Source organism: Hydrogenophilus thermoluteolus, assembly GCF_003574215.1.
Classification (GTDB): Bacteria; Pseudomonadota; Gammaproteobacteria; order Burkholderiales; family Rhodocyclaceae; genus Hydrogenophilus; species Hydrogenophilus thermoluteolus.
Map to the genome: position 1 here is coordinate 1,322,324 of NZ_AP018558.1, position 56,101 is coordinate 1,378,424.

58 protein-coding genes (2 of these 58 cut by a window edge) are annotated in these 56,101 nt (G+C 61.2%); 38 read left to right on the forward strand and 20 right to left on the reverse strand.

The window, feature by feature from the left end; all coding sequences use genetic code 11:
* The 3 genes in view from HPTL_RS06410 to xth are tightly spaced (at most 3 nt apart) and all read left to right on the forward strand, a layout consistent with a single transcriptional unit that may run on beyond the window.
* Window positions 1-819 carry the end of a M3 family metallopeptidase gene (locus HPTL_RS06410; protein ID WP_119335238.1) on the forward strand. 1,320 nt of this gene lie to the left of the window's left edge, so only the last 819 of its 2,139 coding nucleotides appear in the window; the start codon falls outside the window, past its left edge; it ends in the stop codon at window positions 817-819.
* A gap of 3 nt (window positions 820-822) precedes the next feature.
* Window positions 823-1,434: a YqiA/YcfP family alpha/beta fold hydrolase gene (locus tag HPTL_RS06415; protein ID WP_119335239.1), complete on the forward strand. Its 612-nt coding sequence runs from the start codon at window positions 823-825 to the stop codon at window positions 1,432-1,434.
* Window positions 1,431-2,270, forward strand: a complete 840-nt coding sequence (gene xth / locus HPTL_RS06420; protein ID WP_119335240.1) for an exodeoxyribonuclease III — start codon at window positions 1,431-1,433, stop codon at window positions 2,268-2,270. The genes HPTL_RS06415 and xth overlap by 4 nt, the downstream gene beginning before the upstream one ends.
* On the opposite strand, the gene HPTL_RS06425 is transcribed toward xth, so the two are convergent.
* Window positions 2,249-3,319: an alkene reductase gene (locus HPTL_RS06425; RefSeq protein WP_119335241.1), complete on the reverse strand. Its 1,071-nt coding sequence runs from the start codon at window positions 3,317-3,319 to the stop codon at window positions 2,249-2,251. The two genes, xth and HPTL_RS06425, sit on opposite strands and share 22 nt — an antisense overlap.
* An 85-nt stretch (window positions 3,320-3,404) precedes the next feature.
* Here HPTL_RS06425 and HPTL_RS06430 point away from each other — a divergent pair, with 85 nt between their 5' ends.
* A complete protein-coding gene (locus HPTL_RS06430) occupies window positions 3,405-4,667 on the forward strand; it encodes an Eco57I restriction-modification methylase domain-containing protein (protein WP_197713615.1) in 1,263 nt (420 codons plus the stop codon).
* On the opposite strand, the gene rmuC is transcribed toward HPTL_RS06430, so the two are convergent.
* Window positions 4,639-6,126, reverse strand: a complete 1,488-nt coding sequence (gene rmuC, locus HPTL_RS06435) for a DNA recombination protein RmuC (protein ID WP_119335243.1) — start codon at window positions 6,124-6,126, stop codon at window positions 4,639-4,641. The two genes, HPTL_RS06430 and rmuC, sit on opposite strands and share 29 nt — an antisense overlap.
* Before the next feature lie 67 nt (window positions 6,127-6,193).
* On the opposite strand from rmuC, the gene HPTL_RS06440 reads away from it, so the two are divergent.
* The gene (locus HPTL_RS06440; protein WP_119335244.1) at window positions 6,194-6,412 is read left to right on the forward strand and encodes a YgaP family membrane protein; all 219 of its coding nucleotides are present in this window, start codon (window positions 6,194-6,196) and stop codon (window positions 6,410-6,412) included.
* 8 nt (window positions 6,413-6,420) lie between these two features.
* On the opposite strand, the gene rsmA is transcribed toward HPTL_RS06440, so the two are convergent.
* The 4 genes from rsmA to HPTL_RS06460 are packed head-to-tail and all read right to left on the reverse strand — an operon-like array spanning window position 6,421 to window position 11,632.
* Window positions 6,421-7,233: a 16S rRNA (adenine(1518)-N(6)/adenine(1519)-N(6))-dimethyltransferase RsmA gene (rsmA, locus tag HPTL_RS06445; protein WP_119335245.1), complete on the reverse strand. Its 813-nt coding sequence runs from the start codon at window positions 7,231-7,233 to the stop codon at window positions 6,421-6,423.
* Window positions 7,230-8,180: a 4-hydroxythreonine-4-phosphate dehydrogenase PdxA gene (pdxA, locus tag HPTL_RS06450; RefSeq protein WP_119335246.1), complete on the reverse strand. Its 951-nt coding sequence runs from the start codon at window positions 8,178-8,180 to the stop codon at window positions 7,230-7,232. Before pdxA ends, rsmA begins: the two co-directional genes overlap by 4 nt.
* Window positions 8,177-9,169, reverse strand: a complete 993-nt coding sequence (locus HPTL_RS06455; RefSeq protein ID WP_119335247.1) for a peptidylprolyl isomerase — start codon at window positions 9,167-9,169, stop codon at window positions 8,177-8,179. Before HPTL_RS06455 ends, pdxA begins: the two co-directional genes overlap by 4 nt.
* A 9-nt stretch (window positions 9,170-9,178) precedes the next feature.
* A complete protein-coding gene (locus HPTL_RS06460) occupies window positions 9,179-11,632 on the reverse strand; it encodes an LPS-assembly protein LptD (RefSeq protein WP_145981794.1) in 2,454 nt (817 codons plus the stop codon).
* A gap of 72 nt (window positions 11,633-11,704) precedes the next feature.
* Between HPTL_RS06460 and HPTL_RS06465 the strand changes: the two genes are divergently transcribed.
* The 9 genes from HPTL_RS06465 (at window position 11,705) to HPTL_RS06505 (ending at window position 20,938) form a co-directional block, all read left to right on the forward strand.
* Complete coding sequence (locus HPTL_RS06465) at window positions 11,705-12,730, forward strand: aminoglycoside phosphotransferase family protein (RefSeq protein ID WP_119335249.1); 1,026 nt, start codon at window positions 11,705-11,707, stop codon at window positions 12,728-12,730.
* 21 nt (window positions 12,731-12,751) lie between these two features.
* On the forward strand, window positions 12,752-13,483 hold the full coding sequence (locus HPTL_RS06470; RefSeq protein WP_197713616.1) for a nucleotidyltransferase family protein: 732 nt from the start codon (window positions 12,752-12,754) through the stop codon (window positions 13,481-13,483).
* Window positions 13,462-14,853, forward strand: a complete 1,392-nt coding sequence (locus HPTL_RS06475; protein ID WP_408610116.1) for an aminopeptidase P N-terminal domain-containing protein — start codon at window positions 13,462-13,464, stop codon at window positions 14,851-14,853. Before HPTL_RS06470 ends, HPTL_RS06475 begins: the two co-directional genes overlap by 22 nt.
* A 39-nt stretch (window positions 14,854-14,892) precedes the next feature.
* Complete coding sequence (gene dusB / locus HPTL_RS06480; protein WP_119335252.1) at window positions 14,893-15,882, forward strand: tRNA dihydrouridine synthase DusB; 990 nt, start codon at window positions 14,893-14,895, stop codon at window positions 15,880-15,882.
* Window positions 15,879-16,160 carry a helix-turn-helix domain-containing protein gene (locus tag HPTL_RS06485; protein WP_119335253.1) on the forward strand — a complete coding sequence of 94 codons (282 nt, stop codon included), beginning with the start codon at window positions 15,879-15,881 and terminating at the stop codon, window positions 16,158-16,160. Before dusB ends, HPTL_RS06485 begins: the two co-directional genes overlap by 4 nt.
* 21 nt (window positions 16,161-16,181) lie before the next feature.
* The gene (gene purH, locus HPTL_RS06490; RefSeq protein ID WP_119335254.1) at window positions 16,182-17,756 is read left to right on the forward strand and encodes a bifunctional phosphoribosylaminoimidazolecarboxamide formyltransferase/IMP cyclohydrolase; all 1,575 of its coding nucleotides are present in this window, start codon (window positions 16,182-16,184) and stop codon (window positions 17,754-17,756) included.
* A gap of 62 nt (window positions 17,757-17,818) precedes the next feature.
* A complete protein-coding gene (gene purD / locus HPTL_RS06495; protein WP_119335255.1) occupies window positions 17,819-19,138 on the forward strand; it encodes a phosphoribosylamine--glycine ligase in 1,320 nt (439 codons plus the stop codon).
* Window positions 19,138-20,106, forward strand: coding sequence for an oxygen-dependent coproporphyrinogen oxidase (hemF, locus tag HPTL_RS06500; protein WP_119335256.1), 969 nt, complete (start codon window positions 19,138-19,140; stop codon window positions 20,104-20,106). The genes purD and hemF overlap by 1 nt, the downstream gene beginning before the upstream one ends.
* Entirely contained in the window at window positions 20,084-20,938 is an 855-nt protein-coding gene (locus HPTL_RS06505) for an HDOD domain-containing protein (protein WP_170141291.1), read from the forward strand. The genes hemF and HPTL_RS06505 overlap by 23 nt, the downstream gene beginning before the upstream one ends.
* 47 nt (window positions 20,939-20,985) lie before the next feature.
* Here the strand turns inward: HPTL_RS06505 and HPTL_RS06510 are convergent, their stop codons facing one another.
* A complete protein-coding gene (locus HPTL_RS06510; RefSeq protein WP_119335258.1) occupies window positions 20,986-21,567 on the reverse strand; it encodes a DUF1415 domain-containing protein in 582 nt (193 codons plus the stop codon).
* A gap of 89 nt (window positions 21,568-21,656) precedes the next feature.
* Here HPTL_RS06510 and HPTL_RS06515 point away from each other — a divergent pair, with 89 nt between their 5' ends.
* Both HPTL_RS06515 and HPTL_RS06520 read left to right on the forward strand, forming a co-directional pair.
* A complete protein-coding gene (locus tag HPTL_RS06515) occupies window positions 21,657-22,520 on the forward strand; it encodes an HDOD domain-containing protein (protein WP_119335259.1) in 864 nt (287 codons plus the stop codon).
* A 66-nt stretch (window positions 22,521-22,586) separates the two neighbouring features.
* Window positions 22,587-24,437, forward strand: a complete 1,851-nt coding sequence (locus HPTL_RS06520; protein WP_170141292.1) for a bifunctional diguanylate cyclase/phosphodiesterase — start codon at window positions 22,587-22,589, stop codon at window positions 24,435-24,437.
* Here HPTL_RS06520 and HPTL_RS06525 read toward each other — a convergent pair.
* The 3 genes from HPTL_RS06525 to ffh are packed head-to-tail and all read right to left on the reverse strand — an operon-like array spanning window position 24,394 to window position 27,357.
* Window positions 24,394-25,140: a competence/damage-inducible protein A gene (locus HPTL_RS06525; protein WP_119336108.1), complete on the reverse strand. Its 747-nt coding sequence runs from the start codon at window positions 25,138-25,140 to the stop codon at window positions 24,394-24,396. The two genes, HPTL_RS06520 and HPTL_RS06525, sit on opposite strands and share 44 nt — an antisense overlap.
* A complete protein-coding gene (locus tag HPTL_RS06530; protein WP_119335261.1) occupies window positions 25,140-25,991 on the reverse strand; it encodes an EI24 domain-containing protein in 852 nt (283 codons plus the stop codon). The genes HPTL_RS06525 and HPTL_RS06530 overlap by 1 nt, the downstream gene beginning before the upstream one ends.
* Window positions 25,992-26,001: 10 nt before the next feature.
* Window positions 26,002-27,357 (reverse strand): signal recognition particle protein, encoded by a 1,356-nt coding sequence (gene ffh, locus HPTL_RS06535; RefSeq protein WP_119335262.1) that lies wholly within the window; start codon window positions 27,355-27,357, stop codon window positions 26,002-26,004.
* 36 nt (window positions 27,358-27,393) lie between these two features.
* Between ffh and HPTL_RS06540 the strand changes: the two genes are divergently transcribed.
* Genes HPTL_RS06540 through argB form a run of 9 tightly spaced genes read left to right on the forward strand, consistent with a single transcriptional unit; the run spans window position 27,394 to window position 38,036 of the window.
* On the forward strand, window positions 27,394-28,224 hold the full coding sequence (locus HPTL_RS06540) for a cytochrome C assembly family protein (RefSeq protein ID WP_119335263.1): 831 nt from the start codon (window positions 27,394-27,396) through the stop codon (window positions 28,222-28,224).
* Complete coding sequence (locus HPTL_RS06545; RefSeq protein ID WP_119335264.1) at window positions 28,221-29,510, forward strand: HlyC/CorC family transporter; 1,290 nt, start codon at window positions 28,221-28,223, stop codon at window positions 29,508-29,510. The genes HPTL_RS06540 and HPTL_RS06545 overlap by 4 nt, the downstream gene beginning before the upstream one ends.
* Complete coding sequence (gene pilB / locus HPTL_RS06550; protein ID WP_119335265.1) at window positions 29,507-31,222, forward strand: type IV-A pilus assembly ATPase PilB; 1,716 nt, start codon at window positions 29,507-29,509, stop codon at window positions 31,220-31,222. The genes HPTL_RS06545 and pilB overlap by 4 nt, the downstream gene beginning before the upstream one ends.
* Before the next feature lie 13 nt (window positions 31,223-31,235).
* On the forward strand, window positions 31,236-32,447 hold the full coding sequence (locus HPTL_RS06555; protein ID WP_119335266.1) for a type II secretion system F family protein: 1,212 nt from the start codon (window positions 31,236-31,238) through the stop codon (window positions 32,445-32,447).
* A 16-nt stretch (window positions 32,448-32,463) separates the two neighbouring features.
* Complete coding sequence (locus HPTL_RS06560; RefSeq protein ID WP_119335267.1) at window positions 32,464-33,351, forward strand: prepilin peptidase; 888 nt, start codon at window positions 32,464-32,466, stop codon at window positions 33,349-33,351.
* A 57-nt stretch (window positions 33,352-33,408) separates the two neighbouring features.
* Window positions 33,409-33,681, forward strand: coding sequence for an FmdB family zinc ribbon protein (locus HPTL_RS06565; RefSeq protein WP_119335268.1), 273 nt, complete (start codon window positions 33,409-33,411; stop codon window positions 33,679-33,681).
* Window positions 33,682-33,703: 22 nt separating this feature from the next.
* Window positions 33,704-35,494 (forward strand): aspartate--tRNA ligase, encoded by a 1,791-nt coding sequence (gene aspS / locus HPTL_RS06570; protein WP_119335269.1) that lies wholly within the window; start codon window positions 33,704-33,706, stop codon window positions 35,492-35,494.
* A gap of 15 nt (window positions 35,495-35,509) precedes the next feature.
* Window positions 35,510-37,093, forward strand: coding sequence for a tetratricopeptide repeat protein (locus HPTL_RS06575; RefSeq protein WP_119335270.1), 1,584 nt, complete (start codon window positions 35,510-35,512; stop codon window positions 37,091-37,093).
* A 52-nt stretch (window positions 37,094-37,145) separates the two neighbouring features.
* Window positions 37,146-38,036 carry an acetylglutamate kinase gene (gene argB / locus HPTL_RS06580; protein WP_119335271.1) on the forward strand — a complete coding sequence of 297 codons (891 nt, stop codon included), beginning with the start codon at window positions 37,146-37,148 and terminating at the stop codon, window positions 38,034-38,036.
* A 36-nt stretch (window positions 38,037-38,072) separates the two neighbouring features.
* On the opposite strand, the gene HPTL_RS06585 is transcribed toward argB, so the two are convergent.
* Window positions 38,073-38,336, reverse strand: a complete 264-nt coding sequence (locus HPTL_RS06585) for an acyl carrier protein (RefSeq protein WP_145981795.1) — start codon at window positions 38,334-38,336, stop codon at window positions 38,073-38,075.
* A 74-nt stretch (window positions 38,337-38,410) separates the two neighbouring features.
* On the opposite strand from HPTL_RS06585, the gene HPTL_RS06590 reads away from it, so the two are divergent.
* From HPTL_RS06590 to HPTL_RS06620, 7 genes are all read left to right on the forward strand, one after another.
* Window positions 38,411-40,033, forward strand: coding sequence for an AMP-binding protein (locus HPTL_RS06590; RefSeq protein WP_119335273.1), 1,623 nt, complete (start codon window positions 38,411-38,413; stop codon window positions 40,031-40,033).
* A 24-nt stretch (window positions 40,034-40,057) separates the two neighbouring features.
* Window positions 40,058-41,332: a pyridoxal-dependent decarboxylase, exosortase A system-associated gene (locus HPTL_RS06595; RefSeq protein WP_119335274.1), complete on the forward strand. Its 1,275-nt coding sequence runs from the start codon at window positions 40,058-40,060 to the stop codon at window positions 41,330-41,332.
* Window positions 41,319-42,095: a TerC family protein gene (locus HPTL_RS06600; protein WP_119335275.1), complete on the forward strand. Its 777-nt coding sequence runs from the start codon at window positions 41,319-41,321 to the stop codon at window positions 42,093-42,095. The genes HPTL_RS06595 and HPTL_RS06600 overlap by 14 nt, the downstream gene beginning before the upstream one ends.
* Before the next feature lie 131 nt (window positions 42,096-42,226).
* Window positions 42,227-43,483 carry a serine hydroxymethyltransferase gene (gene glyA, locus HPTL_RS06605; RefSeq protein WP_119335276.1) on the forward strand — a complete coding sequence of 419 codons (1,257 nt, stop codon included), beginning with the start codon at window positions 42,227-42,229 and terminating at the stop codon, window positions 43,481-43,483.
* A gap of 16 nt (window positions 43,484-43,499) precedes the next feature.
* The gene (gene nrdR, locus HPTL_RS06610) at window positions 43,500-44,051 is read left to right on the forward strand and encodes a transcriptional regulator NrdR (RefSeq protein WP_119335277.1); all 552 of its coding nucleotides are present in this window, start codon (window positions 43,500-43,502) and stop codon (window positions 44,049-44,051) included.
* A 13-nt stretch (window positions 44,052-44,064) separates the two neighbouring features.
* Window positions 44,065-45,246, forward strand: a complete 1,182-nt coding sequence (gene ribD, locus HPTL_RS06615; RefSeq protein WP_231999969.1) for a bifunctional diaminohydroxyphosphoribosylaminopyrimidine deaminase/5-amino-6-(5-phosphoribosylamino)uracil reductase RibD — start codon at window positions 44,065-44,067, stop codon at window positions 45,244-45,246.
* Window positions 45,212-45,625: a sirohydrochlorin chelatase gene (locus tag HPTL_RS06620; RefSeq protein ID WP_119335279.1), complete on the forward strand. Its 414-nt coding sequence runs from the start codon at window positions 45,212-45,214 to the stop codon at window positions 45,623-45,625. The genes ribD and HPTL_RS06620 overlap by 35 nt, the downstream gene beginning before the upstream one ends.
* A 35-nt stretch (window positions 45,626-45,660) precedes the next feature.
* Here the strand turns inward: HPTL_RS06620 and HPTL_RS06625 are convergent, their stop codons facing one another.
* From HPTL_RS06625 to gpmA, 5 genes are read right to left on the reverse strand one after another with little or no spacing between them, the layout of a single operon-like run.
* Window positions 45,661-46,482 (reverse strand): HesA/MoeB/ThiF family protein, encoded by an 822-nt coding sequence (locus HPTL_RS06625; RefSeq protein WP_197713618.1) that lies wholly within the window; start codon window positions 46,480-46,482, stop codon window positions 45,661-45,663.
* On the reverse strand, window positions 46,439-46,885 hold the full coding sequence (locus HPTL_RS06630; protein ID WP_119335280.1) for a hypothetical protein: 447 nt from the start codon (window positions 46,883-46,885) through the stop codon (window positions 46,439-46,441). Before HPTL_RS06630 ends, HPTL_RS06625 begins: the two co-directional genes overlap by 44 nt.
* Window positions 46,886-46,928: 43 nt before the next feature.
* On the reverse strand, window positions 46,929-48,386 hold the full coding sequence (locus HPTL_RS06635; protein ID WP_119335281.1) for a S41 family peptidase: 1,458 nt from the start codon (window positions 48,384-48,386) through the stop codon (window positions 46,929-46,931).
* 9 nt (window positions 48,387-48,395) lie between these two features.
* Window positions 48,396-49,640, reverse strand: a complete 1,245-nt coding sequence (locus HPTL_RS06640) for a murein hydrolase activator EnvC family protein (RefSeq protein WP_119335282.1) — start codon at window positions 49,638-49,640, stop codon at window positions 48,396-48,398.
* Between the two features lie 8 nt (window positions 49,641-49,648).
* Window positions 49,649-50,395, reverse strand: a complete 747-nt coding sequence (gene gpmA, locus HPTL_RS06645; protein ID WP_119335283.1) for a 2,3-diphosphoglycerate-dependent phosphoglycerate mutase — start codon at window positions 50,393-50,395, stop codon at window positions 49,649-49,651.
* 116 nt (window positions 50,396-50,511) lie between these two features.
* On the opposite strand from gpmA, the gene HPTL_RS06650 reads away from it, so the two are divergent.
* From HPTL_RS06650 to HPTL_RS06675, 6 genes are read left to right on the forward strand one after another with little or no spacing between them, the layout of a single operon-like run.
* Window positions 50,512-50,826, forward strand: coding sequence for an ArsR/SmtB family transcription factor (locus HPTL_RS06650; RefSeq protein ID WP_119336110.1), 315 nt, complete (start codon window positions 50,512-50,514; stop codon window positions 50,824-50,826).
* A gap of 28 nt (window positions 50,827-50,854) precedes the next feature.
* Window positions 50,855-51,292, forward strand: coding sequence for a rhodanese-like domain-containing protein (locus tag HPTL_RS06655; protein WP_119335284.1), 438 nt, complete (start codon window positions 50,855-50,857; stop codon window positions 51,290-51,292).
* A complete protein-coding gene (gene grxC / locus HPTL_RS06660) occupies window positions 51,289-51,555 on the forward strand; it encodes a glutaredoxin 3 (protein WP_285614283.1) in 267 nt (88 codons plus the stop codon). Before HPTL_RS06655 ends, grxC begins: the two co-directional genes overlap by 4 nt.
* A gap of 52 nt (window positions 51,556-51,607) precedes the next feature.
* Window positions 51,608-52,096, forward strand: coding sequence for a protein-export chaperone SecB (gene secB / locus HPTL_RS06665; RefSeq protein ID WP_119335285.1), 489 nt, complete (start codon window positions 51,608-51,610; stop codon window positions 52,094-52,096).
* Between the two features lie 18 nt (window positions 52,097-52,114).
* Complete coding sequence (locus tag HPTL_RS06670) at window positions 52,115-52,612, forward strand: SH3 domain-containing protein (protein ID WP_119335286.1); 498 nt, start codon at window positions 52,115-52,117, stop codon at window positions 52,610-52,612.
* Between the two features lie 3 nt (window positions 52,613-52,615).
* A complete protein-coding gene (locus HPTL_RS06675; protein WP_119335287.1) occupies window positions 52,616-53,620 on the forward strand; it encodes an NAD(P)H-dependent glycerol-3-phosphate dehydrogenase in 1,005 nt (334 codons plus the stop codon).
* A gap of 14 nt (window positions 53,621-53,634) precedes the next feature.
* Here HPTL_RS06675 and HPTL_RS06680 read toward each other — a convergent pair whose 3' ends face one another.
* From HPTL_RS06680 to HPTL_RS06695, 4 genes are all read right to left on the reverse strand, one after another.
* Window positions 53,635-53,907 (reverse strand): GNAT family N-acetyltransferase, encoded by a 273-nt coding sequence (locus HPTL_RS06680; RefSeq protein ID WP_119335288.1) that lies wholly within the window; start codon window positions 53,905-53,907, stop codon window positions 53,635-53,637.
* 29 nt (window positions 53,908-53,936) lie between these two features.
* Complete coding sequence (locus tag HPTL_RS06685; RefSeq protein WP_119335289.1) at window positions 53,937-54,401, reverse strand: tRNA (cytidine(34)-2'-O)-methyltransferase; 465 nt, start codon at window positions 54,399-54,401, stop codon at window positions 53,937-53,939.
* Entirely contained in the window at window positions 54,402-54,872 is a 471-nt protein-coding gene (locus HPTL_RS06690; protein WP_119335290.1) for a PqiC family protein, read from the reverse strand. It lies immediately after the preceding gene.
* A 164-nt stretch (window positions 54,873-55,036) separates the two neighbouring features.
* A protein-coding gene (locus HPTL_RS06695) for a PqiB family protein (RefSeq protein WP_170141293.1) crosses the window boundary here: on the reverse strand, window positions 55,037-56,101 show its 3' portion. Its footprint extends 606 nt past the window's final position; only the last 1,065 of its 1,671 coding nucleotides appear in the window; its start codon lies beyond the right edge, outside the window; its stop codon occupies window positions 55,037-55,039.

Consider the following 56,101-nt stretch of genomic DNA (forward strand, 5'->3'; position numbering starts at 1 on the left):
CGTCACCTCGATGGTCGCGTGGATCATCCGGTGGTCTATTTGGTGTGCAATTTCGCGCCACCTGTGGGCGACAAGCCCACTACCCTCACCCACGACGAAGTCCTCACCCTCTTTCATGAGATGGGGCACGGGCTGCACCACCTACTTACCCAAGTGGAAGAGCGCGAGATCGCCGGGCTCAACCACGTGGAATGGGACGCAGTGGAACTACCCAGTCAGTTTTTCGAATTTTTCGCGTGGGAGTGGGAAGTACTGCAGACCCTCACCGCGCATGTCGAAACGGGCGAGACACTGCCGCGCGCGCTCTTCGACAAGATGACCGCCGCGCGCTTCTTCCAGGCGGGAATGCAAACGGTCCGCCAGATCGAATTCGCGCTCTTCGACTTTCGCATCCACAGCGAATTGGGCGTTGCGGCAACCCCAGAAGGACGGCATGACGTCGCGCTAGACGACGTGATGCGGATCCTCGACGAAGTCCGCGCCGAAGTGGCGGTGTTTACTCCGCCCCAATGGCACCGCTTTCCCCACAGCTTCAGCCACATCTTCGCCGGTGGTTACGCGGCAGGGTACTACTCGTACAAATGGGCCGAAGTGCTCGCCGCCGATGCGTATCAGGCGTTTCTGGAAGCGGCAGAAACGCGCGGCAGCGTGGTCGATCCCACGGTGGGCGAACGATTCTGGCGAGAGATCCTTGCGGTGGGGGCAAGCCGACCCGCGCTCGAATCGTTCGTTGCATTCCGCGGGCGTGAACCGAAGATCGATGCGCTGTTGGCGCTTACACTCGGCTCCCAACCAGACACCGAACCGACGGGAGCCTGAGTGATGGCGCTGACGCACCTGCTCTATCTCCACGGTTTTCGCTCGTCGCCGCAATCGTTCAAAGCCCAGCTGCTCAAGGCCTATTTGGCGGAGCACCATCCCGAAATCGTCTGGCACTGCCCAGCGCTGCCACCGGCCCCTTTTGCCGCCGCAGCGCTGATCGACCGCTGGTACGCCGCGCTTCCTGCGGACGCGCGACTCGGGATCGTCGGTTCGTCCCTGGGCGGTTTTTACGCCACTTGGCTCGCTGCCAAAGCCGTGACTGCGCGGGTGGTTTTGCTGAACCCTGCCATCTACCCCGCACGCGATTTACGGGCGCAGATCGGTGAGCAGACCTGCTGGCATGATCCCACGCAGCGTTTCACCTTCACCGCGGCACACGTCGCACAACTGGAAGCGCTCGCCGTGGGGCTACTTCCCAATCCCGAGCGCGTTTTGCTCGTCGCCGCAAAAGGTGATGAGCTTCTCGACTGGCGTGAGATGGTTGCCCGCTACCCAGGGGCGCACCACTGGATGCTGGAAGGGGGGGACCATGCGCTTTCGAATTTTTCTGAGCTACTTCCGCAGGTAGTCGCCTTTCTGGTTGCCCACACAGTGCCAGGAGCCGCACTATGAGCTGTGATGCGAATCGGTTCGTGACCTGGAACGTCAATTCGCTCAAGGTGCGCTTGCCCCACGTGCTGCGCTATCTGGACGAAAAGCGCCCAACGCTCGTCGCGTTGCAGGAGCTGAAATGCGTCACCGAACAGGTGCCCACGGAACCGTTCGCGGAACGGGGATACCAAATTCTGGCATTTGGACAACCCACCTACAACGGCGTCGCCCTCATCGCACCCAACGAATGGCAGGCGCAGGAAGTCCATCGCGGCATCCCTGGCTTTGCCGACGACGCCGCGCGACTCTTAGCGGTTGAGTGGCGCATTCCCGCTCAAACGCGCCCCCTCTGGACCGTTTCCGCCTATTTCCCGAACGGTCAAGCAGTGGGCAGCGAAAAATTCGCGTACAAACTCCGATGGATCGAAGCGCTCACTGCGTGGCTCGCCGCGCTCGACCCCCAGCGTCAAGCGATCTTTGTGATGGGAGACGCCAATATCGCACCCGAAGCGCGCGACGCCCACCCGAGCTGGCCCGAAGAGTCGATCCACGTCTCCAGTGCCGAACGTGCCGCGTGGGCAGAACTCGTCGCGCAGGGTTTCACCGACGCCGTACGCATCTGCCACCCAGAGGAGGTCCTCTACTCGTGGTGGGATTATCGCCAAGGGGCGTTTCGGCGCAACATCGGGTTGCGGATCGATCACATCTTGGTGAGCGCGCCGCTTGCCCGATGCGTGATCGCCGCAGGCGTCGACCGGGAACCGCGGACGTGGCAGCGCCCCTCGGACCATGCGCCGGTGTGGGTGGAATGGCTTCCCCCCACAAATATGGCAACTCAATCGTCGAACTCGGTGTAACCCTTCGCCCCGCCCTGATAGAACGTTTTCGGGTCGGGGGCGCGCAGCGCTCTACCGGTACGGAACTTCTCGACCAAATCGGGGTTGCTCAGGTAGAGCGCCCCATACGCGACCGCATCGGCCAGGCCATCGTGAATCCATTGGTTACCGGTATCGCGATCCGCACCGTGGTTCGCGACGAACACGCCCGGCCACCGCTTCTTGAGCGTAAGCGGCTCGAAAAATGGCCCTGCTTTCCCCGGTTGGTCGATTCCCATGCGTGTCACATGCAGGTAAGCAAGTGGCCACGCTTGCACCATTTCGACCACCCGGGTAAACGTCGCTTCGGGGTTGGAGTCGGACATCGAATTGAACGGCTGAACGGGGGAGAGCCGCAAACCGACACGATCTGCTCCAACCGCCTGCACGACGGCGTCGAGCACTTCCATCAGGAAACGGGCGCGGTTTTCGATCGACCCCCCGTACCGATCGGTGCGGTGGTTGCTGCCGTCCCGCAAGAACTGGTCGATGAGGTAGCCATTCGCGCCATGGACCTCGACACCGTCGAAACCCACCGCGATCGCGCGCCGCGCTGCGTCGGCAAACTGCTGAACGATTCCGGGGATTTCGTCCGTTTCGAGCGCGCGCGGTGTGACGAACGGTTTAGGCCCTTCGTAGGTGTAGACCGTCCCTTCGGGCGCAATCGCTGACGGGGCAATCGGCAACGCCCCGTTGGGTTGCAAATCGGGATGGGAGACCCGGCCCACGTGCCAAATTTGACAATAGATTCGGCCGCCGGCGCGATGGACCGCTTCGGTTACGTGCTGCCACGCCGCTTGCTGGCGGTCGTTCCAAATCCCCGGGGTATAGATGTAGCCTATCCCTTCGGGCGCGACCGCGGTCGCTTCGGTGATGATCAACCCGCTTGATGCGCGCTGCGCATAGTATTCCGCCATGATCGGAGTCGGCGTACCATCACGTTCCGCTCGACACCGCGTCATCGGTGCCATCAGAATCCGATTGGGCAGGGTCAAACGCCCCATTTCCAGCGGAGTAAAGAGATCGGCCATCGTCTGCTCCTTTCTTTTAGTGACTTGTTGGTTATTAACAATGGATCATCTTAAACCAGAACCTCCAAACAGTCAATCCCCCGCTGTGTCCAAACAAGCGCTTTTGGGGCAATTTTTCACGCCGCCCAATGTGGCGCGATTGATCGCGTCCTTGGTCACTCCACGTGGTCCGGTTCTTGAACCGGCGGCTGGTGATGGCGCGATTCTGCGTGCGCTCAGAGAACGCTTTGGCGCCACGCCCTTGGCGATCGTCGCGGTGGAAAGAGACCCCGCCGTTGCGCTACCGGGCACGCACCTTGCCAATTTTTTCGCTTGGGAACCCGAAGCGACATTTGCGACCATCGTCGGTAATCCCCCGTACGTTCGTGGACAATGGATCGATAAGACCACACGTAAATTGTGGCGATCCCTGAGCGACCAGTTCGCGTTGCCCAAACTCGACGCCCGCGCCAACCTTTACCTCTATTTCATTGCCGAGGGAGTCCGCCGGCTACGCCCGGGGGGCGAACTGATTTTCATCACCCCACGCGATTGGCTCAAAGCCACCGCGGCAGTGCCGCTCAACCGCTGGCTCTTTGCGCAAGGAACGATCACCCACCTCATCGAGCTGGGTGACGCGCGGATCTTTGCCGACGCCCTCCCGAACTGTCAGATTTTTCGTTATGTAAAAAACGACTTTTCCCGCCGCACTCTGGTCGCTACCGTCAAAGGCGGTGATCCCATACCCGACGACGCGGCACGACTCACCTGGGAGCTGCGCCACTTCACCGAGTGCGCTGGCCACCTGTTGTTCCTTTCGGATCACCATCCGTTTCGCCTCAACCAGATCGCCTCGGTCAAAGTGGGGGCGGTTTCGGGTGCCGACGCGATTTTCGCGAATCCTCGCTATGCCAACCGCGAATTCGTCTATTCGGCTACGGTGCGCACCGGAAAGACGCGGCGCATGTTCTGGCCGGACCCGGCTGCCCCTGCACCGTGGTTACTCGAACACAAAGCGCGGTTGATCAACCGCCGGGTACGCCGCTTCGACGAAAGCAATTGGTGGCATTGGGGGCGGAGCCACCCTCAGACCGACGCGCCACGCGTCTATGTCAATACCAAAACCCGTGCCCCAAAACCCTTTTTCCTCCACCCCTGCCGCGACTTCGAGGGTTCCGTGTTGGCGCTATTTCCCCATGACACCACCGTCGATCTGGAAGCGCTGTGCGCTGCGCTGAATCGTGTCGCTTGGGAAGCGCTCGGTTTCGTCTGCGACGGCCGTTATCTTTTCACGCAACGATCACTGGAAAATGCGCCACTTCCGGAGTGGTTCGCGCCTTTTATTCCGCAGGCAGCTCAGGATTTGTAACCGATAAGCGCTGTGTGAGATCGGCTTCTTCTTCGCACTCTGCCGCTTGCTCGGACCACGCCTCGGGAACCGTTTTCTTCGGTTTCACCCCCAGCGCTTTCAATTGCTCCGCTTGCCAGACGAGGCTACCACGGCCGCTCACCAGCCGTTTTTCGGCCGTTTCGAATGCCCGGTTCGCTTGCGCCAAGCGTTGCTTGACTTCGGCCATCGCGTCGAGAAAACCGACCAATTTGTCGTAGAGTTCCGCGCCGCGCTGCGCGATCTCCTGCGCGTTGCGGCTTTGCGCCTCTTGCCGCCACAAGTGTTCGACGGTGCGCAGCACGAAGAGCAGCGTCGAAGGGCTCGTGAGCAAGACGTTTTTGTCCCAGGCTTCGGCAAAGAGCGTTGGCGCCCGCTCCAACGCGGCGAGAAACGCCGGTTCGACCGCGACGAACAGGACGACGAAATCGAGCGTCTTACCAGGAAAGAGCGCAGGATAGTGGCGTTTCGCAAGGCCGTCGATGTGGCGCCGGATCGACGCGACGTGCGCGTTCAGTGCCCGTTCGCGCGCCGCATCTTCGGTTGCGGCGACGGCTTCGGTATAGGCAGTGAGCGACACTTTGGCGTCGATCACCAATACCCGATCGCCCGGCAGTTGCACCACCACGTCTGGCCGCAACCGTTCGCCGTCGACGGTGTGGCTCACCTGGGTGAAGTATTCGCGCCCTTCATGGAGTCCGGCCAATTCCAAAAGCCGTTCGAGCACGATCTCTCCCCATGCCCCTTGCGTCTGCTGCGTACCTTTCAACGCGTGGGTGAGTTGCCGCGCCTCTTCGGAAAGGGTCTGGTTGAGGCGCATCAGCTGCCGCACCTGCTCGGCGATTGCGGCGCGGTCCTTGCTTTCGGTGACGTAGATCTCTTCCACTTTTTGGCGAAATCCGTCCAACCGTTCGCGCAAGGGGTTCAAAAGGGCGCTCAACTGCTCTTGGTTGAGCGCGGTAAGGCGCTGGCTCTTCTCTTCGAAGAGCTGGTGTGCGATCGCTTGGAACTCACGGGTAAGGGTTTCTCGCGCCGACTCCAAGAGCGTCAGTTTCTCTCGCCAAGCGATGTCGCGCTCGGCCTGCAGCGCCTCGCGCGCCGCCAGCGCCTCTTGGTGCTGCTGGTCACGGGCTGCGAGTTCCATCTGATGGCGTTCGGTCAATGCCGCTAACGTTTGCTGGTGTTGCTTTTCGAGCGCTTCGATTACTTCCTGGTGGCGCGCCCGTTCGGCTTCGAGCTTTTGCTGAAGTTCGCTGCGCGCCGCCGCCAATTCGGCCTCCAACCGCGCCACTTGGGCCAGCATGGTCGCGCGCGCATCTGCCCAGCGCTGCGCTTCATTGAAGTAGCGTTGGCGCCAAATCATGCTGTGCCGCCAGCCCCAACCCGCCGCGACCAATGCTGCGACCGCGATGCTCCACCCGAGGATACTTTCGCCCATCATCCTTGTCTCTCGTCGATCAATACACTATGATATAGTGAGATACCGTAGAACCTGAAGGAGAACGACCATGAAAACCAACGTGGGTGGCATCGACAAAATCCTGCGCATTGCCGTGGGCGCCATTTTGCTCGTTCTGGCGATCATGGGAATCGGTACCCCGTGGACGTGGATTGGCGTTGTCCCGCTCGTCACCGGGCTGGTTGGATTCTGCCCCCTCTATACCATTCTGGGCATGAACACCTGTCCGGTCAAGCCGCAGCAAAACGAAGGCGGCAGCAACGGCTGACCCCGCTGTTACGGCTCAGGTTGGGCGCTCGTTCGTGGCAGTGCACATACCAAACGCACGAACGCGTCCACGGGCAGCGTTTCAGCGCGCGCGTTGGGGTCGATACCCAGCGCGCGGATCGTTTCACTATCGATCTCCCCTTTGAGCGCGTTGGCCAAGGTTTTACGCCGCTGTCCAAACGCCGTGCGCACCACCGTTTCGAACCGCTTCTCGTCGAGTTGCGGATAAGGGTCTGGCCGTAACGGTTCGAGCTTCACCACGCTCGAGACCACTTTCGGTACCGGCCAGAAAGCGCCGGGCGGCACATCGAAACATTTCGTGACGCGAAAACGGCGCTGCACCATCACGCTCAACCGCCCGTAGGTTTTACTGCCTGGCTGCGCCGCGATCCGCTCGACCACCTCTTTCTGCAGCATCAAAACGAGCCGCGCGATCTGTTCGTGAAAGCGCGCGAAGTGAAAAAGCAGCGGCGATGAGACGTTGTACGGCAAATTGCCGACGATCACCAAAGGGGCACCGAACGCGGCAAAATCGACTTGCAGTGCGTCCGACGCGACCACGTTGATCGGTGCACCCTGCGCCGCGCGTTCTTGCCAGTAGGCGGCCAGGTCGCGGTCGAGCTCGACCACCGTCAATCGCCCCCCCTGTTCTGCCACGACACGGCTGAGCGGTTCGGTGAGCGCACCCCGCCCCGGGCCGATTTCGATGACCGTTTCGCCGGGTTGCGGCGCAATCGCAGCGACGATGCGTGCCACCACGTTGCGATCGCGCAGGAAGTTCTGGCCAAACCGCTTGCGAGGCGCGGGAAAAGATCGGTTCATTGCGCGAGTTCGGATGCCAGCGTTACGGCAGCAAACAAGCTACCGGGATCGGCAACCCCTTTTCCCGCAAGGTCGAGCGCAGTGCCGTGATCGACACTCGTGCGCACGAACGGCAACCCCAACGTGACATTGACCCCTTTCCCGAAGCTGGCGTATTTGAGCACCGCCAACCCTTGGTCGTGGTACATCGCCAATTGGGCGTCAGAACCCGAAAGCACCCGTGGGGTGAACAGCGTATCGGCTGGAAGCGGCCCGACAAGGTCGAGCCCTTCTTCCCGCAACCGCGCGAGCGTAGGCGCGATCACTTCGACCTCTTCGCGCCCCAGATGCCCCCCTTCACCCGCGTGGGGGTTGAGCCCAGCAACCAAGATGCGTGGCGCACCGATCCGGAAACGATGGACAAGATCGTGGTGCAGGACCCGGATCACCGCTTCGAGCCGTTCTGCGGTGATAGCCGCTGGCACTTCGGCAAGCGGCAAATGGGTGGTAGCCAACGCCACGCGAAGGCCGCCCCCCACCAACATCATCACCACTTGGTTGACCTGAGCTTTTTCCATCAAATATTCGGTGTGGCCGGTAAAGGGGATCCCCGCGTCGTTGATCACCCCTTTATGCACCGGCGCCGTGACGATGCCCGAGAATGCGCCCGCCAATGCGCCGTCGATCGCGCGATCCAGTGTGGCAAGGACATAGGTGGCATTCGCGGGATCGAGCACACCCGGCGTGACGGGTGCCACAAGCGGAACTGGCAGGATCGATAAGGGCACCCGCTTGTTCGGTTCGTATTCCGGCAACGTCACACCATAGCGCGCAAGCAATGCGGGATCTCCGATCAGCACCAACGGGTGCGGCCAGCGCCGTTCGACCAGCCGGGCACAGAGTTCCGGGCCGATGCCAGCCGGCTCTCCCAGCGTGATTGCCAACGGAGCGCGTGCGTTTTCGTTCACCGCGGCAAACCCTCACCAGTCGGTCGCTCGATCACTGCTTCGGCTTCGAGCGATTGGACGAACGCCTCATACGCCTGCTGCCGTTTCCGCTCGCGAAGTTTGTTGCGCGCGTAATTGCGGAACGCGTCGGGATCGTCGGCAAGCGGCCGCCGCGCCACCACCTGGATCAAATGCCATCCGAACCGCGTTTTCACCGGATCGGAAACCGCGCCGACCGGCAAGCGGTTCATTACCGTTTCGAATTCCGGGACGAAATCGCCCGGCAACACCCAACCCAGGTCACCGCCATTGGCGGCCGAGCCGTCTTCGGAATGGAGGCGCGCGAGTTCCGCGAAATCTTCACCGCGCGCCAACCGCTCTTTGAGCGCGACGAGGCGCGCTTTTGCCTCCTCGTCCGTGAGGGTCGCCCCCGTTTTGAGCAGAATGTGGCGGACATGGGTTTGCACGACGTTCGCTGCCTCTTCGGCAAAACGGCGTTTGAGGTCAGGAAACGCTGCGATGAAATGGTCGAGTTCAGCGTCACTGACGGTGTCGGACCCTTGCGTTACCCGCGCTTGCAACCGCTGCAACAGGATTTGCCGGCGGATCTCCTCTTGGAACGTGGCCCAAGAGATTCCGTCTTGCTGCAATGCGGCTTCCAGTTGCGTCCGGTCCATCCCATTGCGCGCCGCGATCGAAGCGATCGCGTCGTCCACTTCACGCGGTTCGACCTCGATCCCGAATCGCTTCGCCGCCTGCAATTGAATACGCTCGACGATGAGCGACCGCAATGCTTCGTCGGCGATCTGTTGCGCAGGTGCCGCACGCCCTTGCTGGGCCAATTGGCGTTCGATCTGGGCGCGACGCCGTTCCAGTTGCAACGAGGTAATGGGTTCCCCATTGACGACGGCAACCACACCGATGGTATCCGTAGCCCACGCAGGCGGAAGCGCGACCATGACGCTCGCCAAAACCCATCGGATCACCCAGATACCTACCCTTTTTTTCATTCGCTTCTCCTACCACCCCGACTCGAGCGACCGCTCCGGGCCGGTCGGCGCAATTCTGCCATAGCCCGGTACAGCTCGCCGCAGGAGCGACCCCGGGTCGTTGCCCAAACTCCCCAACCCATTGAGTTCGAGTTGGAAAAAGATCGCTGTGTTGTTGCTGGCGCTCGAAAGCGCATAGCGATGCAGCACGACCCGGCCAACCCAGCAGCCGCCGTTGTATTCGAACCCAGCGAGCAGTTCCGTCCAGCGGTCTTCTTGCAGTGACCGGGCGATGCGGCTCACCCCGTACCAGCGCGGCGCAAGTGGCCATTGCCCCGAAAGCGCCACTTCCTCCAGCTGATCGCGCGTGTACCGGTAGTCGAAGCCGGCTACCTTCGCTGGCCCTGCCTCATAACGCACCGCGGCGTTGAAACGGCGGTTCACTCCTTCGTCGGGATCGTATTGCCAAAAGCCTTTGGTCCGCCAGCGCTCGAAAGGCTGCCAGACCACTTCCGCGAGCAGGTCGGTCCGCCGGTTACTCCACGGCGCCTCTCCGGGGAGCAATACTTTGGGATCGTCACGGTAAAAACGCTGCGCAAGCGACGCACGGATCCGTTCTCTACCCGTTTCGGGCTCCAGCAACCGCGACGTGACCGCCACCGTGACACTGTGACCGTCCGCAACGCGATCATACCCCGTATAAGGGTTCATCATGAAGAGCTGGGCAAAGCCAAAACCGTACCGATCGGTATCAAAAAGGGGAAAATCGGACTGATCGCGATAGGGCGCGTAGCGGTAAAAGAGGCGAGGCTCCAGCGTTTGCAACCAGTTACGGCCAAAAAGCTGCCAGTCGCGTTCGAATGCCATCCGCGCGTCGAGCGCAACGATCGGCAATATGCGCGAAAGGGTCGTTCGCCCGCCGACAACCGCGGGTTGGTCGAGGGAATAGTGGCTGAGATGTGCCAGCACGCGCGGTTCCACCGACCACCATTCGGTTGCGATGGGCAGACGCCACTCGGGGGTCGCCACCCAGCGCGTCCCTTCGGTCCAATAGAGTCCCGAAGAGGAGATAGACCCCGCATCCGGGTGGCGAAATTGCGTTACCTGCCCCGAAAAGGTCACGGTGCCAAAGCGCCCGGCATTGCCCAACGCGACGGGTGCCGACCAGAGCCGCCACTGCGGCAGCAAACGGTAGGGCGTTTCGATGGTGCGATCGAGCGTTTGATACTGCTGCACCAGGAGTTGCGAACCCCACCCCTCGCCATGGTACCAGAGCGACCCTTGCCGCAGCAGATGAACCGTGGAGGAAAGGCTCAGGTTGTTGCTCAAATCTTTGAAGTAGTCCCGGTCGCCCACCGCGTTGTAATCGACCGTACCGTAGAGCTGGTCAGTGAAACGCTGCTCATGCCGCCAGATTCCCAGCGCGCGCGTTCGCCCCGCTTCGCGGTCGCTCGGCAACACCTCCGCTTCGAGCGTTCCGCGCATCGATTCGGTCAGATAACGGAATTGGCTGCCCAATTGCAGTCCACGACGGGTATAAATTCTTGGCGTCAGCGTCAGGTCGTAATTCGGGGCCAGGTTGAAATAGTAGGGTACCGCAACCTGTACCCCGGCCCGGCTCGACACCCCGAACGAGGGGACGAGCCAGCCCGATTTCCGCTCCTTCGAAAGCGGAAACTCCAACCACGGCAGCGCCACAAGCGTGGTATCGCCGAAACGCAACCGCGCATCCTGCGCATGGCCGACGTTGGTATTGCGATCCAGTGTGATGCGATCGGCTTGGAGATACCAGTCGGGGTCCGGCGCCGCACAGGTGGTCCAGCTTCCCCTTTCGATTCGATATTGGTTTGCGCCTTCGAAATAGACCGCTTGCGCTGCGCCGTGGGCGTCGGTTGCGTGCGGGTTTTTTTCCGACGGAGTGAAAAAGTAGCGCGGCTGCTGGAAGACCCCCGTCTTGTCCGCCAAATTGTAGTGCGCTTCGGGACCGGTCACCCGAACCCCCAGGGCGCGATCCTCCAGGGTTACTGCACCCGTTGCGGTCACAGTTTCCGAGGGTTCGTCGTAGGTGAGCCGTTCGGCACGCACGAACTGCCCATCCCGCGCAACGACGACATCCCCTTCTGCGACCAATGTTTTACCCCGTTCGCCGCGAATGCGATCGGCCTCGACCACCGTGCCAGCCGGCAAAAACGGCAGATCGCGTTCACTGACCCGCTGCGCAGACGTTGCCGACGTCAGTGGCACCGGGACTTCAGGCTCGCGGTTCGGGTTCGCGGCATCCTTCGGCGCTGCGTCATGAGGCAGAACGGGCGTTTGCTGAGGCGGAACCGCCGAAGGAGAACCCAGCAGAGAAGGATCGACTTCGAACGGAGGCAGCCCTTCCCCCCAAGTCCATGAGGAAAACCCCATCACCGCCAACCACGCGACGATAGGACGCAACCGCGGTCGCGGTGGTTTGCCGCGACGTCCATTCGAATCAGGCACGAAAGTCACAGGGCAATCAGTTCGGTTACAATCGTCTAGCGCGATTGTACACGAAAGGGTTTGGGCTGATCGATGGAGGAACGCCGTCTGGCACTGACTGCCTGGTTGCACGACTTGGGGATCGCAAGCGACAGCTTGACCCCTGCTTCGGAAGACGCCAGCTTCCGACGCTATTGGCGCGTACGGTTGAACGATGGCACGACACGCATCGTGATGGACGCACCGCCGGAGAAAGAGGCGATCCAGCCGTGGCTACAGATTCGGGCCTGTCTTGCCGAGGCCAACGTACCCGTTCCCACGGTCGAGGCCGTGGCTGCGGAACTGGGTTTCGTGTTGCTGAGCGACTTCGGCAGCGAGACGCTGGCGACGCGGCTAAACAGCCAACCGGAAACCGCCCACGAATGGTATGCCGAAGCGTTGGCCACGCTCTTGGTGCTTCAAAAGCAACCTCGTCCCGCAGCGCTTCCGGAGTACGACGCCGCCAAACTCAAAGCCGAGCTCCGTCTGTTCCCGGAATGGTACCTAGGCCGCCATCTGGGTGTCACGCTTACCGCTACTGAGCAACAGATGCTGGAGCAGAGCTTCACCGCGCTGATCGAACGCGCTCAGGCGCAGCCTCAGGTTTTCGTCCATCGCGACTACCACAGTCGCAACCTCATGGTGCTGCCGGACAACCATCCGCTGCGCCCCCTTGGGGCGTTGGGTGTGCTCGATTTCCAAGATGCCGTCTGGGGGCCGATTACGTACGACCCGGTTTCACTCTTGCGCGACGCTTACCTCGAGTGGCCGGAGGAATTCACGCTCGACCTCCTCGTCCGCTACTGGCAGCAGGCACGACGGCTCGGCGTTCCCATCCATGAGCGGTTCGACGACTTCTACGCCGATTACGAATGGATGGGCGTACAGCGCCACCTCAAAGTGCTTGGGATCTTCGCCCGGCTGGCTTACCGCGACGGCAAAACCGGCTATCTCGACGACCTGCCACGGGTTCGGCGCTACCTGTGGAAAGCCCTTCTGCGCTATTCCGCGCTGAAGCCGTTGTTGCGCCTTTTCGAGCGGCTGCACCCGGAAGAGGTCCAAGTGGCACTCACCTTCTGAACAGCCGCCATGAAGTGTGCCATGATCTTGGTGGCCGGTCGTGGCGAACGGCTGCGTCCGCTCACCGACACCACCCCGAAACCGCTCGTTCCCGATGCCGCGGGAACACCGCTCCTCGCCCACTGGCTCGAACGGCTTGCCGACGCCGGTATCGGCTCTGTGGTCCTCAATCCTTGTTGGCTGGGTGAACAGATCGAGCAGTACGTCGGCGACGGCAGCGCGTGGCGAATCACGGTCCAGTACAGCAGAGAAACCCCACCCGGGCTGGAGACGGCGGGGGGTATTCGCACGGCACTTCCCCTCATCGATAGCGACCCCTTTTTGGTGGTCAATGGCGACGTCGATCTCGCACCCGCTTGGTCACTTGCCATGTTCGTGCGCCGAGGTGAAGCACAACTGAACACCCACCCGGATCACCTTGGGTACCTGCTGCTTGCGCCCAATTCGCCGGACCATCGCGACGGCGATTTCACGGTCACCCCCAGCGGCGCGTTGCTGCCCCATGCCGATACAACCCGGGGCAATATCTATACGTTCGCTGGTGTTGCCTTGTACCGTTCTGCGTTGCTCACTTCGCTGACGCCACAGACCCGTGCCCCGCTCGGCCCCTTGCTGCGCCAAGCCATCACAGAGGGACGCATCGGTTACGAAATCACCGAAGCGCCGTGGTGGGACATCGGCACGCCGCAGCGGCTCGCCCGCTGGCGCCGCGAACGCCAGTTGCTCACCGGATGCAGGAAAGGAGCCCCATGACTCACACGCTTTCTGCTACCCCTACGCAACCGCCGCAACCGCCGGTTGGCCGCCTGGATCCGGACCCCACGCCGTTCGCAAACCGGCGTGCGCTCATCCTGGCAGCGATGGAAGCCGCTGGGGGCGGGGCGCTGTTACTGCCCACCGCACGCGAACAGCGACGCAACCGCGACACCCACTACCCGTTTCGTTTCGACAGCGACTTTTACTACCTCACGGGCTTTACCGAACCCGACGCATGGTTACTCTTGCGCACGTTCGCCGAACCGCGCGCGGTGCTCTTTTGTCGCGACCGCAACCCCGAACAAGAAAAGTGGGACGGGTTTCGGCTGGGTGTCGAACGGGCCGCCGCAGCGCTCGCGCTCGACGACGCCTTTTCCCTGGACGAGCTCGACACCAAAATGCCGGATTTCTTGGCCAGCGCGGCAAACGTCTGGGCGCCGATCCTGGAACATGAGGCTGTCGACGCCCGGCTGCGTCAGTGGAAAAGCGCGCTCGAACGCAAAACCCGCCAAGGGATCAACCCGCCGCAAGCGTGGTACGACGCCCGGGCGTTGATCGCGCGCTTTCGTCAAATCAAAGATCGTTACGAAATTGCGTGCCTCGAAACCAGTGCGGCGATCGCTGCAAGCGCGCACCGCGCCGTGATGCAGGTCACCCGCCCCGGCATCACCGAAGCGGCGCTCGAAGGCAAACTCCTTGCCACCTTCCGTGAACTGGGCGCCGAAGGGCCTGCCTACCCGCCGATCGTCGCAAGCGGCGCCAACGCCTGCATTCTGCACTACGTCGAAAACCGCGCGACCATTCCCGACGGCGCGCTGGTATTGATCGACGCCGGTTGCGAATATCGCGGTTACGCGAGCGACATCACGCGAACGTTTCCCGCCAACGGCCGCTTCTCGGGCGCGCAGCGCGCACTCTACGAGATCGTCCTCGCTGCTCAGAACGCCGCGATTGCCGCAACCCGCCCCGGGGCGCCGTTTGCCGCAGCGCACGACGCCGCCACCCGCGTCTTGGTCGAAGGCCTGGTCGATCTGGGATTGCTCTCCGGCGAGGTCGACACCCTCATCGCCGAAAAGCGCCATCTGCGCTTCTATCCCCACCGCACCGGCCATTGGCTGGGGCTCGACGTTCATGACGTCGGCCCCTATCAAATCGATGGGCAATCGATCACGTTACAGCCAGGGATGGTCACGACGATCGAACCGGGGCTTTACATCGACCCTGCCGAGGATATCCCCCGCGACTTTTGGGGTATCGGCATTCGCATCGAAGACGACGCACTGGTCACCGAAACGGGATGCACCTTGCTCACCCGTGACGTCCCGGTTGCGATCGACGAGATCGAAGCGCTGATGCGCGGGGGATAGGGTATACTTTTCCCCCCGAAAACTCGAACGATACGTGCCGTGAACTACCTCGGTTTTACGCTGCGCAACAATTTGTTCGTTGCTCCGATGGCAGGCGTCACCGACCGCCCGTTCCGCCAACTCTGCAAGCGCTTGGGAGCGGGGCTTGCGGTCTCTGAGATGGTGACCTCCAATTCGCTCCTCTACGGCAGTGTCAAAACACAGCGCCGTGCCAACCACGAGGGCGAAGTCGAGCCGATCGTCGTTCAGATCGCAGGCGCCGACCCCAGAATGATGGCCGAAGCGGCGCGCTACAACGTCGATCGCGGCGCTCAGATCATCGATATCAACATGGGGTGTCCCGCAAAGAAAGTCTGCAACGTCTTCGCTGGCTCGGCGTTGATGCAAGACCTCAAACTGGCTGCGGCGATTCTCGAAGCGGTGGTCAAAGCGGTTCCCGAAACCCCGGTGACCCTCAAGATGCGGACCGGCTGGAACCGGCAAAACAAGAATGCGCCGGAACTGGCGCGCATCGCTGAAGACCTTGGGATTCGTGCGCTGGCGATCCACGGTCGGACACGAGCCGACCAATATATGGGAGAGGCAGAGTACGACACCATCGCCCGGGTCAAAAGCCTCGTGTCGATTCCTGTGATCGCGAACGGGGATATCGACACACCCGAAAAAGCCAAATACGTCCTGGAATACACCGGTGCCGACGCCGTGATGATCGGTCGGGCCGCACAGGGTCGCCCGTGGATTTTCCGGGAAATCGAACACTACCTCGCCACCGGCAAACACCTTCCGCCTCCCTCCCGTGCCGAAATTCGTGCGATTCTGCTCGAGCATCTCGAAGACCTCTACGCCTTCTACGGTGAAACGACCGGGGTCAAGATCGCGCGTAAACACATCGGGTGGTACTCGAAAGGGTTACCGGGTGGCGCAGCGTTTCGCCGGGAGATGAACCAACGGGAAAGCGCAGCGGCGCAGCGAGAACTCATCGATCGCTTTTTCACCGATCCGCCTACTTTCGAGGAGCGCGTCGCATGAATGCGCCACAGAACCCCTACCCGCACGACCCCCTTCGCCCAGACGATACGTTGTGCATCGCGGTCAAAACCATGCTCGACCGCTATTTCGTCGATCTCGACGGCGCGCCTCCGTCGGATCTGCACGCGATGGTCATGAAGCGGGTCGAACGCACGCTCTTTGAATACGTGCTCATCCGAACCCACGGCAACATCACCCGCGCTTCCGAACTCCTTGGTGTGACGCGCAACACGTTGCGCCGCAAACTGAAAGAGCACGACCTCTATCCGAATTCTTGAAATCGATCGAGGAAACCACCGATGACCCACCGCACCGCGCTCTTGAGCGTCTCCGACAAAACCGGCCTCATCCCCTTTGCCCAAGCGTTGGCGCAATTGGGCTACACGCTGCTTTCTACCGGCGGCACCGCAAAAGCGTTGCGTGACGCCGGTTTGACCGTCACCGACGTTGCCGAACACACCGGCTTTCCGGAAATCCTCGATGGCCGTGTCAAGACGCTGCACCCACGCGTGCACGGCGGCATCCTCGCCGATCGCAGCAACCCCGAGCACATCGCGACGCTCGCCGCGCACGACATTCCCCCCATCGAGATCGTCGCCGTCAACCTCTATCCATTCGCTGCCACCGTTGCCCGCCCCGACTGCACGCTAGCTGAGGCGATCGAAAACATCGACATCGGCGGCCCGGCGATGGTTCGCGCCGCAGCGAAAAACCACGGCGACGAGCAGGGTGGCGTCACCGTGATCGTCGACCCGGCCGACTACACGCCCGTGCTCGACGAACTCAAAAACCGCGGCCAAGTGAGTTACGCCACACGCTTTCGTCTTGCTGCGAAAGCCTTCACCCACACGGCGCGATATGATGCAATGGTGAGCACCTACCTCACACAACGGCTCGAAGGCGACGCCACCTGGCCCCAAGCCCTCCACCTCTCCTTCGACCTGGTGATGCCGCTTCGCTATGGTGAAAACCCGCACCAGCAGGCGGCGTTCTACCGCGACCTCAATCCGGCGCCGGGCGCGCTTGCGCTTGCCGAAACGCTGCAAGGCAAAGCCCTTTCGTTCAACAACTTGGCAGATGCCGACGCCGCGTGGGAATGCGTGAAACAGTTCGATCCCCAGCAAGACGGAGCAGCGTGCGTGATCGTCAAACACGCCAACCCGTGCGGCGTTGCCGTAGCCGAATGCGCAGCGGATGCCTACCGCAAGGCGTTCGCAACCGACCCCACTTCTGCGTTCGGCGGGATCATCGCGTTCAATACCGTGGTCGATGCCGCAGCAGCCGAAGCCCTGACGCAGCAATTCCTCGAAGTAGTGATCGCGCCCGATTACACCCAAGAAGCTCGAGCGCGCCTTGCGGAGAAGAAAAACGTCCGGGTTTTGCGCTGTCCGTGGGGTCCAGCGGTTGCGCAGCAGGATCTCAAGCGCATCGGCGGCGGATTGCTCGTTCAGTCCAACGATACCGACCTGCTCGATCCCGCTCACCTCAAAGTGGTGACACGCCGCACACCAACGCAAGACGAAATGCGCGACCTCCTCTTTGTCTGGCGCGTTGCCAAATTCGTCAAATCGAACGCGATCGTCTACGGCAAAAACGGGCAAACGATCGGGATTGGCGCAGGCCAGATGAGTCGTGTGGACTCCTCGCGCATCGCCGTGATCAAAGCGCAAAACGCCGGGCTCGAGGTGCGCGGTTCGGTCGTGGCGTCGGACGCGTTCTTTCCGTTTCGCGACGGCGTCGATGTCCTGGCGCAAGCAGGCGCCACTGCAGTGATCCAACCGGGGGGCTCGGTGCGCGACGAAGAGGTGATCGCAGCCGCAAACGAACACGGGATTGCGATGGTTTTCACGGGCATGCGCCATTTCCGCCACTGAGCACCACCCGACGCCAAAACGAAGCCGATCGGTCAGAGAAAACAAAGCAGAGGAAGGGCACAATGAAACATTTGGGTTTAACCGTGATGGTGGTTGGGAGCGGCGGTCGCGAACATGCACTTGCCTGGAAACTCGCGCAGTCGCCGCGGGTGCAGCGCGTGTTCGTCGCGCCAGGCAACCCCGGGACCGCCGCGACGGAAAAATGTCGCAACCTCCCCGCGAATGACATTCCCTCCTGGATCGACGCGGCAAAGCGCCATCACGTCGATCTCACGGTAGTGGGTCCCGAAGCGCCACTTGCGGCGGGAATCGTCGATGCGTTCCAAGCCGAAGGGCTCACGATTTTCGGACCGACGCAAGCGGCTGCCCAGCTGGAAGCCAGCAAAGAGTTCGCCAAAGCCTTCATGGCTCGGCACGGTATCCCCACGGCGCCCTACGCCACCTTCTCTGACCCCGACGAAGCGCACGCCTACGTCGACGCCCAAGGCGCGCCGATCGTCATCAAAGCCGATGGGCTCGCGGCCGGGAAAGGCGTCGTCGTTGCGCAAACGCTCGACGAGGCACATGCGGCAATCGACAAAATGTTGGTGAGCCGGGAAATGGGGGAAGCGGGCGCGCGTGTGGTCATCGAAGCGTTCCTGGAAGGCGAGGAAGCGAGCTTCATCGTGATTGCCGACGGCAAAGAGGCGTTGGCGCTCGCGACCAGCCAAGACCACAAACGCCTTTTGGACGGTGACCAGGGGCCCAACACGGGCGGAATGGGGGCCTACAGCCCTGCTCCGGTCGTCACCCCCGAGGTGCATGCGCGCGTGATGCGGGAAATCATCCGTCCCACACTCGCTGCGATGGCTGAAGAGGGTACGCCCTACGTCGGATTCCTCTATGCCGGGCTGATGATCGCGCCCAATGGCGCGCCTTTTGTGGTCGAATTCAACTGCCGCATGGGTGACCCGGAAACCCAACCGATCATGGCGCGGCTCAAATCGGATCTTGTCGACCTCATCGAAGCCGCGCTCGAAGGGCGAATCGGTGACGCCACTGCCGAATGGGATCGGCGTGTCGCGCTTGCGGTGGTGCTCGCTGCCCAAGGCTATCCCAACGCGCCGAAGAAAGGGGACCCGATCATGGGCCTACCTAAAGAACCGACACCGCTTGCCATCAATGACGATTCGGTGTTGATTTTCCACGCCGGCACGGCGCAACGCGACGACGGCACCCTCGTCACCGCAGGGGGGCGAGTCCTTGCGGTCACTGCATTGGGCGACTCGGTTGCCGCGGCACAACAGCGTGCCTATGCCGTCGCCGAACAGATTCGATTCCCGGGCAAACAGATGCGTCGCGACATCGGCCACCGCGCCATTGCCAAACCGGGACGGTCGTGATGGCGTTGCCAATCGCCGAACTGCGTGACCGTTTTCTTGCGCTGCAACGCGAAATCGTCTCGTCGCTCGAAGCGTTCGACGGTGAGCCGTTTCACACCGATGCGTGGTCTCGTCCCGCTGGTGACCGTCTGCAAGGCGATGGGCTTACCCGTCTCATCGAAAATGGCCGCTTCTTCGAACGGGGCGGCTGCAACTTTTCCCATGTCCGGGGGGCGAGCCTTCCCCCTTCCGCCACGGCGCACCGTCAGGAACTTGCTGGCCGCCCGTTCGAAGCGCTGGGCGTATCGCTCGTGCTCCACCCGCGTAACCCATACTGCCCGACGGTGCACCTCAACGTTCGCTTTTTCGTCGCGCACAGCAATGACACACAGCCTGACGTCTGGTGGTTCGGCGGCGGGATGGATCTCACCCCGTACTATCCGTTCGTCGAAGATATCGTCCATTTCCACCGCACCTGCCGCGACGCGGTCCATGCCGGTGGCGGAGACGATACGTGCTACCGGGAATGGAAAACGTGGTGTGACCGTTACTTCTTCCTCAAACACCGCAACGAACCACGGGGCGTCGGCGGCCTCTTCTTCGACGATCTTGGCGCCGACGGCAACACCCCGTTTGACGCTGCACAACGGCTCACCTTTGCGGTCGGCGACCATTTCCTGCCCGCTTACCTGCCGATCGTCGCGCGGCGCCGCCACCACCCCTACGGCGAACGGGAGCGGCAGTTCCAATGTTACCGGCGCGGGCGCTACGTCGAGTTCAACTTGGTCTGGGATCGGGGAACCATCTTCGGCCTGCAAACAGGGGGTCGAACCGAATCGATCTTGATGTCCCTGCCCCCAGTGGTCCATTGGCGCTACGATTGGCATCCCGAGGCCGGCTCACCCGAAGCACGACTCTATGAATTGCTCACGCCCCGGGACTGGGCGTTCGAAGGGAGCCACGGCAATGAACAATCCACCTCTGAGTGAGCAGACCGCACAGCAGCTGATTGCGCGTATCGCAATCCCGCCTCGCCCTCAAATCCTGACGGAGATTTTTTCTGCACTCCAATCCGATGCGCCCGATTTGCGCGCACTTTCTCGGCTCGTTGCCAGCGATGTCGCGCTCTCGGCCGCCGTGTTGAAAACGGTCAATTCCCCTTTTTACGGCTTACGGCGCAAAGTGGAATCGATCGACCAAGCAGTGGGGGTGCTTGGGCTTGACAACATTGCTACCCTGGTAACGGGTTTCATGGTGCGCAACACCCTGGCCACCCCAAAACTCGAGCGTTTCTGGGACAGTTCGGCACGGATCGCCCTCCTTTCCGCAGCCATTGCCAAACAACTGAAAAATCTGTCCCCTAATCTCGCTTACCTGTTCGGGCTCTTTCGCGATTGTGGGATTCCTCTGATGGCGGCCCGCTTTCCGGATTATCTCGAAACACTCCGCGCCGCCAATGCCGAATTTCAGCGCCCCTTCACCGCAGTCGAAGAAGAACGCCATCAAACCAGCCATGCGATTGTTGGGAGTCTGCTTGCCAAGAATTGGGGACTTCCAGAGCCGATTTGTGAAGCGATTGCGCACCACCATGAACTGGACTGTTTTGCTTCAGAAAGCCTCTCAACCACGGCGCTCAACCTGATCGCGACAGCACTTATCGCTGAACAAATCGATTACCGGGCCATGCGTTTGACCGAAAACTACGAATGGGAAAAACTCGGAAATGCCGCTCTGGAATTTCTCTTACTCTCCGAAGAAGAATACAATGCGCTCTGTGACGACTTGATCGCATTGCTCGACCCCTCGAACGCCGACACCTGACCGCTCGCGCCGCGAGGCCGACCGCACGCGCAGATTTTAGGCGCGCCTTACTTTTTTTCGTCTTCCAACTCCGGCCAAATCCCCAGCTTCGCCAACCCAGAACGTCCCAATTCGCGCATCAAGGCTACGTTGCGTTGCCAGATCGCGTCGGGGTTGGGATGATCAGCAACCGCTTGCGCAATACTGGCTTCGCGCAGGAGGTGCAGTGTCGGGTACGGTGCCCGATTGGTGTAGTGGCTCCAATCCCCTTCCGGCTCCTCGGCAAATTGAAATTGGGGATGGAACGACGCGATCTGGATCACCCCAACCAAATCGTGGTCCTCCAAACAGGCTTCGGCCAGATCCAAGAAATCGTTGAACGTCGCGAAATCAGGGAAAAGGGTGGGGTCGACGAGGAGCGTCGTGTCCAGGACCTTCGGGTCGGTCGTTACGAGCCGCTCCAGCTCTTCGTCCAAATGCTCCAGAAAATGATCGATGTGGCGTGCATCGCTTACTCGGATGCGCACTTGCTGGTTGAGCCAAACGGCTTTGGCGTACGGGCATAAGTTCAGCCCGATCACGGCCCTTTCGATCCAAGCACGCATCTGCTCGACCACCGCTGCTTCATCGATCGAATCCGTTGGCTCCATTCTGTCGTCGCTCCTTGTCATCAAATCGTCATCTCGATCCGCTACCCTTTCGACCAAACACCAGCACCGACGATACCGGGAGGAAAGCGATGATGCCATCTCTGAACGCATCAGAAAAGGCGCAAGAACGAAGCGCAACCGACCCGCTTCTCGCCAACATCCCCATTCCTCCGCGCCCGCAGATCCTGACAGCGATCGAACAAGAATTACAGCGCAAACACCCCAGCATGCGGACTATTGCCGATCTGGTCGCGCAAGATCTCGCACTGAGTGCCGCGGTACTAAAAACGGTCAATTCGCCAGCCTATGGTATCGCACGGCCGCTGGAATCGATCCGCCAAGCGGTCACGCTCCTAGGTGTGGAAACGCTGGTGACGCTGGTCACCGCAATCGCGTTACGCAATCAGATCCCCAAACCAATGCCGCGGTTCTGGGACAACAGCGTACGCATTGCTTCGTTGAGTGCCGCGATCGCGTCCCATCTGGGTTGCCTCAACCCCAGCGAAGCCTACCTTTTCGGCTTGTTTCGCGATTGTGGGATTGCGCTTCTTTGGCAACGTTTTCCCGATTATCCTGAAACCTTGCACGATGCCAACCGCGAATTCACGCGCGCCTTCACCGCGGTGGAGGACGAGCGACACGCGACGAATCACGCCGTTGTCGGCAGCCTGCTCGCTGCGCATTGGCACTTGCCCAAAAACGTCGTCGATGCCATCGCCCTCCACCACGATCGCAACGTCTTTCAACTGGATCACGCACCCGAGATCCTCAACCGCATCAGTATCGCCATTTTAGCGGAACGAATCGAGAGCTTATGGTCCGGGCGCGACGAACACTATGAGTGGGAAAAATTGGGGCAAGCAGCGCTCGACTATCTGCTGCTCAGTGACGAAGCCTTTGCGGCATTGTCAGACGAACTGCAAGACAAATGGCGCGCACGCGATGCGGCTTGACCAACCATGACCGACCCAATACCAATACGCCAACCGACGCGCACCACAACGTTGCCGAAAAACCCCATGAACGCGATCCATTACACGTCACACATCCGCAACGACGACACAAGTGACTGGCGACTGACATTGGACGACATTCTGTGTCGACGCGCACTCGTTGCCCATTTCCAACCGATTTGGCGGGCCCGTGATCTCACCTGCTACGGTTGGGAAGCGCTGATCCGTGGGCCGCAAGACAGCCCACTGGCCAGACCTGACGCGCTTTTTTCCGCAGCACGCGCGGCGCAGCGTATCGCCGAACTCGATTACGCCTGCCGCGAAGCGGCGATCGCTGCCTATGCGCACCAAATCGCCAATGGTGCGCCACAAAAGCTCTTCCTCAACGTCGAGCCGCTCGCGTTCATCCAGGGCGCCCAAAAAGGGTGGACCCGCCATCTTCTCACTGCGCACGGCATGGCCCCGAGTCAGGTGGTGATCGAAATTACCGAAGCATCACCACACCTGGACTATGACACGCTGCGGCAGGCAGTAATCCATTACCGCCGCCAAGGGTTCGAGATCGCGATCGACGACTTGGGCGAAGGGTACGCGTCGCTTCGTGTCTGGTCGGAAATCCGTCCCGACTATGTCAAACTCGATCGCCACTTCGTCCACCAAGCGGTAACGGACGGCGCTGTCCGCCGCTTTCTGGAAGCCGTCGTGATGCTGAGCCAGACCACCGGAAGCCGCATCGTCGCAGAAGGGGTGGAAAAAGTGGCGGAATGGCATTTGGTGCAGCAGTTGGGCTTCGACTTCGTCCAAGGTTTTCTGTTCGCGCCACCACAACAAACGCTGATTCATTCGCTACCCGAGGAAAAACGGCGGCAATGGCTCCAAACACGGAACGCGCCGGTGCACACGAACGCGCACACCCGGAACGTGGCTTCGCTCGCACTCGCAATCCCGCCAGCAACGCTCGAAACGAACAACGAAACGATCTATGCCCGTTTCACCGCCGATCCGGATTTGAGCGCAATCCCGGTAGTCGATACGGACGAACGTCCCCTGGGTCTCATTTTCCGCCACCCGTTCCTGGAAGATTTCGCCCGTCCCTACCGCCACGAACTCTTTGGCCGCAAATCGTGTCAGCACTACCTGAGCAAAGCGTTTGCGATCCGCTCCGACGCGACCATCCACGAACTCTCCCAGCAGCTGCAAACGCTCGCGCTCACCGAGCTGGGGCGACCGTTCCTCGTCGTCGGCGAAAGCGGCAAATACCTGGGGCTTGGCGACGGGCAGGCGCTGTTGCGCACCTTGGTGGAGCTGCAACTCGAAGCAGCACGGTACGCCAACCCGCTCACCGGCCTTCCCGGAAACTTGCCGATCAACGACCGCATCCAAAGCCTACTCACACAGCAACTGCCGTTTGTCGTCGCCTACGTCGACATCGCCCACTTCAAAGCGTACAACGATCTCTATGGATTCGAGCGCGGCGACGAACTGATTCGGCTGGTTGCGGAACTCCTGAAGCGCCACGTCACCCATCCGGAAGACTTCATTGGCCACATCGGCGGCGACGACTTCATCGTCCTCTTTCGCGATCCCGCGTGGCAAGAACGGATCACAGCGCTCTTTTCCGCTTACACCGCCGCGCTTCCCAGTTTCTACAGCAGCGACGACTGGCAGCGCGGCGGCATCGAAGCAGAAGATCGCCGTGGCAACGTGGTCTTTCACCCCCTTTCCGCACTAACTGTAGGCGCACTACCGGTTCTGCCCCAGCAATTCGACAGCTACCGGGCGGTGGCCGCTGCGGCTGCGGAAGTGAAAAAGCTGGCGAAAAAGTTAAGTGCCGACCAGACCAAGAGAGGGATCGTTCCCGCCAACGCGCTCTTTACGGAGCGAAGGCAACCCCCCGCGCCGTCAGCGCCGCTTTGAGCTCCGCGATCGCTTGCGAAACCTGCGCGGCAGGCCCTTTGAACCCCAGTTCGAGCCGCCAGCGACCGCCGCTCTCCTCCTTGAGGGACGGCAAAGAAAAAAGCGTCGCTTCGGGATACTTTTCGGTAAGCTGCTGCATCAGATCCAGGAGGTCCCCTTCACGGACATCCCAGGCAATGAGGCTCTCTTCCACCCAATCTTCGCGAGCGAAATGGTCACGGTAGTAGGTATCGAGCACCCACTCCACCATCGGCCACGCCATCCGCGGGAAACCGGGAACGAAGTGGTGGTGTTCGACGCTGAAACCGGGAATCTGGTTGTACGGGTTGGGAATGATCCGCGCCCCTTCCGGGAAAACCCCCATTTCCAGGCGTTGCGGCGTCGCGTCCGCACCCAGCCGAGCCCGAATGAGCGCCTCGGCCTCCGGGTGCAAGACAAGACGCCGCCCCAGCGCGGCAGCGGCGCACTGCCGCGTATGGTCGTCCGGTGTCGCACCGATCCCGCCGAAGCTGAACACCACGTCGCTCGTGGCGAAGCTGCGCCGAAACGCTTCGGTGAGGCGCAACGGATCGTCCCCCAGATAATGGGCCCAAGAGAGGCGTAACCCACGCTTCTTGAGGATGGCGATGAGCGCCTTGAGGTGTTTGTCTTCCCGCCGCCCCGAAAGGATCTCATCCCCGATGATATACGCGCCGATATGGATCATGGCAGCAACTCCCACGTTGGTTTCGTTTCCGTCGCTTCGCGGCTCGATGTCGGCGTCGTTCTTCCATTCCCCCGCTCCCAAGCGAGCAGCTCCAGGGTAGCATGAGCAAACAGGATCCCGATCAGCACCGGCGACAGGAGATTGACGAACGGAATCCACAACAGCAAAGCCCCGACCATACCGACTGCGAAGAGCCACCCTTTGTAGCGCTCGGCTACGCGACGCAGCTCCGTGCGATCGGCGACCTCGCTCAAACAGTCATAGACAAAGGTGCGCTGGTTGAGCCAGGCGGTGAGGACGAAAGGAAAAAGGACAAGCGCACCAGGTACCCACCACAGGAGCAGCGTTGCCACCATACCCAAGAGATAGAGCAGCACCGCGACGAGGGTATTGACGATACTGCCCGCCACCGAGCCCCCATGACGGAATTCGAGCGCGGAGTAATCGCGTTGCGCGATCCGACGAATCAGCCCCGGCAGTGTCCACACCGCCAACAGCACCAGCGCCGTCACGTAGATGAGCGGAATTACCCCCAACCAAAAAGCGAACTTCACGCCAATCGCCAGCGCCCCCGCCCACCAGGGCACGTCACCCGCTCCGGCACCATCGGGGGAACCGGCCGCTTCGAGCCAACCGCCCACCATCGCCGTGACCGGTTCCCACGCCAGCGCACCCACGACCAGCCAGATGAGGCTGGCGACGAGCACGGGCCAGATCAGCGCGCCGATCGCCTCGCCACGCAACAAAGTTCTGAGCGAACGACGAAGCGCAAGCCACAGCAGGCCACTAAGGCCATCCGGCCACCGCGGCCCAGCGAAGTCGGCCGCGTCGCTTCCCGCATGCGTCATCGCACCTCCTTTAGCGCAAGCGCGGCAACACACCGCCCAGACCGCGCATCATCTTTTTGAGTCCGCCTTTGCCCAAGCTCTTCATCAACCGCTGGGTCTGATCGAACTGTTTGAGCAAGCGGTTCACTTCTTGCACCGTCACCCCGGCACCCGCCGCGATCCGCTGTTTGCGTTTCGCTTTGATGATTTCCGGGCGCGCACGCTCTTCGGGCGTCATGCTGTCGATGATCCCCTGAATCCGTCGGATCATTTTGTCGTCGCTGCCTGCCGGGAGCTGCCCCGCCATCTGCGCGATCTGCGCGGGCATTTTGTCAAGTAGCGCGGTCATCCCGCCCATCTTGCGCAACTGCACGATCTGCTCACGAAAGTCGTTGAGGTCGAACCCTTTCCCTGACTGGATCTTCTTCGCCAGCTGTTTCGCTTTCTCCTCGTCGACCTCTTTGCGCGCCGCTTCCACCAGCCCCAGGATGTCCCCCATCCCCAAGATCCGACTGGCCATGCGCTCGGGGTAGAAGGGCTCCAAGCCGTCGAGTTTTTCACCGACGCCCGCGAATTTGATCGGCGCGCCGGTGACATAACGCACCGAAAGAGCCGCGCCACCACGCGCGTCACCGTCGAGCTTTGTAAGCACCACGCCAGTGAGCGGCAGCGCGTCGTGAAACGCTTTCGCGGTATTGACCGCATCCTGCCCCAACATCGCGTCCACCACGAAAAGCGTTTCGGTGGGTTGCAACGCGTCGTGGAGCGCGCGAATCTCTTGCATCATCGCTTCATCGACGGCGAGCCGCCCTGCGGTGTCGACGATCAGGACGTCGTAGAGCCGCCGTTTTGCCTCCGCCAACGCGTTCTGCGCGATCGCGATGGGTTGCTCACTGGCCTTCGAAGGGAACCAGTCGACCCCCGCTGCTTTCGCAACCGTAGCCAATTGCTCGATCGCCGCCGGGCGGTAAACGTCGGTGGAGACCGTGAGCACTTTTTTGCGTTTCGTCTCTTTGAGCCATTTCCCCAATTTACCCACCGTCGTCGTCTTACCAGCCCCTTGCAACCCCGCCATCAAAATGACGACGGGCGGACGGGCGTTGAGCTGCAGCGGCGCCTCGTTCCCCCCCATCAAGGCTTTCAGTTCGTCAAAGACGACCCCTACGAGCGCCTGCCCTGGGGTGAGGGAACCGATCACCTCTTGCCCGACCGCTTTGGTCCGCACGCGCTCGATGAAGGCTTTGACCACAGGCAGCGCGACATCGGCTTCGAGGAGCGCCATGCGGACTTCACGCAGCGCATCCTGAATGTTCTCTTCGGTCAAGCGCGCCTGGCCGCGGAGCGTCTTCACCACACGGCTCAAGCGTTGGGTCAATTGGTCGAGCATCTTCAAATCTCTCCGAATCGGTTACACTTTCACATTATGACGTCGATTCTACTGCATTTGGCTGCAGCCCTTTGTTACGCCCTCGTCGCGGTGGGCGGGTGGCGTAGCTGTCGCGTCTCCGACCCACACGCTTGTCCGCCTCGTTGGCTCCGCCCCGCCTACATAGTTGCACTGCTTGTTCATGCCGTCGCGGTCTGGGCGATCCTCTTTGGCGACGTAGCAAGTGGAATCCGCTTGGGCGTAGCGCCAGTCCTCTCACTCACCCTCTGGTTGGCAGGCGTCATCCTCGCGTGGGACCTGCGCCGTCCCGAAGGCCACTGGACGACGCTCATCCATGCGCCAGCGGCCGCCGCGGTTGCCATCGTCGCGGCAATCTTGCCGCTCTCGCTCGACCCCGTCGTTGCAGCGGGACGTCCGGCACTCGTCGCCCATCTTTTGGTCGCGGTCGTCAGCTACGCCCTCTTCTCCGTGGTCGCGATTCACGCCTTTCTCATGACCCTTGCCGAACAGGCGCTGCACCACCACCGTTTTTTCCGTTGGTTGGAGCATCTCCCCCCGCTCATGACGATGGAGCGACAGCTCTTCCGCATGATCTGGATGGGATTCGCCGCGCTCACGCTGACCAACCTCACCGGAATCGTTTTTTCCGAAGCCCTCTTCGGCGTTCCTTGGCGCTGGGACCACAAAACGGTCTTTTCCCTTTCGGCGTGGCTCGTCTTCGCCGTGCTGCTTTTTGGGCGCTGGCGCTACGGTTGGCGTGGCCAAACAGCCCTGCGCTGGTTGTGGGGCGGGATCGTGCTCCTGGCGCTCGCCTATCTCGGTTTTCATTTCGTTCGTGATTTTCTCTTGACCCATCGATCGGCATGAGTGCCCCCTCTCAAATCGCTGCGGTCACGCCCTGGCATTTCGTCGCACTCGTCGCGCTCCTAGCGGGCTCTGGTCTCGCGTCGATGAGTGAAACGGTGATGATGGCAGCAAACCGTTTCCGCCTACAGGCGCTTGCTGCGAACGGCAACCGCAGCGCCCGCCTGGCCACGGCGCTCTTGGCCGACACCGACCGCCTCTTGGGGGTCATTCTGCTCCTCAACAACGTGATCAACGTCGGTGCGGCGACGCTCGCTTCGGTGATCACGCTCGCGCTCTTCGGCGAACACGAAAGCGCATTGGCCGTAGGGAGCTTCGTCCTGACGTTCGTGATCCTCGTCTTTTCCGAAATCACTCCGAAAGTCATCGGTGCGCGCTACGCCGACACTTTGGCCCTCTGGTACGCGTGGCCGCTCACGGCGCTCTTGAAACTCACCGGCCCGATCGTCGATTTCGTCAATCTCTTCGTCAAGGGGGTTCTGACCCTATTGCGCCTCAACCAACGGCGGGATCACCACACTTACTCGCCCGAAGAACTCCGCGCGCTGCTCAGTCAAACCTCTGTGTGGCGTTTCCAGAACCACCGCGAATTGCTGCTCAATCTCCTTGACATCGAACACCTCACTGTTGCCGACGTGATGAAACCCCGACGGGTGATTGAGTCGCTCGACCTCTCCGAAAGCGAAAGTGCGTTGCGCGAGCAGTTGGCAACGGCATACCACACCCGGCTGCCGCTTATCGACAGCCGATCCGACGAAATCTTGGGAATCGTCCATGCCCGCCAGATCTTGAGTGCGCTGTTGCAGGATCAACCCTTTTCGCGCGAACTCCTCAAAAAACGGGCAACACCCGCCTATTTCATCCCGGCAAAGACCCCGGTATTGACGCAACTCAACGAATTCCAGAAACGGCAACAGCGGCTTGCGTTGGTGGTCGACGAGTACGGTGAGCTTTTGGGTTTGGTGACGATCGACGATATCGTCGAAGAGATCGTCGGCCAATTCACCACGTCGCTGACGGGAGCACACGCGATCCATTGGGACGCAAACGGGATGGTCACCCTACCCGGAGAGACGTTGATCCGTGAAATCAACCGCGCGCTCGGTATCCACCTGCCGGAAGATCGAGGCCGGACGTTGAACGGCTTGTTGCTTGCGACGTTACAAGCACTGCCGGACGGAGAGACCGCGGTGCGTTTCGACGACGTGGTGGTCGAAATCGTGCAAACCGACGAGCGAACGGTTCGGGTTGCGCGCCTACGTCGCGTTTCTGAGGAACGTAGCGAATGAACGCCAAACGCCACATCACGGGTCTCATGCGCGCATTGGTGCACGCTGGCTGGGTTGACGAGGGGCAATTGCAAAGCGCGCTCGCACAGCCCGACGAGGGGCCATTCGGTGTCTTGCTCACGCTGATCACGATCGCGGAGCTTTCCGAAAAGCGGTTGGCCCATTTTGCCGGCGAGCAGTTCGGCATCCCGATCCTGGACTTGGATGCCGTCGATCTCGACAAAATCCCCAAAGATCTGCTCGATCGCGAACTCGCGTTCAAACACGGCGTGCTTCCCCTTTCGCGGCGGAAAGGGAAAACCGTCGTCGCGATGGCCGACCCTTCGCAAGTGGAACTGCTCGATGCGTTGCGCTTCCAAAGCGGCCAGACGATCGAACCCGTCGTCGTTCCTGCGAAGACCCTATGGCGAACGCTCAACGAATTTTTCCAATCGGCAGCCGACGCGCTCGCGTCCCTCACCGACGAAGCGCTCGACCTCTCGGCCGAAATCGAGTCGTCAGAGGACACCGCGGCATCCACCCTGAGCGACGAAACGATCGACGATGCGCCGGTTGTCAAATTCATCAACAAAATCCTTTTCGACGCGATCAACGAAGGGGCATCCGACATCCATTTCGAGCCCTACGAGAAACACTACCGCATCCGCTTTCGCGCCGACGGTGTCCTGCGTGAAGTCGCGCGCCCACCGCTCACGTTCAAAGACAAGATCACGGCACGGATCAAGATCATGGCGCGGCTGGACATCTCGGAGCGCCGTGTCCCGCAGGATGGCCGCATCAAATTGGTGCTCAACCGCCAGAAAGCGATCGATTTTCGCGTTTCGACCCTGCCCACCCTCTGGGGTGAAAAGATCGTGATGCGGCTTCTCGATCCTTCGTCAGCGATGCTCGGCATCGACGCGTTGGGGTACGAACCCGATCAGAAAGCAGCGCTCCTCGAAGCAATTCACCGTCCGTACGGCATGGTTTTGGTCACCGGGCCAACGGGGTCGGGGAAAACCGTGTCGCTCTACACGTGTCTCAACATCCTCAACCAACCCGACGTCAATATCTCGACCGCCGAAGACCCGGTCGAAATCAATTTGCCAGGGATCAACCAGGTCAATATCAACGAAAAAACCGGCTTGACCTTTGCGTCGGCGTTGCGTGCCTTTTTGCGCCAAGACCCGGACATCATCATGGTGGGTGAGATCCGCGACCTCGAAACCGCCGATATCGCGGTCAAAGCGGCGCAGACGGGCCACCTGGTTTTGTCGACGCTGCACACCAACGACGCCCCCTCGACGCTCGACCGTCTTCGGTTGATGGGATTGCCGCCCTTCAACATCGCCTCCTCGGTAATCCTCATCACTGCGCAGCGCCTCGCCAGACGCCTGTGTGCGTGCAAAGTGCCGCAGGAGATCCCGAAACCAGCGCTCCTTGCCGCGGGTTTCACCGAAGCCGATCTCGACGGCAGCTGGACGCTTTTCGGCCCCAACCCCAAAGGGTGCGAACGGTGTCACGGGTCGGGGTACAAGGGGCGGGTCGGTATCTACGAGGTGATGCCCATTTCCGATGCGATGCGCGAATTGATCATGACCAACGCGAACGCGCTGGAGTTGGAGCGGCAAGCGCGTCGCGAAGGGATTCGCAATCTGCGTCAATCGGGGCTCCTGAAAGTCAAGCAGGGGGTGACGTCGCTTGCGGAAGTGCTCGCAGTGACCAACGACTAAAAAGGAGGAGAAGGTGGCACGAGCAACAGCCCAAGAAGAGAAATTGTTCGTCTGGGAAGGAACCGACGCCGCAGGGAAAAAAACACGCGGCGAAATCCGTGCCGTGAGCGAACTGGCCGCGAAATCGGCGTTGCGCCAAAAAGGGGTTCGCGTCCGCAAACTCCAGGCGGTGAAGATGCGGCGTGGACGCGTCCAAGAAAAAGACATTGCCCTCTTTACCCGGCAATTGGCCACGATGATGAAAGCGGGGGTGCCGCTTTTGCAAGCGTTCGACATTGCGATTCGCGGCACATCGAACCCGGCGCTCGCGCGGTTGTTGAACGAGATTCGCAGCGACATCGCGCAAGGCAATTCGCTTGCGCAAGCGTTTGCCAAACACCCGCTCTACTTCGACCGGCTTTTCGTCGCGCTCGTCGCCGCGGGCGAACACGCCGGGATCCTCGACGATCTGCTCGACCGCATCGCAACCTACCAAGAAAAGATCATCGCAATCAAAGGCAAGATCAAATCGGCACTCTTTTATCCCGCCGCGGTGGTCGTGGTTGCGTTCATCGTCATCTCGATTTTGATGATTTTCGTGATCCCGCAATTCAAAGAGATCTTTTCGAGCTTCGGCGCCGATCTTCCGGCGCCCACGCTCCTCGTCATCTCGATCTCCGAATTCTTCGTCGCGTGGTGGTGGGCCATTTTCGGTACGCTGATCGCCGCGGTGGTGGCGTTCGTGCTCACGCACCGGAAATCGCAAACGTTTCGCGACCGTGTCGATCGTCTGCTGCTGAAACTGCCTGTCGTCGGGGTCATTCTCCAAAAAGCAGCGATCGCGCGCTGGGCGCGTACCCTTGCGACGATGTTCGCCGCGGGTGTGCCGCTCAACGAAGCACTGGTTTCGGTTGCCGATGCGGCGGGAAATGCCGTTTACCGCGACGCCACTGAGCAGATTCGCACCCAGGTGACCCAAGGGGTCGCACTCACCGTTGCGATGATCGACGCTGGCGTCTTTCCGGCGATGGTGCCGCAGATGGTTTCGATTGGCGAAGAGTCGGGGCAACTCGACGACATGCTCAACAAAATCGCCGAATACTACGAAAGGGAGGTGGACGACGCCGTCGCGTCGCTCTCCCAGCTCTTGGAACCGGTGATCATGGTCTTCCTCGGCGTGGTCGTCGGCGGTATCGTCGTCTCCATGTACCTGCCGATCTTCAAACTCGGACAAGTGGTCGGCTAAACGCGCAGGAATTGCGATGACGCCAACACAGACATTGCCTCTGCTCTTCTGGGTCGGAGCTGCCGCACTCCTCGGCGCGGTGGTGGGCAGTTTTCTCAACGTCGTGATCCACCGCTTGCCCAAGATGCTGGAACGGCGGTGGTATCGCGAAGCCACTGCCTATTTGGCCGAATGCGCAGGCACGGCAAAGACCCTTCCGGACCCCTCTGCTGATGCGCGCGTCGAAACCGAGCGCTTCGACCTCGCGTTTCCCGCGTCGCACTGTCCGCAGTGCCACCACCAGCTGGCGTGGTGGGAAAACCTGCCGATCCTGTCGTGGTTGCTGCTGCGTGGTCGCTGTCGCGCTTGCGGCAAGGCGATTCCTGCGCGGTACCTCGTCGTCGAAGGGGTCACGGCGCTCGTCACTGCGGGCATCGTCTGGCATTTTGGCCTCACGGTCGTGTCACTCTGTGCTGCCGTGTTCGCTTGGTCGTTGATCGCGTTGGCGTTCATCGACTGGGAAACCCAGTTGTTGCCGGACGACATCACCCTGCCCCTCTTATGGGCGGGCTTGCTCGTCAACCTCGAAAACCTGTTTGCCCCATTACCCCAAGCCGTTCTCGGCGCTGCGAGTGGCTACCTGCTTCTTTGGAGCATCTTCTGGCTCTTCAAATGGCTCACAGGCAAAGAAGGGATGGGATACGGTGACTTCAAACTGCTCGCCGCACTCGGGGCGTGGTTCGGCGCCGCACAATTACCGCAAATTTTGCTCGTGAGCGCTTCGCTCGGTGCTGTGGTCGGCGTGGTGGCGCGCGTGCGTGGCCACTTGGCCGCTGGCGCGCCGATTCCGTTTGGCCCTTTCCTGGCGTTTGCTGGCCTCATCACCCTCTTTTGGCCCGATCTCGTGACGCGCCTCACCTTTTAGCAAACCGCGCACCCGTTTATAATTTCGCGTTTGTGCCGTGTGTTTGGGAGAACCGCGATGCCGATCTACGAATATCGTTGCGAATCGTGTGGTCATGAACAAGAACACCTGCAAAAGGTGAATGACGCTCCGATCACGACGTGCCCCACCTGTGGCAGCGGCACCTACGTGAAGCTCCTGTCGGCTGCAGGATTCGCGTTCAAAGGAGACGGCTGGTACGTCACCGACTACAAAGGCAACAGCAACACGAAAAAGAGCACGAACGCAACCGCGGACAACAGCGGATGCGGTGCGGGCGCCTGTGAAGCCTGCGCAGCAACCACCGAATGACATCACAACGATAGGAATTGCGATGCGAAGCCACTACTGCGGAACCGTCACCGCGCAACACCTCGACCAGACCGTCACCCTCTGCGGATGGGCACGCCGTCGCCGCGACCACGGGGGCGTCATCTTCATCGACCTCGCCGACCGTTCCGGGATCGTCCAGGTCGTCGTCGACCCCGACCGCCCCGAAGCGTTCCGTTTGGCCGAAGCGGTGCGCAACGAATATGTCCTGCGCGTCACCGGTACCGTTCGGCGGCGTCCTGAAGGAACGGAAAACCCCAACATTCCCACCGGGGAAATCGAAGTCTTCGTCGAAACGCTCGAAATCCTCAATACGAGCGCCCCGCTTCCCTTTCCCATCGACGACGAACACCTCTCTGAGACCGTGCGCCTGACCCACCGCGTGCTCGACCTGCGTCGCCCCACCATGCAAAAGAATCTGCTTTTGCGCTACCAGGTCACGCGCGCCTTTCGCCGCTTTCTCGACGCGCACGGATTCGTCGATATCGAAACCCCGATGCTCACCAAGAGCACGCCAGAAGGCGCGCGGGACTATCTCGTGCCGTCCCGGGTCCATCCCGGCCATTTCTTCGCGCTACCGCAATCCCCACAGCTCTTCAAGCAGCTCTTGATGGTTGCCGGTTTCGATCGCTACTACCAAATCACCAAATGTTTCCGTGACGAAGATCTGCGCGCGGACCGGCAACCGGAATTCACCCAAGTCGATATCGAGACTTCGTTCCTGACCCAAGAAGAGATCATCGCCCTCATGGAGGAGATGATTCGCTCGGTCTTTGCCGAAGTGCTCGACGTGACGCTACCGAACCCGTTTCCCCGCCTCACCTATGACGAAGCGATGCTGCGCTACGGCTCGGACAAGCCGGACCTGCGTGTCACGCTGGAACTCACCGATGTGACCGATGCAGTGCGCGACGTCGCGTTCAAGGTCTTTTCTGGTCCCGCCAACAGTGGTGGCAAAGTGATGGCGCTGCGCGTACCGGGCGGCGCCGCGCTCACCCGAGGCGAAATCGACGACTACACCCGTTTCGTTGCGATCTACGGGGCCAAAGGGCTCGCGTACATCAAAGTCAACGACGCCGCCCAACCGAACGAAAAGGGGCTGCAGTCGCCGATCGTCAAGAACCTGCACGAACGGGCGTTGCGAACGATCCTCGAGCGTACCAGTGCGCAAACGGGGGATTTGCTCTTCTTCGGCGCAGACAAGCCAAAAATCGTCTTCGATTCGTTGGGCGCGTTGCGCGTCAAACTCGGCCACGAAAAAGGATTCCTCACGGGGGCCGAGTGGGCGCCGGTTTGGGTGGTCGACTTCCCAATGTTCGAATACGACGAAGACGAAAAGCGCTGGGTGGCGTGCCACCACCCCTTCACCAGTCCGCGCGAAGCCGACCTCCCCTATCTGGAGAGCGACCCGGCGCGCGTACGCGCGCAAGCGTACGACCTCGCGTTGAACGGCTGGGAGATCGGCGGCGGGTCGATTCGTATCTACCGCGAAGCGGTGCAGCGCAAGGTTTTCGCGGCGTTGGGGATTTCCGAAGCAGAGGCGCAAGAGAAATTCGGCTTCCTCTTGGATGCGCTGAAATACGGTGCACCACCGCACGGCGGGTTGGCATTCGGGTTGGATCGGATCGTCACGTTGATGACTGGCGCGGAATCGATCCGTGACGTCATCGCGTTCCCGAAGACCCAGCGGGCGCAGTGTCTGCTCACCCACGCGCCGTCACCGGTTTCTGAGGCGCAACTCAAAGAGCTCCATTTGCGTCTGCGCCTTCCCGAAAAGGCCACGAACGCCTCGTGATGCACGGCGGCGACGATGCGCGCGCTGCTTATCGAACCCCACGGGACGACGCGCGCACTCCTGCAGTCGGTGCTCAGCGAAAGCGGTTGTACGGCAGTCGAAGTCACAGCCACCTTCGCTGCCGCACAATCCGCGCTGGCGAATCAGAAGCCGGACCTCATCGTCTCGACATGGAGTGGCCCAGACGGTAACGCCCTCGACCTACTGGAAACGGTTCGCAGCTTTCCCGACGCGCGTGCCGGAACCCCTTTCGTGGTCCTGACCCAAGAGCGGCAAATGCAAGTGATCCTCAGCACTGCCGATCTCGGACCCGACGCAGTGCTGTTGCAACCGGTCAGCAGCTGGCAGCTGCAAAAGCGCGTCCATTCGGTCACCGCCCGTTACCAAGCACTCCTTCCCCTCTGGCGGCTTTGGGGTGACCCGGAGATCGAAACCGCGCAAAATGCATTACAAACCATTCTGAAAGCCGCACCGCAATTCCGTAACGCTGCGCTGCGCCTCTACGGGCACCTGCTCGAACGCGCCGGCCACTGGGAAGCGGCGCTGGCGCACTACGACGCAATCCTTGCGGAACACGCCAAACCCTGGGCGTCGTTGGGGAAAGCGCGCACATTGCTTGCGCTCGACCGACTCGACGAAGCCCAAGCGGTCGTCACTGCCCTTACCGACGCCCACCCCCGTTTTCTCGACGCGTGGGAAGTGCAGGCGCTTATTGCGGAACGGTTGGGCGATCGCGAAGCCGCGGCGGCGGCTTTTCAGCAAATCGTCACGCAAGCCTCGATCAACCGCGTGCGTCTGCAGCACGCCTTGCCGATCCTTCTTGCCGCGGGCGATCACGAAACCGCGTGGCGCGCTCTGCAACGCTTGCAAACCCACCGCATCCCACGCAACGCCGAAGACAAAATGCTCATCGTCGAAGCGATGGCGGAAACCGGCCGATGGGACGAAGCCAAAGCGCTCGTTGCCGAACTGGGAAAATGGACCAAGAGCCCGTTGGAATTGGCGATTTTCCATTTTGCCCAATTTCGCCTGGCGCACCGTCAAGGTTTGGCAGAAGAAGCCACCGACGCGTTACGGCTCGCGTTACATTACGCATGTGACTCGGCAATTCCCGATCCACTTCCTGAATGGTTCTCCCGTCTGCTCCTTGCCGGACTCTCCGACGAAACGCTACGCAGTGATGCGTTGCGCTTACTGAAGCGGTTGCGCGAGTTGCTGCGCGACCACACGACGCGCCAACACCTCGCGGCGCAGTTGCGCAACGCAGGCTATGGGCAGTTGTGGGACGACGTCGAACGGCAACTTGCCGAATCGGCGAAAAAACTCGTGCTGCAAGGCGTCTCTTACGCCCAAACGAACGACTGGCCAGCCGCGATCCAAGCAATGGCCAAAGCCGTGGAAACGCTGCCGGGAAGCCCTGCGGTTCACTTCAACCTGGCGCTTGCGTTCCTTCGCGCCCGTGCGCACGGCGTGATCCCCGCAGAAGTCGCGCAAGAACAGGCGAAGCGCGCCGCGCGCACACTGCGCCGTCTCGACCCCAACTATCCGGGTTTACAGAAGTTGGAAACGCTGCTTGCCCCCCAGCAAGAAAACCCTTGATACAATCTTTCCATCCATTCTTTTCTTGTTCGTGAGACCAGGACCCACGCCAATGAACGACAACACGATCGACCCCCGTCTCAAAGCCAGCATCCTTTCGGAAGCACTTCCCTATATCCAGCGCTTTTTCGACAAAACCATCGTCATCAAATACGGGGGGAACGCAATGACAGACCCCCACCTCAAAGCCTGTTTCGCGCAAGACGTAGTGCTCCTGAAACTGGTGGGGATGAACCCGGTCGTCGTGCACGGCGGGGGGCCGCAAATCGAAAACCTGCTGCAACGCGTCGGGAAAAAGGGCGAATTCATCCAAGGCATGCGGGTCACCGACGCCGAAACGATGGATGTCGTCGAAATGGTCCTTGGAGGCCAGGTCAACAAAGAGATCGTCCATCTCATCAACCAGCATGGGGGTAAAGCAGTTGGCCTCACCGGCAAGGATGGGGGTGGCTTCATCCGCGCGCGGAAACTCTACATGAGGATGCCCGGTAAAGACGAAGACCTGATCGACCTCGGTCAGGTGGGCGAAATCACCCGCATCGACCCCAGCATCATCTCCTTTCTCGATTCCGGCGATTTCATCCCCGTGATCGCGCCAATCGGCGTCGGTGAAGACGGCCAAACCTACAACATCAACGCCGACGTCGTCGCCGGGAAAGTCGCCGAAGTCCTCCGCGCCGAAAAACTGGTGCTCCTCACCAATACCCCTGGGGTGCTCGACAAAGCGGGCAATCTGCTGACCGGACTCACCCCCAGCCTGATCGACCAACTGGTCGCCGACGGAACCCTCTCAGGCGGCATGTTGCCCAAGATCGCATCCGCACTTGAAGCGGCGAAAAACGGCGTGCGCTCCGTGCATATCATCGACGGCCGGGTCGAACACGCCCTTCTGCTCGAGATTCTCACCGACCATGGCGTCGGCACGATGATTCGTGCCGAATGAGCAGCAAACAGGATGATCGAGCATGCACAAGGCCGATCAGTTCAAAGCATCGCCACGCAGTTCCCGCACCCAATCCGCCAGTGCTTTCGCCGATGCGAAGCGGTCGCTCGTGACCGTCTCGTCTTCGATGGTCACGCCATACTGGGCTTCGATCGCATGGAGCAAATCCAATACCGCCATCGAATCGAGCTCCGGCAACGCGCCCAACAGCGGGGAATCGGTGGTCAATTGCGCCCGTCGCTGGGGAGAGAGCTCCAGCACCGTCGCAACCAGATCGAGCATTTCCGTTTCCAGAGCCAAGATAGACTCCTGCGCGTCCGTGAAGTGAGCGATTATACGCAAGAGTTGTGCAGCGCACCAAGAAAACGAAGCCAATGATCATCACCCTTGCCGCACTCGTGACGCACCAAGCGCAGCGTACACCGGAACAACAGGCGCTCATCGAGACGCGCGCCAGTGCGCGCCGCCTTACCTACGCGCAGCTCGACGCGCACGTCACCGCAACCGCCCAAGCGTGGCAGGCGCACCTCCATCCGGGGCAGCGTGTGCTGATCTGGCTCGACAAACGCGTTGAAACGATCATCGCGCTCCTGGCGGCAAACCGCCTGGGCGCGCTCTTCATCGTCGCCAACCCTGCGCTCAAGCCAGAACAGATCGCTTATCTCGTGCACGACGCACGCCCCTCGTTGATCGTCACCAGCACCGCCCGCGCCGACGCCTTGCGCGCCCACTTGGACGCAGCGAACGCCTGGCGCCCCCACACGCCCCCGTCGCCCCTTGCCGAATTGGCCGCGCCGCACGAACGCGATTCCCTTTTGTTGCTCACGCACGCCAACCCCGCATCGAATTCCGTTCGCGAGGACGCGAATCGGATCACCGAAAACGACCCCGCGGCGATCTTCTACACCTCGGGCAGCACCGGTTTCCCCAAGGGTGTGGTCGTTTCCCACCGCAACCTGCTTGCTGGCGCCCAAACCGTCGCCCACTACCTGGGCCTCACCACTACCGATCGGATCCTCGCGCTCTTGCCGCTCTCCTTCGATGCGGGCTTTTCCCAACTCACGACTGCTTGGACCGTTGGCGCGACGGTCGTGCTCCACGACTATTTTCTGCCCCGCGATGCGCTGGCGGTCGTCGGCGAACACCAGATCTCGGTATTGACCGCCGTACCCCCCCTGTGGCGGCAACTGCTCAACCTTTCCTGGCCCACAACCTTCGCCGAACATTTCCGTTTGGGCGCGAGTACCGGCGGAAAGATGCCGCCGCGCTGGGTGGCTGAGTGGTACGACCGTTGCCCAAAGAGCCCATTCTTCGTGATGTACGGGCTCACGGAAGCGTTCCGCGCCACCTACCTGCCGCCGTCCGAATGGCCGAAACGGCCGGAATCGATCGGCATCCCCGTTCCCAACAACGACGTAATCGTCGTTCGCGAAGATGGAACACGGGCCCCCCCCGGCGAAATCGGTGAAATCGTGCAGCGCGGCCCACTCGTCTCCCTGGGCTATTGGAACGATCCGGTCAAGACCCAAGCGCGCTTTCGGACGCTTCCACCCGCGTTGCGACCGGCCAATGGCGCATTGCCGCTGCCCGAAATCGCTGTCTTTTCCGGCGATTACGGCTATTGCGACGATGACGGCTTTCTCTACTTCGTCGGTCGCCGCGACGGTCAGATCAAAACCAGCGGCTACCGCGTGAGCCCAGAAGAGATCGAAAGTGTGCTCCTTGCGCACCCCGCGGTGGTCGAATGTTGTGCGTGCGGGCTCGACGATCCCCTCCTGGGCCAGAAAATCGCGGTTGCGGTCGTCGTCTCCCTAAACAACGTCACCGCCGCCGACCTAACCGCTCACTGCCGTCGCCATTTGGCCACCTACCAGGTCCCGGCGCTGATCGATCTGGTGACAGAACCGTTACCGCGCAACCCGAATGGCAAAATCGACCGTCATGCGGTTCGACAAGCACTCGAATCCCGCTTCTCGGCTGAGGCGCATGGACACTGAGCAGAACAGAAACGGAGCCCCATCGTGACGGAACTCAGCCACCATCCTTCGATCCTCTGGCCTGCTCAGTCCGACGGCACTCTCTTGATCGGCGGAACGCCCCTACCCTTGGTTGCTGCGCGCTTGGGCACCGCCTCGTTCTACGCCTACGATGCCGAACGGCTCCGAACCCGCATCCTTGAATGCCGTTATGCCTTTGGCCCCGAGATCCACATTCACTACGCGGTGAAAGCCAACCCTTTTGCGCCGCTCGTCGCCGCAATCGCTTCGTGGGTCGATGGCTTCGACGTCGCATCGGAAAACGAAATGGCGCTCGCGCTCGACGTCGGAATGCCGCCAGAGCGCATCGCGTTCGCAAGCCCTGGGAAACGCCCGACGGCAATCCGTCGTGCCGTCGCCGCCGGCGTCACGGTCACGATCGAATCGCCCGATCAGCTCACTACTGTCCTTGCCGCCGCGGAGCAGCTCGGCGTCACCCCTGCCGTAGCGCTTCGGATCAACCCAGACTTCACGATGACCCGTGCGGGGATGAAAATGGGTGGTGGCGCACAACCATTCGGTGTCGACCGCGAAGCCGCCCCAGCGCTGATCGCCCGCATTCGAGCAAGTGGTGCGCACTGGACAGGACTCCACCTCTTCGCCGGTTCACAACTCCTTGATACCGAACGGTTGATTGCCGCGCACCAAAACAGTTACGAAACTCTGGCTAGGTTGTGTGATGAAGCAGGCGCGGCACCAAAATGGTTCAACCTTGGGGGCGGCCTGGGCATTCCCTATTTCGCCGGAGAATCCCCGCTCGATCGCGCCGCTGTTGGCGCGGCGCTGCACCGCCTGGCGCAAATCCACCGGCAGCGCTTCCCCACCACCCAACTCATCCTCGAGCTGGGGCGCTATCTCGTCGGCGAAGCGGGGGTGTTCGTCACCCAAATCCTCGAACGGAAAACCTCGCGCGGCGAGACCTTCCTCGTTTGCGACGCAGGACTCAACGCACACCTCGCCGCAACGGGCAACTTCGGGCAAGTGCTCAAGAAAAACTACCCGGTTGCGATCGGTAACCGAATGAACAGCCCCGCAACGGAAAAGGTGACGATCGTCGGCCCCCTGTGCACGCCGCTCGACCGGTTGGCCAGCAACGTCCTCCTGCCCCGCGCCGAAGCGGGGGACTGGGTCGTGGTCTTTCAGTCGGGCGCTTATGGCACCACCGCGAGCCCGCAGCGCTTCCTGAGCCATCCCCCCGTGAGCGAAACTCTCGTTTGGCCAGTTACTGCGTCAAAGGAGCCCCACCATGGCACTCGTTGAGCTATCCGACCTGATCTTTGCTTTCCTGACCCTGACGGCGCTTGAGATCATCCTCGGCATCGACAATGTGATTTTTCTTGCCATCCTGGTAAACCGCCTGCCCAAAGCGCAGCAAACCAAAGGCAGAATCCTGGGACTTTCCCTGGCGATGCTCTTCCGCATCGCTCTCCTCTTTTCGCTGACCTGGATAATGCGCCTGACAACACCACTCTTTTCCCTCTTTTCCTGGTCATTCTCCGGGCGCGATCTCATTCTCCTTGGTGGGGGGCTCTTTCTGATCGCCAAGAGCGTCTCGGAAATTCATGAGAGTCTGGAAGGGTCCGGGGATCGTGCCGTGCAATCGCCCAAACCCAAAGCGTTCCTCGCCGTCCTGATCCAGATCGCATTGATCGACATTATCTTTTCGCTCGACTCGGTGATCACCGCAGTGGGGCTGGTGCAAAACCTGCCGGTGATGATCGCGGCAATCGTCGTCGCCGTGCTGGTGATGATGGTTGCCGCCGCGCCGATCGCCGCATTTATCGACCACCACCCCACGGTCAAAATGCTCGCACTCAGTTTCCTGGTGGTGATCGGGGTAGTGCTCATCTCCGAAGCGTTTGGCGTCCACGTGCCGAAGGGTTATCTCTACTTTGCGATGGCCTTCTCGTTTGTCGTCGAAATGCTCAACATCCGGTTGCGCAAACGGATGAATGGCAACGCTGTCGCTTTGCACACCCCGCACATGCCCACAAACGCCCCCCAGAACGAACGCAAAGAGTAACCCTTTTCCCGTTCGCTCCCGATTTCAGGAACGGCTTTTTGCGGATTGCGCTGCCAACCAGGCGATCGCCTGCACGCAGCGCCTCTTCCGTCATGTAAAATAGCGCCTTTGCGGCACCCAAAGGAATCACGATGTTCCGTCAATCCGATACTCTCGAAACCGTCGACCCGGAAATCTGGTCGCTCATCCAGGCCGAAAACCGTCGTCAAGAAGAACACATCGAACTCATCGCGTCGGAAAATTACGCCAGCCCAGCAGTGATGGCGGCGCAAGGAAGCCAGCTGACCAACAAATATGCTGAAGGCTACCCGGGCCGTCGCTACTACGGGGGTTGCGAATTCGTCGACGGCGTCGAGCAACTCGCGATCGACCGCCTGAAAGCACTCTTCGGCGCAGAAGCAGCAAACGTGCAACCCAACTCCGGTTCGCAAGCCAACCAAGCGGTGCTGATGGCGTTTGCGAAACCGGGCGACACGATCATGGGGATGAGCCTGGCCGAAGGGGGGCACCTCACCCATGGCATGCCGCTCAACCTCTCGGGCAAATGGTTCCACGTCGTCTCTTACGGGCTCAACGACCGTGAAGAGATCGACTACGACGCCGTCGAGCGGCTCGCGCACGAACACCGGCCGCGCATCATCGTCGCGGGGGCCTCCGCCTATGCGCTCAAAATCGATTGGGCGCGTTTTGCCGCGATCGCAAGGGCCGTCGGTGCGATCTTCTGGGTCGACATGGCGCATTACGCTGGCTTGATCGCCGCCGGGGTCTACCCCAACCCCGTGCCGCACGCCGACGTCGTCACGTCGACCACGCACAAGACGCTGCGCGGCCCACGGGGTGGGGTGATCCTCATGAAGGCGGAGCACGAAAAAGCGATCAACAGCGCTGTCTTCCCCGGGCTGCAAGGCGGGCCGCTGATGCACGTGATCGCCGCGAAAGCGGTCGCGTTCAAAGAAGCGATGACGCCCGAATTCCAACGCTACCAAGAACAGGTGGTGCAAAACGCTCAGGCGATGGCCGCCGTGCTCCAAGCGCGCGGGCTTCGAATCGTCTCCGGCCGAACCGAATCCCACCTGTTCCTGGTCGATCTGCGCGCCAAGGGGATCACGGGGAAAGCCGCCGAAGCCGCTTTGGGCCAAGCCCATATCACGGTGAACAAAAACGCGATTCCGAACGATCCGGAAAAACCGATGGTCACCTCGGGCATTCGCATCGGTACTCCTGCGATCACCACCCGCGGTTTCGGGGAAGCCGAAGCGGTCAAAACCGCGCACCTTATCGCCGACGTGCTCGAGGCACCGGAAGACGCCACGGTGATCGAGCGGGTCAAAGGCGAAGTCGCTGAGCTCTGTCGGCGCTTCCCAGTCTACGAATGGAGCCGCGTCTGATCGCGGTTGCGGCGCGATGCGTTGCCCCTTCTGCAGTGCGCCTGACACCCAAGTCCTGGAGACGCGCGAAAGCGACGACGGCGCGGTGATCCGCCGCCGCCGTCGCTGTGCCGCGTGCGGGCGGCGTTTCACCACCTTCGAGCGCGCCGAGATCAAACTGCCCGCAGTGATCAAACGCAACGGCGCGCGCGAACCCTACCAACGCGAAAAACTGCGTGCCAGTTTCGAGCTGGCGCTGCGCAAACGTCCCGTCTCGAACGACGCGATCGACGCAGCGATCGACGCGATCGAAGCGAAGCTCCTCGCAAGTGGCGCCAGCGAAATCGCCTCCGACCAGCTCGGCGAATGGGCGATGGACGCGCTCAAATCGCTCGACAAGATCGGTTATGTCCGTTTCGCTTCCGTCTACCGCAACTTCGAAGACGTCGACGCGTTCGCGCAATTCCTGCGCAACGTCAAACCGCGACGGCGAAAAAAAGGGGCGAAAGAGACGCACCCCCCGCTTTCCGAGCCTGGGGACCTCTTTGCCCCTACGCCCACAGAGGCCGACTCAGACGCCGCGTCCTAGGATCCGTCGCCCCGTGAATGATCAATTCCTCGCCCACGTGACAGCTACGGTTTCGCCTCAAGACGCATCCCCTTTTGCCCAGTGGATGCGGCGTGCGCTTCGCCTGGCGCGCCGGGGGATGAACACGACAACCCCCAATCCGCGCGTCGGCTGTGTGCTCGTTGCCCCCGATGGCACCCTTGTCGGCGAAGGGTGGCACGAACGCGCAGGGGGTCCCCATGCCGAAATTGGCGCGCTGCATCAAGCAGGTAACCGCGCACGCGGCGCAACCGCTGTCGTGACACTTGAACCGTGCGCCCACCACGGCAAGACGCCGCCGTGTGCCGACGCGTTGATCGCCGCTGGCGTCACCCGCGTCGTCTATGGCATGCGCGACCCAAACCCCCTCGTTGCCGGCAAAGGGTTGGCGAAACTTGCCGCTGCCGGAATCGAAGTGGTGGGTCCGGTGCTCGAGGCAGAGTGCCGCGCACTCAACCCCGGTTTCATTCGGCGCATGACGGCGCACCGCCCCGCTTTTTTCCTCAAAACCGCGGCAACGCTCGATGGCCGCATCGCGCTGGCTAACGGCATGAGTCGCTGGATCACGGGCGAAGCGGCGCGCCGTGACGTTCACCGCTGGCGCGCCCGCTGTTGCGCCGTCCTCACCGGTATCGGAACCGTGCTCGCCGACGACCCGCAACTCACGGTCCGTCACCGCCCGACACGCCGGCGACCGATCCGGATCGTTCTCGACAGCCGCTTGCTCATACCCGAAAGCGCACAGCTTCTCTGCGACCATGAAGCGCCCACTTGGGTAATCACCTCAGACACCGCGGATTCGGAGAAAATCGCCCGCTTGACGCAGATGGGATGTACCGTCCATTGCCTGCCCACGACAGCGAACGGACGGATCGATCTCCACGCTCTGGCGCGGTGGCTAGCCGAACAGTCGCTCAACGAAGTCTTGGTCGAAGCCGGCGCCACCCTTGCCAGCGCGTTCCTGAAAAACAGCCTCGTCGACCGCTGGCTCCACTACCTTGCCCCGAAAGCGTTTGGCGGCGACGCCTATCCCCTTTTTCCGGCATGGGAACTCACTGCGGTGGCAGCCGCCCCCAAATGGCGTATTGACCGCGTGCGCCGTTTGGGCGACGATCTCTCTCTCGAATTGGTGGAGCCCGGCAATGACTGCGACGAACCACACCGCGCCGCACCCTGAACCCACGCCGCGCCGCGCCCTCGTGCTCTTTGCGCATGGCGCACGCAACCCCGAGTGGGCGGAACCGCTTCGGTACGCCCAGAGCGTCCTCTCTGAGCGGCTACCGGATCACACGGTAACCGTGGCGTTCCTGGAGTTCCTCTCCCCGACGTTGACCGAAGCCGTTATGGAACTCGCCCCTACCCATAGCGAAATCGTGATCGTTCCCTGGTTCGTTGCCGAAGGGGGGCATCTACAGCGCGACCTACCCCAGCTGGTCAACAATTTGGCTACACGCTACCCGGCGGTCCAATTCTCTTGTTTTCCGCCAATTGGCACCCTCGAACCGGTGATCCGGGCGATCGCAGACGCAGTCGTCGCAACGCTTTCGGCATCTTGATTATCGACGCCCAACGCGGCAGCGTTGCGTGGGAATTATTCGTCCCGAGCCGGGCGATCACGGCAAACCGGGCATGCCGGATCTCGGGGGACACGGATACTGCGCCACTCGAACCCCAGGCCATCGAAAAGCCACAATTTCCCCCACGACGGTTCGCCGCATCCCACGATCACTTTCAGCGCCTCGTGGGCTTGCAGTGCGCCAACGACTCCTACCAATGGCGCGAAGACACCCATCGTGGCGCAGCGCACTTCGGTCACGTTTTCCCCTTCCGGGAAAAGACAGTGGTAGCACGGTGAAGCCGATGCGCGTACGTCAAAGACCGCAAGCTGCGCGTCGAACCGAATCGCGGCACCGCTCACGAGCGGCTTGCAATGGCGTACACAGGCACGATTGATCGCATGGCGCGTTGCGAAATTGTCGGTGCAATCCAGCACGACATCGCTTGCGGCTACCAGTGCGTCGAGGTCGTGCTGCGCCAGCCGATGGGGAACCGCGGTCACGGTGACGTCTGGGTTCGCCAGCCGCAACGCGTCGGCAGCCGCTTCGGCTTTGGGGCGGCCGATATCGGACTCCGTATAGAGGATCTGCCGCTGCAAATTGGTGGCGTCGACCGTATCGCCATCGGCAACGGTCACCACACCAACACCGGCCCGAGCCAGATAGAGCGCTGCGGGACAACCCAAGCCGCCAGCCCCCACCACCAAGACACGCGCGGATCGGATCCGCGTCTGGCCTTCGATATCGATCTCCGGCAAAAGAATGTGGCGACTGTAGCGCAGCAGCGCTGCATCGTCGAGAAGATCGGTTGTGTCAGTGGTAGTGGCGCAACTCTTCTGGGGCGGGATCGTGGTCACCGTGGGGATGCTCCTGGTACTCTTGAACGAAGGCGGTCTGTGCCTGCTTCAGCAGCCGCTCCGGTTGTTCGAGATGCTCGCGCTGGACCGCTTCGCAGTAATGGTACCAAGCGCGCTGGACGCGCGCCGCAAGGGTGTCGTCCAGTGTAAAACCAGCGGCAATGAGCGCCTCTTCCAGCTCGACCAGCAAGTGGTCACGCACCGAATATTCGACGACGAGTGTATCGGGGGGTTCGATCTGCACTTTGAGCTTCTTGCGCTCGGCCAAAACAAACGCTGCGGCTTCCAGTGTCTGCCCCGCTTGCAGTCGTACCCGCAACGCACGACGCTTCTCGATCCCCGAACACGGCACCTCCGGTGCTTTGACCCGTCCAGCCAAACGATAGGGCGTTTCTCGCTTCATCGCACCACCTCCTTTCGCCGCCCGCTTCGGGTCATTTCGGCGTTCACGGTTTTTGCGCGACCGTCTGCGTCGGTGCGGCTTTCGTCACCTGCGCCCATTCCGGCAATACCCCATGGCGCAACCAGTAAAGCGCGGCTTGGAATTGCCGGTCCTGCTCACTGCCGTATTCGATCGGTTTCGTCGGCCCCTCATCGTTCGATTGTGTGTCGGCATCCGCCCCTTCGCCCCCACCGGCGTTGCCGTTTGGTTGGGTGGATGCGGCAGGACGACGAATCTGTCCTATCGCGTCGAGCTCGATGTGCCCTTGCAGATCGGCTTCGCGCAACGCTTTACGCTTGCCGTTTTCCCGTTCGGGGACGACGAAATCGGGTTCGATACCTTCCGCCTGGATCGACCGGCCGCTGGGGGTATAGTACAGCGCGGTGGTGAGCTTCAGCGCAGTGCCATCGTTGAGCGGTAAAATCGTCTGCACCGACCCTTTGCCGAAACTCTTTTCGCCCAAGAGCTTGGCACGGCCGTGATCTTGCAGTGCGCCCGCAACGATTTCCGATGCCGATGCCGATCCCGCGTTGATCAGAACCACCATCGGGATCGTGCGGAACACTTCCGGCCAATTGGCAAGATAGTCGCGTTGCTCGTCACTTCCGCGCAGATAGTCTTCGGCGCGCGCATGGTATGCCCGCTGCGTATCCGGCAATCGCCCCTTCGTCTTGACCACGAGCGCCTCTTCCGGCAAGAAAGCCGCCGAAACGCCGATCGCCGCGTGGAGCAACCCCCCGGGGTCGTTACGCAGGTCGAGAACGAGTCCTTTGATTTCCCCGTCACGCGCTTCACGCTTGAGCTGCTCGGCGAGCATTGGGCCGGTGGTCTCTTGGAAATTGGTGATACGCACGTACACGACATCACCTTCTCCCACCCGCTTCACCTTGACGCTGCGCACTTTGATCACTTCCCGGGTGATTTTCACCGTAAACGGTTTTTCGTTTCCTTTGCGCAGCACCGTGAGGGTAATCGACGTGCCCGGCTCGCCGCGCATCCGTTTCACCGCGTCGCGCAACGTCATGCCTTTCACCGGGGAATCGTCGAGCTTGATGATGAGGTCGCCCGCCTGCAGCCCCGCGCGCGCCGCCGGCGTCTCTTCGATGGGTGAAACGACCTTGACGAACCCATCCTCCATCGTCACCTCGATGCCCAAGCCGCCGAACTCGCCTTGCGTGCCCACCTGCAGCTCGCGATACTCTTCGGCATCGAGAAACGCCGAGTGGGGATCGAGACTCGCGACCATCCCACGGATCGCCTCGACCACCAATTTCTTGTTGTCCGGTTCCTCGACGTAGGCTTTGTTCACCACGTCGAGCACGTCGGCGAACGTGCGCAGCTCTTGCAACGGCAACGCGTTCGTCTCCGTTCGGCTCGCCCAACCCGTCACGGTCAGGGTAAGCAACACCCCGACGAACATGCCACTTACAGACCAAGCCATTCGGCGCCAACGTGTCGTCATCGTCTCTTCCTACTGTTTGAGCCAGGGGCGGGGGTCGACCGGCTTCCCGCCTTTACGCAGTTCAAAGTATAACCCGCTCGTCGCGAAATGTTCCATGCGTCCCACGCGACCGATCGTTTCGCCCTTGCGCACCGTTTCGCCCACATCAACCAGCGGTGCGTCGAGATTGGCGTAAATCGTGAGGAGTCCTTGCCCGTGGTCGAGGATGACGAGTTGTCCATAGCCACGGAGCCAATCGGCAAAGGCCACGACACCATCGGCGACTGCGCGCACGGAAGCCCCTTCTGGCGCTGACCAGAAAAGACCATGCCAAGTTCCACCTTCCGGCCGTCGCTCGCCGAAGGTTGCAGTCAATGTGCCTTGCGCAACCGGTGACGGCAACGCCCCACGCTGGGCAACCATCGCACGGGCCGTGGCACGATCGCCTTCGGGGATATTACCCCCCTTGGATTCTGCTTGCCGCCGACGCGCCTCTTCTTGCGCGCGACGCCTCGCTTCGGCTTCGAGTCGTTTCACGAGTTGCGACAACGCACGCGCGTCTGCTTCGAGCGCTTTGCGCCGTTCCTCGACGTTCGCGAGCGTTTCCGCCAACGCTTCGTGCAACACTTTGCGCTTCTCCGCCAACTGCTCCCAACGGGCACGCTCTTTGGCAAGTTCTGTCCGTTGCGCACTGAGCGCGGCCTGCTTTTGCGACAACGCTTGCGCCAACTTTGCCGCTTGCGCCCGTTGCGCTTCAGCTTGCGCGATCCAACCCTGTACCTGCGCCGCCGCCTCTTCGCGGACGCGCTCGGCAACGGCCGTAGTCACCTGCGGACCACCCCCAACCACTGGGTCGTGCGGTACCGTCAACGACAGTGCTTCGACCAGATGGGCCAAACGTTGTCGGCTTTGTTGCGCCTGCTTTTGCGCCGCCTCCCACGCTCGCTTGGCTGCGGCAACCTGTTCCTCGAGCCTTTGCGCTTCCGCTTCCAGGCGGGCCAACTGCCGGACAAGAATGACCGCTGAGGTTTCGGCTATTTGCAATCGCCGCTCGATCTCTGCCCGGCGCTCGGCAACACTTTTCGCTTTCTGTTGGAGTGCACGCAACTCTTCACGCAACGCGTTCAATTGCGATTGAGCTTCTTGGGCGTTGTTGGGGTTGGCTTCAGCACCAAACGCTACGCCTCCACCGAACGCGCCCACCACGAAAAACAAAAGGGCAGCACCCCAAAGGGCGCCGCCCTGCTTGCCGACATTCTGGCGCGGGTCGCGCACCGTCGCCCTTACTTCGCCCGCCCCTGTGCGGCCACTGCCGCTTGCTGGGCGCGAATCGTCTCTTCGTCGGCCAAATAGTAGTGTTTGACCGGTCGGCAGTTGGCGTCCAACTCATAGACGAGCGGCTGCGCTGTGGGTATATTGACCCCGACGATCTCTTCGTCCGAAACGTTGTCGAGGTATTTGATCAGCGCGCGCAGGCTATTACCGTGTGCCGCAATCAAGATCCGCTCTCCAGCTAAGATACGCGGTACGATCACCGTCTCCCAGTACGGTACGAAACGCGCCACGGTATCTTTCAAACATTCCGTACGCGGGAAGTCACTTTTCGGTAGATCCCAATAGCGCGGGTCATCCTTCTCCAAACGCGGATCGTCCTCCGCAAGTGCGGGTGGCGGCACATCATAGGAACGGCGCCAAACGAGCACCTGATCTTCACCATACTGGGCCGCAGTCTCGGCTTTGTTCAAGCCCTGTAACGCGCCGTAATGGCGTTCGTTGAGCCGCCAGGACGACTCGACGGGAATCCACAATTGATCGAGCGTTTCTAAAACGATGTGCAACGTTTTGATCGCACGCTTCAGCCGTGAGGTAAAAGCTCGGTCGAACGCAAACTCGTGCGCTTTGAGCAGTTCGCCGGCCGCACGCGCCTCTTCACTCCCTTTTTCGGTCAAATCCACGTCGGTCCAACCGGTAAATCGGTTTTCACGGTTCCACACCGATTCACCATGGCGCAGAAGAACGATCTTATACATCAGCATCCTCTGATATGATTATCGAAAAAACCGGCAAGGAACGTTCCATGCCCCCCAAAAGCAACGAAACATTTTATACTAGCGGCTTCACAAATCGTTCGCGAGACCCGTGGGAAATGTTGAGCCAAACGATCGTCGAACTCGCTGGGAAAGACGAACAGATCGAAATGGCGGCGCGGGCGTTGAAGTCGATCGCCCACCCGCTGCGTTTGAAGATTCTGTGCGTAATCGGTGAGAACGAAGCGTGCGTGCAAGAGATCGTCGATGCGGTGGGAACGTCACAGAGCAATGTCTCACAACATCTGGCGATCATGCGCGACAAAGGCATCTTGGCCACGCGCAAAGAAGCCAACCGCGTCTTCTACCGCGTTGCCGATCCGCGGACCCTTCAGCTCGTCGTCTTGATGCGTGAGCTCTTTTGTCACCGCTGAACGGCAACCCAAGGAGCAAGGAGCCAGCATGACTGTTACCGATTATCTGTTGCACCAATGGCAGTGGAGCCTTCTGGCGCTCGTGAGCGGCAGTTGGTGGGTCGTCGAGACCATCCGTGCGCTGACCGACCGTTCGCGTCTCACGCCGCTTCAAGCCACCCTGATGATCAACCAAGAAGGCGCGGTCGCGGTCGATGTCCGCAGCGACTCCGAATACCAGAGCGGCCATCTTCCGGGCGCGATTTTCGTGCCTTTGGAACGCATCCCAGACGACAAAGCGCTGCAGAAGGTCAAAAACCGCCCCCTGATCCTCTACTGCGAAAGCGGCGCCCGTTCCGCGGTAGCATTAAAAAAACTGCGTCGAGCGGGTTTCGAAAAAGTCTATCATCTGGTCGGTGGCTTGGTCGAGTGGCGCAAGGCCAACCTGCCGCTCGTCACCAGCAAAACGGAGAAAAAGCGCAAATGACGACCCCTGCCATTCGCATGTACGCCACGCACTACTGCCCCTATTGTGTCCGTGCGGAGCAATTGTTGCGCCGCAAGGGCATTGCCGTGATCGAAAAGATTTTGATCGACAACGACCCGGCGCTGCGCGACGAAATGATGCGCGTCACCGGACGACGAACCGTGCCGCAGATCTTCATCGGCGACACCCATGTCGGTGGCTGTGATGACCTCTACGCGCTGGAACGGGAAGGAAAACTCGATGCCCTTTTGGGGTTGAAGTAACACCCTTCCCGAACGCGAACCGTTCTCTTTTCTTGGTCAAGGAAACCATACGATGAGCGAAACCCATCCTGCCAATAGCGGCAACGCCCAAAGTCAGGCGCCGATGTTCACCATCGAAAAACTCTACGTCAAAGACCTCTCCGTCGAGGTCCCGCGCGCGCCCGACTGTTTCTTAGAAACGCAAGCACCCAATATCCAGGTCGAAATGGGCACTGCGGCGCGCAAACTCGACGAGGCCCATTACGAAGTGGCGCTCACCATCTCGGTCAAAGCCTCTGTCGAAGAGCGTGCGCTCTTCCTCATCGAGCTCACCTATGGCGGGGTCTTTCTGGTGCGCAACGTCCCCGAAAGCGATGTCGAACCCCTGCTGTTCGTGGCCTGCCCCAGCATCCTCTATCCGTATGCCCGCGAGGTGATTTCGGATGCCTCGACGCGCGCCGGTTTTCAACCGGTCCTCCTGGCACCGGTCAATTTCGAAGCGCTCTACCTCCAACAAAAGCAACAAGCGCAGCAAGCGCCCTCCACCGATACCCCCCAGTAACGAAAAGGAGTCCGCGCCATGCTTGGCCAGCCCTTCCAGCGACGGTTGCAAGACGCTGCGCACAGCGGGCGCGTTTTTCACCGCCTGGCGCTCCTCGTCGCTGCCTATTGTTTTGCCACTAATGCCTACGCTGCCGATTACCGCAGCGTCCGCGAGCCGGTACCGGTGCGAAAAGCACCCCAAGAGCAGGCGCCCATTGCGTTCTACTACGGTCCAGGCACTCCGGTCGAGCTCATCCAAGAACGCAACGGCTGGGCCCAAGTGCGCGACAAAGATGGGGGCGGTCTCTTTTGGGTTCCGGCCAACGCGCTCACGACGCAACGCACGGTGATCACACGTCACGCCGAAACCGAGGTTCGTTCCGCACCGGACAAAAGCGCGGCCCTTCTGAGCGTGCTTCCGGCAAATGCCGTATTGCGCCTGAACACCGCACAGCGCACGCCTCCCGGATGGGTAGCGGTAGAAACGGCGCAAGGAACAGGGTACGTGGCCAAACGCGACGTTTGGGGCTGGTAAGCGATGCGACTGGCGGTTTTGGGGGCGGGCGCGTGGGGCACGGCACTTGCGATCGCATGGGGCCAACACCACCCGGTCACCCTCTGGTGCCGGTCGCGCGCATTGGCCCAGCGCATACACACACAGCGCACCAACGAACGCTACCTTGCAGGCCCGGTACTGCCGCCCAACGTGCGTGTCACGGACGATTGTGCTACCGCAATCGGTGACGCAGAATTGGTGGTCATCGCCACACCTCTTGCCGGACTTGCCCAAACGGTCGCCACCCTTGCCCAGACAGCACCGCACACTCCTTTCCTCTGGGCGTGCAAAGGGATTTTGCCCGACACGCAAGAACTGCCGCACGAAATCGCGGCGCGCGTCTGGAGTGAGACTACCGCTGCCGCGTTGCCCGACCACGGCGTGATCACGGGGCCAAGTTTTGCGCTGGAAGTGGCGCAAGGACTCCCCACCGCGGTCGTTTTGGCGTCACACAATGCCCAATGGGCCAAAGCGATCATCGATACGCTCCACCAGCCGCGCTTTCGCCTCTACGCGCACCATGACGTCACCGGCGCAGAAGTGGGCGGTGCGATCAAGAATGTGATCGCGATCGCGGCCGGAGTCGCCGAAGGGTTGGGGTTTGGGCTCAACACGCGTGCTGCGCTCATCACCCGGGGTCTTGCCGAAATGGGTCGGCTTGCCGAAGCCCTTGGTGCCGAGCGTGAAACGTTGATGGGGCTTGCCGGAATGGGGGATCTCATTCTCACCTGCACCGGTGGGCTTTCCCGCAACCGACGTTTGGGACTGTTACTCGCTAGCGGGGAGCCACTCTCTGCCGCACTGGCCGCGCTGGGACACGTTGCAGAAGGGGTGCCCACGACGCAAGCGTGTGTGCAACTTGCCAATACGCTTGGCATCGAAATGCCCATTGCTCAGGCCGTGCATGAACTGCTGTTCACACCGGGCACTTCAGCGGAAGCGGTCGTGGAAAAACTCCTCGCACGCGACCCAAGATTCGAATTCTGAACCTGCCCTTCGGCCTATGCGATCGTTTTCTCCCAGAACATCGCGTCGGGGAATGGGTTGAAACGATAAGGCGGAATTGCGTAAAAGCCCATTCGGCGATAGAGCGCATTCGCGGTAACCAGTTTGGCCACCGTATCGAGCCGAACTTTTCGGTACCGCAGTGCTTTTGCCCGCTCCAAAAATGCCTGAACGAGCATTCGCCCAATCTGTTTCCCTTGAAACGCAGGCAACACGAACAGCCGCTTCATCTCGGCGATCTCGTCACTGAGCGGCCGTAACCCCACCATCCCCGCCACTTTTCCCTCATGCCTTGTCGTCAGACACTCCCCGAAAAACCATTTTGCCGCCACGCCTCATAGAGCACCAGCGCCACGGTATTGGCCAAATTGAGGCTGCGTTGCCCGGGACGCATTGGCACGCGCAGCCGGTGGGCTGACGAGAATTCCGCATGGATCGCTGCCGACACGCCCCGGGTTTCCGCGCCAAAGACCAGAACATCCTCGGGCGCAAACGCCACCTGATCGTACCGAGTTTCCCCCTGGGTCGTCAGCAAAAACCAGCGTCTCCCCGCAAGTGCGGCACGACACGCAGACCAATCGGCGTGGACCTGCATCGTCGCCCATTCGTGGTAGTCCAAGCCGGCACGGCGCAACTGTTTGTCGGACAAGGTAAAACCCAACGGCCGCACCAAGTGGAGCTGCGCACCGGTATTGGCGCACAGACGAATGATATTGCCCGTGTTTTGCGGGATCTCGGGTTCGACGAGCACGATGTGAAACACTTATCGCCCCTCTGGTTCCAGCACACAGACGGAGAGGACTTCGTCAAGTAACGACTGCAACGCCTGTGCGATACCTTCGGGCGTTGCTTCGGCCTCGGTATGGAAAGCAAACGGGCGCGTCCACACGGTTTGGTTGCCCGCACGCAGCGAACAATAACCGTGTGCCACCGCGCCTCCTTTCCGGGCGGCTTCATAACGGTCGAAAACAAACTGTAACCGTTTATCGGCCCGATTGGCCGCCGCGGACAGGTCGGAAACGAACACGTACGCTGGATAGCGCGCGGCAAGTCGCGTTCGGAGCGCTTCCTCAACTTCCGCACCAAACGGCAAAGACCATTGGTAGCGATCGTCGATCGTGTAGCGCACCGCATCGACACGAACGGTCAAGGCACGCCGATCGAGCGCTTGCGGCACCGATACGGCAACCCGGACCACCTGCGTGCGTTCGGGTACCGCTCCTGCCGTCGTCATATGGCTCGTCACACCACGGGCTGGCTGGAGCGTGAACACATCGGTCGTTGGCGGCACGGTGCTACAGCCCCCCAAAAAAACGGCAACCGCCAACGCCCCAATCGAGCGCACACCACGCGAATACGATGACACACAACGCGACACGCTTTTGTCCGTTCTGTTTTTCACTGTGCCTTCCCGCGAATCAGCGACTCAGGATGACGCGCAAGTTCTTCCGCGAGCAGCTCGACCGCTCGGGCTGCGCGCTGCGTCGATTGCAGCACTGCCTGGAGCTGTGCGCGGGGCACCCCTTGATCCCCCCAATCTTCCGCGAGCGACGCGGTCAGCTTTTCCAATGTTGCCAGCGTTTCCCGCACTTGGGCCAAAGTGGCCATCACCGCTTTGGGCGCGCGATCCAATTCGGCCAACAATCGGTCGGTCCGCTGTAGTACCGAACGCAACTGCCGTGCTGCCGAATGGGGGTCTTGGGCATCGAGAAGCGCGCGCAACCCGTGCGCGGCGTCACGCAGCTCGGTGATGAGCTCTTTCCATGGGGCATCGCGCAGGTCGGTTGCCAATTGGGTCACGGTTCGCGCTACCTCGTCGAATGCCGCGGGCAACGCCGGGAACGTGGGGTATCCCCCTTCCCACACCAGTTCAGCCGGCGCGGCACGGGGGACGAACACCAAGTCGATCATCTTCTGCCCGGTGAGCAAACTCATCGGTTTGGGCTGCGCTCGCAACCCCTCCTTGACCCATGCAGCAAAAATCGCCTTGACGCGCGCTTCATCCTTCGGCAGATCGAGGCGCTCCGGCCAGACCTCGATCCAAACCTCCGGGCTCACCCGTTCCGTGCGTTCGTCGAAACGCGGCAAGACTCCCAACACCTGTCCCACTTCGAAACCCGAGAAGAAGACTGGCGTCCTGGGATAGAGTCCGCTCACCCCCTCAGGGAGCCGCAAACGAAAGATCAAGCGGAACTCGGGTGCAGGGTTCTCTGCCTCTTGCGCATTGGCGTAGAGCGGAAAACTATGCCCCTCTGCCGCCTGCGCCGCGTCACCCCACGGTGGTCGCCAGTCGAACGCAATGCCACCGTGCAAGAGCGCCAAACCCGAAGCCACCTCGGCAACGATTCCGCGGCCGCCGATTTCGACGCGCGCCGCCTGCTGCACCCAGAATCGACTGCCCACGCGCACCTGTTCGTCGTACGGCGCGCGCACGAATACCGAAACACGCAACGTTCCTTCCGG

What these genes read in the sequence shown, in the direction of transcription:
- HPTL_RS06415 (WP_119335239.1), top strand. Translation starts at nt 823, where the DNA reads ATGGCGCTGACGCACCTGCTCTATCTCCACGGTTTTCGCTCGTCGCCG.
- xth (WP_119335240.1), top strand. Translation starts at nt 1,431, where the DNA reads ATGAGCTGTGATGCGAATCGGTTCGTGACCTGGAACGTCAATTCGCTC.
- HPTL_RS06425 (WP_119335241.1), bottom strand. Translation starts at nt 3,319, where the DNA reads ATGGCCGATCTCTTTACTCCGCTGGAAATGGGGCGTTTGACCCTGCCC.
- rmuC (WP_119335243.1), bottom strand. Translation starts at nt 6,126, where the DNA reads ATGATGGGCGAAAGTATCCTCGGGTGGAGCATCGCGGTCGCAGCATTG.
- HPTL_RS06440 (WP_119335244.1), top strand. Translation starts at nt 6,194, where the DNA reads ATGAAAACCAACGTGGGTGGCATCGACAAAATCCTGCGCATTGCCGTG.
- rsmA (WP_119335245.1), bottom strand. Translation starts at nt 7,233, where the DNA reads ATGAACCGATCTTTTCCCGCGCCTCGCAAGCGGTTTGGCCAGAACTTC.
- HPTL_RS06455 (WP_119335247.1), bottom strand. Translation starts at nt 9,169, where the DNA reads ATGAAAAAAAGGGTAGGTATCTGGGTGATCCGATGGGTTTTGGCGAGC.
- HPTL_RS06465 (WP_119335249.1), top strand. Translation starts at nt 11,705, where the DNA reads ATGGAGGAACGCCGTCTGGCACTGACTGCCTGGTTGCACGACTTGGGG.
- HPTL_RS06470 (WP_197713616.1), top strand. Translation starts at nt 12,752, where the DNA reads ATGATCTTGGTGGCCGGTCGTGGCGAACGGCTGCGTCCGCTCACCGAC.
- HPTL_RS06475 (WP_408610116.1), top strand. Translation starts at nt 13,462, where the DNA reads ATGCAGGAAAGGAGCCCCATGACTCACACGCTTTCTGCTACCCCTACG.
- HPTL_RS06485 (WP_119335253.1), top strand. Translation starts at nt 15,879, where the DNA reads ATGAATGCGCCACAGAACCCCTACCCGCACGACCCCCTTCGCCCAGAC.
- purH (WP_119335254.1), top strand. Translation starts at nt 16,182, where the DNA reads ATGACCCACCGCACCGCGCTCTTGAGCGTCTCCGACAAAACCGGCCTC.
- purD (WP_119335255.1), top strand. Translation starts at nt 17,819, where the DNA reads ATGAAACATTTGGGTTTAACCGTGATGGTGGTTGGGAGCGGCGGTCGC.
- hemF (WP_119335256.1), top strand. Translation starts at nt 19,138, where the DNA reads ATGGCGTTGCCAATCGCCGAACTGCGTGACCGTTTTCTTGCGCTGCAA.
- HPTL_RS06505 (WP_170141291.1), top strand. Translation starts at nt 20,084, where the DNA reads ATGAACAATCCACCTCTGAGTGAGCAGACCGCACAGCAGCTGATTGCG.
- HPTL_RS06510 (WP_119335258.1), bottom strand. Translation starts at nt 21,567, where the DNA reads ATGGAGCCAACGGATTCGATCGATGAAGCAGCGGTGGTCGAGCAGATG.
- HPTL_RS06515 (WP_119335259.1), top strand. Translation starts at nt 21,657, where the DNA reads ATGATGCCATCTCTGAACGCATCAGAAAAGGCGCAAGAACGAAGCGCA.
- HPTL_RS06520 (WP_170141292.1), top strand. Translation starts at nt 22,587, where the DNA reads ATGAACGCGATCCATTACACGTCACACATCCGCAACGACGACACAAGT.
- HPTL_RS06530 (WP_119335261.1), bottom strand. Translation starts at nt 25,991, where the DNA reads ATGACGCATGCGGGAAGCGACGCGGCCGACTTCGCTGGGCCGCGGTGG.
- ffh (WP_119335262.1), bottom strand. Translation starts at nt 27,357, where the DNA reads ATGCTCGACCAATTGACCCAACGCTTGAGCCGTGTGGTGAAGACGCTC.
- HPTL_RS06540 (WP_119335263.1), top strand. Translation starts at nt 27,394, where the DNA reads ATGACGTCGATTCTACTGCATTTGGCTGCAGCCCTTTGTTACGCCCTC.
- HPTL_RS06545 (WP_119335264.1), top strand. Translation starts at nt 28,221, where the DNA reads ATGAGTGCCCCCTCTCAAATCGCTGCGGTCACGCCCTGGCATTTCGTC.
- pilB (WP_119335265.1), top strand. Translation starts at nt 29,507, where the DNA reads ATGAACGCCAAACGCCACATCACGGGTCTCATGCGCGCATTGGTGCAC.
- HPTL_RS06560 (WP_119335267.1), top strand. Translation starts at nt 32,464, where the DNA reads ATGACGCCAACACAGACATTGCCTCTGCTCTTCTGGGTCGGAGCTGCC.
- HPTL_RS06565 (WP_119335268.1), top strand. Translation starts at nt 33,409, where the DNA reads ATGCCGATCTACGAATATCGTTGCGAATCGTGTGGTCATGAACAAGAA.
- aspS (WP_119335269.1), top strand. Translation starts at nt 33,704, where the DNA reads ATGCGAAGCCACTACTGCGGAACCGTCACCGCGCAACACCTCGACCAG.
- HPTL_RS06575 (WP_119335270.1), top strand. Translation starts at nt 35,510, where the DNA reads ATGCGCGCGCTGCTTATCGAACCCCACGGGACGACGCGCGCACTCCTG.
- argB (WP_119335271.1), top strand. Translation starts at nt 37,146, where the DNA reads ATGAACGACAACACGATCGACCCCCGTCTCAAAGCCAGCATCCTTTCG.
- HPTL_RS06590 (WP_119335273.1), top strand. Translation starts at nt 38,411, where the DNA reads ATGATCATCACCCTTGCCGCACTCGTGACGCACCAAGCGCAGCGTACA.
- HPTL_RS06600 (WP_119335275.1), top strand. Translation starts at nt 41,319, where the DNA reads ATGGCACTCGTTGAGCTATCCGACCTGATCTTTGCTTTCCTGACCCTG.
- glyA (WP_119335276.1), top strand. Translation starts at nt 42,227, where the DNA reads ATGTTCCGTCAATCCGATACTCTCGAAACCGTCGACCCGGAAATCTGG.
- nrdR (WP_119335277.1), top strand. Translation starts at nt 43,500, where the DNA reads ATGCGTTGCCCCTTCTGCAGTGCGCCTGACACCCAAGTCCTGGAGACG.
- HPTL_RS06620 (WP_119335279.1), top strand. Translation starts at nt 45,212, where the DNA reads ATGACTGCGACGAACCACACCGCGCCGCACCCTGAACCCACGCCGCGC.
- HPTL_RS06630 (WP_119335280.1), bottom strand. Translation starts at nt 46,885, where the DNA reads ATGAAGCGAGAAACGCCCTATCGTTTGGCTGGACGGGTCAAAGCACCG.
- HPTL_RS06635 (WP_119335281.1), bottom strand. Translation starts at nt 48,386, where the DNA reads ATGACGACACGTTGGCGCCGAATGGCTTGGTCTGTAAGTGGCATGTTC.
- gpmA (WP_119335283.1), bottom strand. Translation starts at nt 50,395, where the DNA reads ATGTATAAGATCGTTCTTCTGCGCCATGGTGAATCGGTGTGGAACCGT.
- HPTL_RS06650 (WP_119336110.1), top strand. Translation starts at nt 50,512, where the DNA reads ATGTTGAGCCAAACGATCGTCGAACTCGCTGGGAAAGACGAACAGATC.
- HPTL_RS06655 (WP_119335284.1), top strand. Translation starts at nt 50,855, where the DNA reads ATGACTGTTACCGATTATCTGTTGCACCAATGGCAGTGGAGCCTTCTG.
- grxC (WP_285614283.1), top strand. Translation starts at nt 51,289, where the DNA reads ATGACGACCCCTGCCATTCGCATGTACGCCACGCACTACTGCCCCTAT.
- secB (WP_119335285.1), top strand. Translation starts at nt 51,608, where the DNA reads ATGAGCGAAACCCATCCTGCCAATAGCGGCAACGCCCAAAGTCAGGCG.
- HPTL_RS06670 (WP_119335286.1), top strand. Translation starts at nt 52,115, where the DNA reads ATGCTTGGCCAGCCCTTCCAGCGACGGTTGCAAGACGCTGCGCACAGC.
- HPTL_RS06675 (WP_119335287.1), top strand. Translation starts at nt 52,616, where the DNA reads ATGCGACTGGCGGTTTTGGGGGCGGGCGCGTGGGGCACGGCACTTGCG.
- HPTL_RS06680 (WP_119335288.1), bottom strand. Translation starts at nt 53,907, where the DNA reads ATGGTGGGGTTACGGCCGCTCAGTGACGAGATCGCCGAGATGAAGCGG.
- HPTL_RS06690 (WP_119335290.1), bottom strand. Translation starts at nt 54,872, where the DNA reads ATGACGACGGCAGGAGCGGTACCCGAACGCACGCAGGTGGTCCGGGTT.